This is a genomic window from Arhodomonas sp. KWT2 (assembly GCF_041949875.1).
Classification (GTDB): Bacteria; Pseudomonadota; Gammaproteobacteria; order Nitrococcales; family Nitrococcaceae; genus Arhodomonas; species Arhodomonas aquaeolei.
Genome location: NZ_JBHFPQ010000041.1, coordinates 113934 through 171604, shown reverse-complemented (window position 1 = coordinate 171604; position 57671 = coordinate 113934). Strand labels below are relative to the sequence as shown.

44 protein-coding genes and 1 tRNA gene (2 of these 45 cut by a window edge) are annotated in these 57671 nt (G+C 71.0%); 33 read left to right on the top strand and 12 right to left on the bottom strand.

Translation table 11 applies throughout. The features are described from left to right. Positions 1-164, bottom strand: partial view of a glutathione S-transferase gene (locus ACEZHJ_RS09235; protein ID WP_375036459.1) — the 5' end (the start) only. It extends 685 nt beyond the left edge of the window; the window shows 164 of its 849 coding nt (coding positions 1-164); it begins with the start codon at positions 162-164; the stop codon falls past the left edge of the window. Positions 165-390: 226 nt separating this feature from the next. Here ACEZHJ_RS09235 and ACEZHJ_RS09230 point away from each other — a divergent pair. After that, positions 391-466, top strand: a tRNA-Ile gene (locus tag ACEZHJ_RS09230). Positions 467-812: 346 nt separating this feature from the next. On the opposite strand, the gene ACEZHJ_RS09225 is transcribed toward ACEZHJ_RS09230, so the two are convergent. Beyond that, complete coding sequence (locus tag ACEZHJ_RS09225; protein ID WP_163139323.1) at positions 813-2003, bottom strand: ammonium transporter; 1191 nt, start codon at positions 2001-2003, stop codon at positions 813-815. Positions 2004-2275: 272 nt separating this feature from the next. Here ACEZHJ_RS09225 and ACEZHJ_RS09220 point away from each other — a divergent pair, with 272 nt between their 5' ends. After that, positions 2276-3499 carry an acetyl-CoA carboxylase biotin carboxylase subunit family protein gene (locus ACEZHJ_RS09220; RefSeq protein ID WP_018717565.1) on the top strand — a complete coding sequence of 408 codons (1224 nt, stop codon included), beginning with the start codon at positions 2276-2278 and terminating at the stop codon, positions 3497-3499. Positions 3500-3554: 55 nt separating this feature from the next. Continuing rightward, on the top strand, positions 3555-5588 hold the full coding sequence (locus tag ACEZHJ_RS09215) for a hypothetical protein (RefSeq protein WP_163139325.1): 2034 nt from the start codon (positions 3555-3557) through the stop codon (positions 5586-5588). Between the two features lie 126 nt (positions 5589-5714). On the opposite strand, the gene ACEZHJ_RS09210 is transcribed toward ACEZHJ_RS09215, so the two are convergent. Beyond that, positions 5715-9566 (bottom strand): AAA family ATPase, encoded by a 3852-nt coding sequence (locus ACEZHJ_RS09210; RefSeq protein WP_163139326.1) that lies wholly within the window; start codon positions 9564-9566, stop codon positions 5715-5717. 197 nt (positions 9567-9763) lie between these two features. Between ACEZHJ_RS09210 and ACEZHJ_RS09205 the strand changes: the two genes are divergently transcribed. The 8 genes from ACEZHJ_RS09205 to ACEZHJ_RS09170 all read left to right on the top strand — a co-directional run bounded on the left by ACEZHJ_RS09205 (position 9764) and on the right by ACEZHJ_RS09170 (position 17468). Then, positions 9764-10660 carry a LysR family transcriptional regulator gene (locus ACEZHJ_RS09205; protein WP_163139327.1) on the top strand — a complete coding sequence of 299 codons (897 nt, stop codon included), beginning with the start codon at positions 9764-9766 and terminating at the stop codon, positions 10658-10660. An 87-nt stretch (positions 10661-10747) separates the two neighbouring features. Next, positions 10748-11548, top strand: a complete 801-nt coding sequence (locus ACEZHJ_RS09200) for a putative hydro-lyase (protein ID WP_018717561.1) — start codon at positions 10748-10750, stop codon at positions 11546-11548. 35 nt (positions 11549-11583) lie between these two features. Continuing rightward, a complete protein-coding gene (locus tag ACEZHJ_RS09195) occupies positions 11584-12642 on the top strand; it encodes a TRAP transporter substrate-binding protein (RefSeq protein ID WP_018717560.1) in 1059 nt (352 codons plus the stop codon). A gap of 57 nt (positions 12643-12699) precedes the next feature. Continuing rightward, positions 12700-13287, top strand: coding sequence for a TRAP transporter small permease subunit (locus tag ACEZHJ_RS09190; RefSeq protein ID WP_018717559.1), 588 nt, complete (start codon positions 12700-12702; stop codon positions 13285-13287). Then, positions 13284-14567, top strand: a complete 1284-nt coding sequence (locus ACEZHJ_RS09185; protein ID WP_018717558.1) for a TRAP transporter large permease — start codon at positions 13284-13286, stop codon at positions 14565-14567. Before ACEZHJ_RS09190 ends, ACEZHJ_RS09185 begins: the two co-directional genes overlap by 4 nt. Positions 14568-14581: 14 nt before the next feature. Further along, complete coding sequence (locus ACEZHJ_RS09180; protein WP_018717557.1) at positions 14582-15256, top strand: DUF2848 domain-containing protein; 675 nt, start codon at positions 14582-14584, stop codon at positions 15254-15256. A gap of 12 nt (positions 15257-15268) precedes the next feature. Then, positions 15269-16612, top strand: coding sequence for an amidase (locus tag ACEZHJ_RS09175; RefSeq protein WP_163139328.1), 1344 nt, complete (start codon positions 15269-15271; stop codon positions 16610-16612). Between the two features lie 58 nt (positions 16613-16670). Next, positions 16671-17468 (top strand): hypothetical protein, encoded by a 798-nt coding sequence (locus tag ACEZHJ_RS09170; protein WP_018717555.1) that lies wholly within the window; start codon positions 16671-16673, stop codon positions 17466-17468. A gap of 1 nt (position 17469) precedes the next feature. On the opposite strand, the gene ACEZHJ_RS09165 is transcribed toward ACEZHJ_RS09170, so the two are convergent. Continuing rightward, entirely contained in the window at positions 17470-18507 is a 1038-nt protein-coding gene (locus ACEZHJ_RS09165; protein ID WP_163139329.1) for a GTP-binding protein, read from the bottom strand. Further along, positions 18504-19769 (bottom strand): zinc metallochaperone GTPase ZigA, encoded by a 1266-nt coding sequence (gene zigA, locus ACEZHJ_RS09160; protein ID WP_163139330.1) that lies wholly within the window; start codon positions 19767-19769, stop codon positions 18504-18506. The genes ACEZHJ_RS09165 and zigA overlap by 4 nt, the downstream gene beginning before the upstream one ends. A 175-nt stretch (positions 19770-19944) precedes the next feature. Between zigA and folE2 the strand changes: the two genes are divergently transcribed. Further along, positions 19945-20907: a GTP cyclohydrolase FolE2 gene (gene folE2 / locus ACEZHJ_RS09155; protein WP_163139331.1), complete on the top strand. Its 963-nt coding sequence runs from the start codon at positions 19945-19947 to the stop codon at positions 20905-20907. 40 nt (positions 20908-20947) lie between these two features. On the opposite strand, the gene ACEZHJ_RS09150 is transcribed toward folE2, so the two are convergent. From ACEZHJ_RS09150 to ACEZHJ_RS09130, 5 genes are all read right to left on the bottom strand, one after another. Then, positions 20948-21994 carry an SMP-30/gluconolactonase/LRE family protein gene (locus ACEZHJ_RS09150; protein ID WP_205599766.1) on the bottom strand — a complete coding sequence of 349 codons (1047 nt, stop codon included), beginning with the start codon at positions 21992-21994 and terminating at the stop codon, positions 20948-20950. A gap of 118 nt (positions 21995-22112) precedes the next feature. Next, positions 22113-23387, bottom strand: coding sequence for a hydroxymethylglutaryl-CoA reductase, degradative (locus tag ACEZHJ_RS09145; protein ID WP_018717550.1), 1275 nt, complete (start codon positions 23385-23387; stop codon positions 22113-22115). Positions 23388-23406: 19 nt separating this feature from the next. After that, on the bottom strand, positions 23407-24729 hold the full coding sequence (locus ACEZHJ_RS09140) for a TRAP transporter large permease subunit (protein WP_259201821.1): 1323 nt from the start codon (positions 24727-24729) through the stop codon (positions 23407-23409). After that, entirely contained in the window at positions 24726-25274 is a 549-nt protein-coding gene (locus tag ACEZHJ_RS09135; RefSeq protein WP_259201820.1) for a TRAP transporter small permease subunit, read from the bottom strand. Before ACEZHJ_RS09135 ends, ACEZHJ_RS09140 begins: the two co-directional genes overlap by 4 nt. A 70-nt stretch (positions 25275-25344) precedes the next feature. Beyond that, positions 25345-26400, bottom strand: coding sequence for a substrate-binding domain-containing protein (locus ACEZHJ_RS09130; protein ID WP_163143493.1), 1056 nt, complete (start codon positions 26398-26400; stop codon positions 25345-25347). Between the two features lie 246 nt (positions 26401-26646). Between ACEZHJ_RS09130 and ACEZHJ_RS09125 the strand changes: the two genes are divergently transcribed. Continuing rightward, positions 26647-28032 (top strand): PLP-dependent aminotransferase family protein, encoded by a 1386-nt coding sequence (locus ACEZHJ_RS09125; protein ID WP_018717546.1) that lies wholly within the window; start codon positions 26647-26649, stop codon positions 28030-28032. A gap of 51 nt (positions 28033-28083) precedes the next feature. On the opposite strand, the gene ACEZHJ_RS09120 is transcribed toward ACEZHJ_RS09125, so the two are convergent. Then, positions 28084-31902 (bottom strand): AAA family ATPase, encoded by a 3819-nt coding sequence (locus ACEZHJ_RS09120; protein ID WP_375036458.1) that lies wholly within the window; start codon positions 31900-31902, stop codon positions 28084-28086. 542 nt (positions 31903-32444) lie between these two features. Between ACEZHJ_RS09120 and ACEZHJ_RS09115 the strand changes: the two genes are divergently transcribed. From ACEZHJ_RS09115 to ACEZHJ_RS09040, 16 genes are read left to right on the top strand one after another with little or no spacing between them, the layout of a single operon-like run. After that, positions 32445-33218: a type II secretion system protein gene (locus ACEZHJ_RS09115; RefSeq protein ID WP_026320990.1), complete on the top strand. Its 774-nt coding sequence runs from the start codon at positions 32445-32447 to the stop codon at positions 33216-33218. Between the two features lie 14 nt (positions 33219-33232). Then, the gene (locus ACEZHJ_RS09110; RefSeq protein WP_375036457.1) at positions 33233-34144 is read left to right on the top strand and encodes a type II secretion system protein; all 912 of its coding nucleotides are present in this window, start codon (positions 33233-33235) and stop codon (positions 34142-34144) included. Positions 34145-34150: 6 nt separating this feature from the next. Then, positions 34151-34624: a hypothetical protein gene (locus tag ACEZHJ_RS09105; RefSeq protein ID WP_156831149.1), complete on the top strand. Its 474-nt coding sequence runs from the start codon at positions 34151-34153 to the stop codon at positions 34622-34624. Then, a complete protein-coding gene (locus tag ACEZHJ_RS09100) occupies positions 34621-35910 on the top strand; it encodes a hypothetical protein (protein ID WP_375036456.1) in 1290 nt (429 codons plus the stop codon). Before ACEZHJ_RS09105 ends, ACEZHJ_RS09100 begins: the two co-directional genes overlap by 4 nt. Next, positions 35907-36464 (top strand): hypothetical protein, encoded by a 558-nt coding sequence (locus tag ACEZHJ_RS09095; RefSeq protein WP_375036455.1) that lies wholly within the window; start codon positions 35907-35909, stop codon positions 36462-36464. Before ACEZHJ_RS09100 ends, ACEZHJ_RS09095 begins: the two co-directional genes overlap by 4 nt. 28 nt (positions 36465-36492) lie before the next feature. Then, entirely contained in the window at positions 36493-37125 is a 633-nt protein-coding gene (locus ACEZHJ_RS09090) for a hypothetical protein (RefSeq protein WP_163141450.1), read from the top strand. A 26-nt stretch (positions 37126-37151) separates the two neighbouring features. Beyond that, positions 37152-37835: a prepilin-type N-terminal cleavage/methylation domain-containing protein gene (locus tag ACEZHJ_RS09085; protein WP_371807622.1), complete on the top strand. Its 684-nt coding sequence runs from the start codon at positions 37152-37154 to the stop codon at positions 37833-37835. Between the two features lie 54 nt (positions 37836-37889). Further along, positions 37890-39578 (top strand): pilus (MSHA type) biogenesis protein MshL, encoded by a 1689-nt coding sequence (gene mshL, locus ACEZHJ_RS09080; RefSeq protein ID WP_375036454.1) that lies wholly within the window; start codon positions 37890-37892, stop codon positions 39576-39578. Continuing rightward, positions 39575-40687 carry a tetratricopeptide repeat protein gene (locus tag ACEZHJ_RS09075; RefSeq protein WP_375036453.1) on the top strand — a complete coding sequence of 371 codons (1113 nt, stop codon included), beginning with the start codon at positions 39575-39577 and terminating at the stop codon, positions 40685-40687. Before mshL ends, ACEZHJ_RS09075 begins: the two co-directional genes overlap by 4 nt. A gap of 4 nt (positions 40688-40691) precedes the next feature. Further along, positions 40692-42218 (top strand): ExeA family protein, encoded by a 1527-nt coding sequence (locus tag ACEZHJ_RS09070; protein ID WP_163141436.1) that lies wholly within the window; start codon positions 40692-40694, stop codon positions 42216-42218. A 13-nt stretch (positions 42219-42231) separates the two neighbouring features. Continuing rightward, a complete protein-coding gene (locus ACEZHJ_RS09065) occupies positions 42232-43947 on the top strand; it encodes a GspE/PulE family protein (protein WP_156831148.1) in 1716 nt (571 codons plus the stop codon). Continuing rightward, positions 43944-45215: a type II secretion system F family protein gene (locus ACEZHJ_RS09060; protein ID WP_163142439.1), complete on the top strand. Its 1272-nt coding sequence runs from the start codon at positions 43944-43946 to the stop codon at positions 45213-45215. The genes ACEZHJ_RS09065 and ACEZHJ_RS09060 overlap by 4 nt, the downstream gene beginning before the upstream one ends. Positions 45216-45217: 2 nt before the next feature. Continuing rightward, entirely contained in the window at positions 45218-47710 is a 2493-nt protein-coding gene (locus tag ACEZHJ_RS09055) for a hypothetical protein (protein WP_169509130.1), read from the top strand. Continuing rightward, entirely contained in the window at positions 47707-48948 is a 1242-nt protein-coding gene (locus ACEZHJ_RS09050) for a type II secretion system protein (protein ID WP_375036452.1), read from the top strand. Before ACEZHJ_RS09055 ends, ACEZHJ_RS09050 begins: the two co-directional genes overlap by 4 nt. Further along, complete coding sequence (locus ACEZHJ_RS09045) at positions 48945-50090, top strand: type II secretion system protein (RefSeq protein ID WP_375036451.1); 1146 nt, start codon at positions 48945-48947, stop codon at positions 50088-50090. The genes ACEZHJ_RS09050 and ACEZHJ_RS09045 overlap by 4 nt, the downstream gene beginning before the upstream one ends. Positions 50091-50138: 48 nt before the next feature. After that, positions 50139-50873: a type II secretion system protein gene (locus ACEZHJ_RS09040; protein WP_018717530.1), complete on the top strand. Its 735-nt coding sequence runs from the start codon at positions 50139-50141 to the stop codon at positions 50871-50873. Between the two features lie 30 nt (positions 50874-50903). Here the strand turns inward: ACEZHJ_RS09040 and ACEZHJ_RS09035 are convergent, their stop codons facing one another. Continuing rightward, positions 50904-52181: a D-amino acid dehydrogenase gene (locus ACEZHJ_RS09035; protein ID WP_018717529.1), complete on the bottom strand. Its 1278-nt coding sequence runs from the start codon at positions 52179-52181 to the stop codon at positions 50904-50906. Positions 52182-52429: 248 nt separating this feature from the next. Here ACEZHJ_RS09035 and ACEZHJ_RS09030 point away from each other — a divergent pair, with 248 nt between their 5' ends. The 4 genes in view from ACEZHJ_RS09030 to ACEZHJ_RS09015 are tightly spaced (at most 54 nt apart) and all read left to right on the top strand, a layout consistent with a single transcriptional unit that may run on beyond the window. After that, positions 52430-55315 (top strand): FAD-binding and (Fe-S)-binding domain-containing protein, encoded by a 2886-nt coding sequence (locus ACEZHJ_RS09030; RefSeq protein ID WP_375036450.1) that lies wholly within the window; start codon positions 52430-52432, stop codon positions 55313-55315. Positions 55316-55352: 37 nt separating this feature from the next. Continuing rightward, on the top strand, positions 55353-56357 hold the full coding sequence (locus ACEZHJ_RS09025) for a TRAP transporter substrate-binding protein (RefSeq protein ID WP_259201808.1): 1005 nt from the start codon (positions 55353-55355) through the stop codon (positions 56355-56357). Between the two features lie 54 nt (positions 56358-56411). Next, positions 56412-56912, top strand: a complete 501-nt coding sequence (locus tag ACEZHJ_RS09020) for a TRAP transporter small permease (protein WP_375036449.1) — start codon at positions 56412-56414, stop codon at positions 56910-56912. Beyond that, a protein-coding gene (locus ACEZHJ_RS09015; protein WP_018717525.1) for a TRAP transporter large permease crosses the window boundary here: on the top strand, positions 56905-57671 show its 5' portion. Its footprint extends 514 nt past the window's final position; only the first 767 of its 1281 coding nucleotides appear in the window; its start codon is at positions 56905-56907; the stop codon falls past the right edge of the window. Before ACEZHJ_RS09020 ends, ACEZHJ_RS09015 begins: the two co-directional genes overlap by 8 nt.

Genomic DNA, 57671 nt, shown 5'->3' with positions numbered 1-57671 from the left:
TCCGCCACCCCCGCACGCTCCAGCACCTCGGCGACGGCACCGAAATCCGCCCCGTCACCACGCCGGCCCACGTCCTCGTAGGCCGCCCCGGCCTCCTCCAGCGCCAGGCGCACGAACTCCCCGCGCCCCTGGATCGTCGGCCAGTAATAGAGCTGATAGGTCATGGCAACGCCTCCGCGACAACGCCCGGCACAGACCGGACGGGAATGGTGGATACCCCCGATCTGACGCCGCCACCACCCGGGTTCAACCCACACCGGCAGGCGCCGGTCGCCGGCCCCCACCCGGAATCAGACCAGACAGGCGCTTCCCACCACATTCCAGTGACACATAGTGTGCGGTTCGCCCCTGTCCCCCGACACACCCGAACGGCTATAATCCCGCGCCGAAGGGCCTGTAGCTCAGTGGTTAGAGCAGGGGACTCATAATCCCTTGGTCGCAGGTTCGAGTCCTGCCGGGCCCACCAGATTATTCAGATACTTTGATCATGCCCGCGACCTTCACGGCGGGCGTTTCCCCTTTCAGGTATCGACCAGCTGTCAGCGCCACTGACAGCACCCGACCGTGAGAATCCCGGGCCCGTGACCACCCATCCCAACCGAGCTGACGCCCCCCGACAATCGGGAACCACCTACATGAGGACGGCCCTTAACGGACCGCGTGCACAGGCTGACCTGCCCACGCGCACCTACCGGCGGGACTCGGCGAGCGCGTAGCGCCAAAGCAACCGCGCACGGACGTGCGGTACCGCAGGCCGGTGCGGTTCCGGCTTAGAGGGCGACAGCTGCAGCAAACCTCTTCCGAGCCAACGATTACTCCGACTCCGGCTCCGCCGAGATCCGGTGGATGGCGAGGTCGGCGCCCTCGAACTCGGCCTCGGGATCGAGGCGGATGCCGACGGTGGCCTTGAGAGTGCCGTAGACGATGAAGCCGCCGGCGGCGGCGATGGCCACGCCGAGGACGGTGCCGATGATCTGGGAGACGAGGCTCACGCCGCCCAGCCCACCGAGGAGCTGCTGGCCGAAGATGCCGGCGGCGATGCCGCCCCAGGCGCCGCACAGGCCGTGCAGGGGCCAGACGCCGAGGACGTCGTCGATGCGCCAGCGGTTCTGCGCCTGGGTGAAGGTCCAGATGAACAGGCCGCCGGCGATGATGCCGGTGACCAGCGCGCCCAGCGGGTGCATGAGGTCGGAGCCGGCGCACACGGCCACGAGCCCGGCGAGGGGGCCGTTGTGGATGAAGCCCGGGTCGTAGCGGCCGAAGACGAGCGCGGCGAGCACGCCGCCGACCATGGCCATGAGCGAGTTCACCGCCACCAGTCCGCTGACGGCGTCCAGGGTCTGCGCGGACATGACGTTGAAGCCGAACCAGCCCACGGTCAGCACCCACGCGCCGAGGGCGAGGAAGGGGATGCTGGAGGGCGGATGGGCGTATATCGCGCCGTTCCTGCCGTAGCGCCCACGCCGGTGGCCGAGCAGCAGCACCGCGCCCAGGGCGATCCAGCCGCCGACGGCGTGCACCACCACGGAGCCGGCGAAGTCGTGGAAGGCGAAACCGAAGCCGGAGGCGAGCGCGTCCTGGATGCCGAAGCGCCCGTTCCAGACGATGCCCTCGAAGAACGGATAGACCAGGGCCACGAGCACGAAGGTCGCGGCGAGCTGCGGGTTGAACTTCGCGCGCTCGGCGATGCCGCCGGAGACGATCGCCGGGATGGCCGCGGCGAAGGTGAGCAGGAAGAAGAACTTCACCAGCGCGTAGCCGTCCATCGCGGTCAGCGCCTCGGCCCCCTGGAAGAAGCCGACGCCGTAGGCCACGCTGTAGCCGATGAAAAAGTAGGCCACGGTGGAGACGGCGAAGTCGGCGATGATCTTCACCAGGGCGTTGACCTGGTTCTTGCGGCGCACCGTGCCCACCTCCAGAAAGGCAAAGCCAGCGTGCATGGCAAGCACCATCACGGCGCCGATCAGGACAAAGAACACGTCGTTGGCGGCGGATTGTTCCACGGGGTTTCCTCTCTGAACCAATTTGGCGCCCTAGGGATGCAAGGGTCGCACCAATTGTGTGCGCATTGTTAATCAGAGACTTATAGACGGTCGCACCGAAAATGCCGCGCACACCGCACCACGACAGTGCCGACGTCGCGTTAATGCCCCAAACCGGGGCACGGACTGCGGGCAATCGAGGCCGGACACGGTGGACCGGCCCACCGATGCCCCCTGCTATACTGCCGGAAAAGTCCTCACACCCTTCCCGCCGAAACCTACGGTAGTTACTTATGGAAAAGAATCCGGACAAGGGCTATGTCGCGCTCCTCGGCTGGAGCCTCAACGCCATCGAGGCTGCGGAGGATTTCGACCGCCGTTACGTCGTGGTCGCCCCCGACTGGGCCACGGACTACTGCGAGGAACACGGCATCCCCTACGTGCCGTGGAACTTCGAGCGCCTCAACGACCGCTCCATGGAGATCGCCCAGACGCTCCAGGAGATGGGCGTGGACGTGGCGATCCCGCTGTTCGAGGAGACGGTGGAGTGGGCCGGCGCGATCAATGCCGTGCTCATGGACAGCCCCCGGCTGCACGGCCAGGCCGTGCTCATGCGCGACAAGGCGCTGATGAAGCGCCGCGCGCAGCTCGGCGGCATTCGCGTGGGCATCTTCGAGGAGGCCCACGACAAGGAGGACGTCATCCGCTTCCTGCGCCGGGTCAACCAGACCCTGCTCAAGCTGGACGGCGACCCCAACGACCCGATCCACCTCAAGGCCTTCGACAAGGCGGGCTGCCTCGGCCACCGCGTGATCCGCACGCCGGACGAGGTCGACACCATCCCGGAAGAGGAATTCCCGGTGCTGATGGAGTCCCACCTGGACGGCTGGGAGTTCGCCGTCGAGGCGTGGATCCACAACGGCAAGATCGCCTTCCTCAACATCTCCGAGTACGTGACCCTGGGTTACTCGGTGTTCGTGCCCGCCACCCCGGAGCTGGAGAGCTGGCGGGCGCTGATCACCAAGGAGATCGAGAAGCTGATCAAGACCTTCGACATCGAGTTCGGTCAGATCCACCCGGAGTACTTCGTCACCTCCGACGGCACCATGTACTTCGGCGAGGTGGCCTACCGGCCGCCGGGCTTCAAGGTCTTCGAGCTGCTGGAGCGGGCCTACGGCTTCAACGCCTACCAGGCCTCGATCCTGGTGTTCGACCCCAAGACCACCGACGAGGAGGTCAAGGCGTTCTTCCCGAAGGAGGTGGTGGACGCCAAGTGCTACGCCGGCTGCTTCGGCGTGTACCCGCGCCGGCGCGTGGTCTCGCGCCTGGAGATCCCCGAGGAGACGGAGAACCATCCGTACTTCGAGTCCCACGAGCTCACGCCGCCGCTCGAGGAGACGGTGACCAAGCGCACCGCGTTCGGCACGCACTGGGGGCTCGTGTACTTCAAGGGCGACGACCCCTACGTCATGCGCGACCTGCTCAAGCACCAGGAAGAGCTGGACTTCTACGTCTGACAACGCGTGCGCATCACTACAGGACGACCATGCACGCGCATGGCAAGGAGGACGAGTGACGAACGGCTCCGGTGACACGCCGGCCGACGACGACCGGCTCGCCGCGCTGCTCGCGGACCTCGACGAGGCCATAGAGCGCCTCGCCGGGGCCCGCTCGTTCGCCCGGCCCGGGAAGCTCCCGCGGGTGTTCGATACCGCCCGGCGCGTGATGCTCCAGCCCGGCGGCTGCGCCGCCATCCAGGCACGGGCGCAGGCGCTGGAGGAGGCCGGCGTGTTCGCCGGCTCCGACTGGGCGGACCCGCAGATCCTCGTGCCGTCACTCGCCGCGCACTCGCTCAAGAGCGCGGACGCCAATGCGGTGGTGGTCGAATCACTGAGCGAGCTGCGCCTGCTCGCCGTCGCCCGCGGCGAATACCTCCATCCGCTGGTCTCCGCGGAGCAGGCGCATCACTACCTCACGCAGGTGCTCGCGCTCAACCTGGAGATGCTGTTCACCCCGCCGAGCGAGGCCGAGCGCACCACCCAGGGGCGGCTCGCACAGCTGCCGCGCAACCTGCTCCAGCACCTCGCCGCCGGCATCGGCTACGAGCACATCGTCGACCGGCTCATCGAGGAGATCTGGCGCATCCTCCAGCAGCGGCCCATCCAGGTGGACGCCGCCAAGCAGATGATCACCCAGATCGCCATCTGCCAGGTCGACCCCAACATCGAGCTCGGCGCCAGCGGTCAGGGCGCGGACCGGCTGGTGAGCAGCCTCTTCGGGCCGACCCAGGCCTGCCGCGAGGACCCGGGCGTCGAGGTCTACCGCGAGCGCCTCGCGGCCATGGACCCGAAGTCCCTGCAGGTCGAGGCCACGGCCTGCGCCCGGGCCATGCACGACACCGGGCTGGTCTCGCCGTATCACGCGGTGCTGCTGCGCCAGATCGTCGGCGAGGGCGACTACATCATCGCCGAGGCCCTGGGGCTGTCCGCCACCGGACGGGACTGCCTGCTGTGCTACCGCGAGCTGGTCCACGAACTGATCGACGCGGCGGTGCACCCGGCCACGCCCCAGGCGGTCTACGGCCTGGCCCTGGCACTGGAGCGCGGCATCTTCTACCAGCCGCCGGTGGCCCCGGCGCTGTGGCGCCAGCTCGCGCTGCCGCTGTCGCCGTGGTCCCGCGAGCGGCTGAACCTGTCGTTCGGCGAGGCCGTGACACCCGAGGCGCGGCTGCTGGAGGGCGTGCTGTGCGTGCTGGGGCTGCCGCTGGGTGTGGGCCAGGGCAACAACCCCACCTGCCAGTCGGCGCGGGCGCTGTCCATGTGGGCCTACAATGACCCGGACTACCTCCTGCAGATGGTGGCCTGGGCGGCACGGGACGACGAGATCGTCATGCACTTCGAGGGCCAGCCGATCTCCTCGCGGGAAAGCGCCTCCGGCGTCGCCACCGCCCTGCCCATGGACCTGGATCCGGTCTCGCTGCTGGTGGTGCCGCACCTCGACCACATCTACGCCGAGATGGGCCGGCGCTGCGCCGGACGCGAGGGGGATCCGCACCGCTGGGTGAACCCGGAGTTCCACGGCTGGTGGGCCGGGCGCGGCTTCCGTATCAACGTGGACGTCGCCACCGGCGGTCTGGTGGGGCTGGAGGAGTTCCTGCGCTACTTCTACGCCTGCTACCACCCCTACTACAACGGCAACCAGCCGATCATCCACCCGCAGCCCGCGGGCATCGCCGTGACCGACAGCGCGGCGCGCTTCATCGGCTGGCACGCCATCTCGCTGCTGCGCGCCGCCCTCGACCCGGGCGGGGTCATGCGCATGTACTTCTTCAACCCCAACAACGACAGCGGCCAGGACTGGGGCGACGGCGTGCGGGTCAGCACCTCGGGCAACGGCGAGTTCTTCGGCGAGGCGTCCCTGCCCTTCGACCAATTCGCCTCCCGGGTCTACATCTTCCATTACGACCCGCTGGAGGGCGGCGCCCCCGCGGACGTCCCGCCCTCGGAGCTGGACGCGGTGATCGGCTACATCCAGCGGAGCTGGGGCGCCGGGCGCATCAGCGACACCGGGTTGCAGGCGGACGCCGGCGTCGGCCCCTGGGCCTGAGCGCCCTCACCCGCTACTGCATGCCGGCGGGGCCTGACCGGCCCCGCCGGCAAAGGCCCGGACACGCCCCACCGCGGCCGGCGTGAGCGGACCCACGTCCACGGGCCGCACCGGACGGTACGACGCTCAGCGCCCGGCCCCGTAACCGCGGGCGGGCTCCACACCCTGCGCCAGCGCCTCGGCGCGGTGCAGCAGGCCGTAGTCGCCGCGGCCGGGGACGCGCTCCAGCACCGCGGCAAGGCCGGCGCGCGGGTCCGTGCCCGGCACCACCGGCAGGTCGAGCTCCACCCGCCGCACGTGCACGGCGAGCACCGCCATGATCGCGCCCTGGGTCTCCGCGGTGGCCTCGCTCAGGGCGAGGTCCTCCGCCAGGGCGTGGCGGTCGCCGTCACGGCGGTAGGCGATCTCGGCACGCTGGGCATAGAGCTCGGGCAGGAAACGCACGTTGCCCAGATACTCGACATCCGCCAGCGCCTGCTCCAGTACCTCGCCCGCCCGCTCCAGGCGGTCACAGCGCAGCAGGGCGTCGAGCAGCAGCCGGTAGACAGTGGTGCTCACCGAGTAGGCCACCTGGCGGATCTCCCCGGCGGTGCGCTCGATCAGGTCGATGCCCGCGGCATCGCCGGTGCGCGCCTGCACCCAGCCCGAGAGCGCCCAGCCCGCCCGCTGCCACAGCGCGTACTCCTGGGCGTTCGCGATGGCGAGGATACGCTCGGCATCCGCCTGTACTGCCTCCGGGTCGTCGCGGCACTGCGCCAGCAGGGCGCGGGCCGTCAGCGCGTAGGCCTGCCCGGGCAGGTGGTCCGCCCGCTCGGCGAGGCCGACCATCTCGTCGGCCAGTGCCAGGCCCCGATCGGGCTCACCCAGATGCCAGAGGATCACCGGCCCGAAGGACAGCCCGGAGAAGGCCGGATTATCGCCCAGCATCTCCATCAGCCGGGGATGGTCCTCGTCGCGGTAGAGGGCGCGGATATGCTCGATGCACTCCAGCGCCGTCTCCAGCTCGCCCAGGGAAAAGTGACCGCTGATTAGTGCGTTATAGCCTGCGATGCGCATGCAGCGATCGTCGCAGGCGTCGGCGAGGCGCAGCATCTCGCCGGCGAGGTACTGGGCCTCGCTGAAACCACTCTGGGAGCCGCTGGTCTGCCACTCGGCCCAGAGGACGAGGAAATGCCGCCGCGGATCGCTGCCGGAGCCGTGCAGCCCGCGGGCGCGCTGGAGGATCGCGTGGACGTCCCGGGAGCCGTTGCCCTCCCGTGCCAGCCGCGCCAGTCCCAGGCCGAGGAGGATGTTGACCAGACGGTCGCGCCGCTCCTCGCCCTCCGGCAGCGCCTCGGCCACGGCGAGGGCGTCGTTGAAGTGGTCCTCCGCCTCGCGATGGGCCGCGCGGGCGAGCATGCGGTAGCCCGCGTCGATGCGCCAGGGCAGCGATGCCCCGGCCTGCCCGGACTCCGCGAGGTGGTGCGCCATGACGCCCGGGTCGGTCTCGCCGACCCCGGGGAAGCGCTCCGCCAGAACCTCGGCGATGGCGGCGTGCGCGGCGCGGCGCTCGCCGTCCGGCTGGCTGGCGTACACCGCCTCGCGGATCAGCGGATGGCGGAAGCGGTGGCGCCCCGCCACCTCGTCCACATCCGGCTCGATCAGGCCGCACTCGCTGAGATGAAGCAGTCCGTCGTCGAGCTCGTCGCCGTCCAGGGTAGACACGGCGGCCAGCACCTCGCGCTCGAACACCCGGCCGAGGGTGGCCGCCAGCCGGGCGAGGCCGCGGGCCGGGCCCAGCGCCTCCAGGCGGGCGGCGAGCAGGTCCTGTAGCGTGGCGGGCACGGCGCCGTCCTCACCGGTCGCCACGTAGTGGCGTACGAGCTCCTCGATGAACAGCGGCACCCCGTTGCCGAGCTGGCGGATGCGCCGGCGCACGCCGCCGGGCATCTGCGGCGGTGCCAGGCTCTCGATCAGTCGCTCCCCCGCCGCCGGCGACAGGTGCCCGAGCTCCACGCGCGCCACCGGGTCCTCCTGCCGCCACGGATAGACCGTGCCCGGCCGCGCGGTGATCAGCAGCATCACCCGGCCCTGCGCGAACTCCCGGCGCAGGCGCCGGATCAGGATCACGGTGGTCGCGTCGCTCCAGTGGAGGTCCTCCAGCACGACCAGCACCGGGGTGCGGGCGGCGATGCCGCGGATCACCGCCATGAACCGCCCGATCAGCCGGTCGCGGCGGCGGGTCGCGCTGGCCACGCCGGCCGCGCCCGCGGGGGCGGCCTCGCTGTCGGCATACAGTCCGGGGCTCTCGGCGAGGAACGCGCGCATCTCCTCGCGCCAGTCCGGCTCGGGCTCGCCCTCGGCGTGTGCCGCGAGCTGGCCGCGCAGGGCCGCCGTCACCGGCGCCAGCGGCTGGCGCCGGGTCTCGGGATGGCTGCGGAGCCACAGCACGACACCGCCGCCGGCGTGGACCTCACCCGCCAGCGCCCCGGCCAGGCGGGTCTTGCCAAGTCCGGGCTCCGCCTCGACGGCAACGCTGCCGCCCCCGCCCTCGCACGCGCTGCTCCAGGCCCCGCGCAGGGCCTCCAGCTCCTCCTCGCGGCCGACCAGGGGCGAGAGACGGCCGAACCAGCGGTCCACCGAGACCCGGTCCATGAGCTGGCGGTCGCGGACCAGCCGGTGCAGGCCGGAGGCATCCGGCGCCGACTCCACGACGCTGAGGTCGAAGTACGGCTCGATGCGGGTGCGCACGTCGTCGGTGACCAGGCATCCCCCCTCCGGGGCGCGGCTGGCGAGGTCGAGCACGGCGTCGGAGAGCTCGCCGCAGGGGTCGGGCAGCTCCGGGCTGGCGTCCGTGATCAGCTGCCGGGCATCGACGGCGACGCGGACGCCGCCGCCCTCGAATGACTCGCCGGCGACGCGCCAGGCAGCGCGTACGGCCTGCAGGGTGGTGGCGTCCTTCGCTGCGGGAACGCCGAAGTAGATCATCATCCGCCCGCCGTGGGTATGCACCGCCAGGCCACCGTAGTGGCCGGCGATGGCCTTGACCGCACGGCTCGCCGCGGCGACATGAGCCGCCCGGGCCTCCGGGTCACCGTCCCCGCCGGGGCGGAAATGCACGCCCACTGCGGTCACCGGGCGGCGCTCCAGCGTGTTCTCGGGGGCGTCCTCGGCGGCGAGACGGTGCTGCTCGCGCCGGGCCCGGGCGCGCTCGCACAGCGCCACGGTCTCCGCGGCCGGGTCCACGTCCAGCTCCCGGCGCAGCAGCCCGGCGAGGTGATCGTACTGCGCGATCGCCTCATCGAAACGCTCGGCGCGCAGGAGTATGCCCATGAGCAGGCGGTGGGCCCGCTCGTCGAGGGGCTCGGCGGCCAGGTAGGCGCGCACCGGCTCGGCGGCCCGCTCCGGCGCGCCGGCGCCGGTAAGGCAGGCCACCAGCCGGTCGAGGGTGGCCGCGGCGGTCTCCCTCGCCGCCTCCCGCCAGCCGACCAGCCAGTCGAGCACCGGCGCGGGCAGCGCCTCCGCGGAGAATCCGGCCAGGAACGGACCGCGATAGCCCGTCACCGCCGCCTGCATGGCACCCAGCGCGGCACGGCAGGCGTGACTGCGGGGCGTTACCCCGCAACATGACGGCGGCGGATGCAGCGCCAGGGCGTCCACCTGCAACGCCGTATCGGAGTCGATCCGCACCGCGTCACGGCCGAGGTGCAGCACGTGGGCGTCGCCGAGCGCCGGAACGGCGAGGCGGCGGCGCAGCTGATAGAGTGTCTGGCGCAGGTTGTTGCGAGCGGCGGTATCGCCCAAATCCGGCCAGAACAGGGCGGCCAGCCGGCCACGCGGCACCGCCTCGTCACCCGCCATCGCCAGATAGGCGAGCAGCGCGCCGGCCTTGGTGCCCTCGAGCCCGGTCACGACGGTGTCGGCGACGCGCACCTCCATCGGCCCGAGCAGCCGCAGCGACAGCCCGGTCATGGCATTGTTCTTACGTTCTTCTGGCATGTCAGTGCCCATTGCGTACCGGCCATGGGCCGGTGCCCGCCTCGCCCCCTGTCACTGCCGCATCTACCCCCTTTGCCGCACGCTGCCCGTTCCGGGCCCCGTGACGGATCAACCGTTTATCCTAGCAGAGGCAACGCCGCGCGCACGCCCGCCGCGGTGCGCTATTCTGGGCGCCCGCGACCTGCGACGGGGATGGCATGGACTTCCGCACGCTCGAGACCTTCGTTTGGATCGCCCGGCTGGGCAGCTTCCGGGCCGCGGCCCAGCGACTCTACGCCTCCCAGCCCTCGGTCTCCTCGCGGATCGCCAACCTGGAGCGCACCCTCGGCGTGAGCCTGTTCGACCGTGCCGGCCGCCGGGTCACGCTGACCGCCCGCGGGCGGGACATGCTCGCCTATGCCGAGCAGCTGCTCGCGCTGCGCAGCGAGATGCTCAACGCCGTCGCCGACCCCAGCGCGATCCAGGGCAGCATCCGCCTCGGGGTGGTGGAGACCATCGTCTACACCTGGCTGCCGCGGCTCATCGAGCGCGTCAACGAGGCCTATCCCGCCCTCAGCCTGGAGCTGGACGTGGACACCTCGGTGAACCTGGCCGAGAAGCTCACCGCCCACGACCTGGACATCGCCTTCCTCATGGGCCCGGTGAACCAGCCGGATATCACCAGCCGCACGCTCTCGCGCTACCCCCTGGAGTGGGTCGCGAGCCCGGCGCTGGCGCTGCCCGGCGAGCCGGTCTCGCTGGAGGAGCTGGCCCGCTGGCCGATCATCACCTACCCCCGTCTGAGCCAGCCCCACCTGGCGCTGCAGCGTCTCCTCGGCCAGGCCGGCGCACGCATGCGCATCCACGCGAGCTCGTCGCTGGCGACGATCATCCGCATGACCGTGGACGGTATCGGAGTGAGCGCCCTGCCCCCGGAGATCATCGCCGCGGAGATCGAGCGCGGTGCCCTGCGCCGCTTCCGGGCCGAGGTCCAACCCCCGCCGCTGCTCTTCCACGTCTGCCATGCCAACACGCCGGAGTTCACCGTGGCCCGTGCGGTGGCCGATCTGGCGGTGCGGATCGCCGCGGATCCCGCCCCTGATCGAGAATCCTGATCAATCTTGATCCGAAATATCGATTGGACCTGATAGCCGATGTCACCTAACTGTATTGGGTAACACCCGCGACACATCGGCGACGACATGAACGAACACGGCACCCCCGCCGGCGGGAGCGCCCTTGCGGTGCGCCAGGCGGCACGGGCAGGCACCCTGGCCGGGCAGACCGCCGGCCTCGCCCCGGGCTTCGTGCAGGTGAACCTGGTGATCCTCCCGGAGGCGGATGCGGCGGCGTTCCTGCGCTTCTGCACCGCTAACCCGCGCCCGTGTCCGCTGCTCGCCGTCTCCGAGCCCGGCGAGCGCGGCTGTGCCCGCCTCGGTGCGGACCTGGACATCGCCCGGGACGTCCCGCGCTACCGGGTCTTCCGCGACGGCGCACTGAGCGACGAGCCCACCGACGTGGCCGGGCTCTGGCGCGACGACCTGGTCACCTTCGCCCTGGGCTGCTCGTTCACCTTCGAGCACGCCCTGCTCGCTGACGGCATCCCGCTGCGCCACGTGGCCGAGGGCCGTAACGTGGCCATGTACCGCAGCAGCATCGAGCTCGCCCCGGCCGGCCCGTTCGGCGGCGCCATGGTGGTGTCCATGCGGCCGCTCGCCCCGGCGCACGCGATCCGTGCGGTACAGATCTGCACCCGCTACCCCCAGGTCCACGGCGCGCCGCTGCACCTCGGCGACCCGGCGGCCATCGGCATCGACGACCTGGCCCGCCCCGACTACGGCGAGGCGGTCACCGTCGCCGACGGCGAGCTGCCGGTGTTCTGGGCCTGCGGCGTCACCCCGCAACGCGCCCTCGAGCGCGCCGGACTGCCCTTCGCGATCACCCACAGCCCCGGCCACATGCTGGTCACCGACATCCGGGATCACGAACTGGCCCTCATGTAGGCCGGGAATAACGAGCCATGACGAGGAGCAACGACATGAAGAAACGACTCATCGGCACGGCCGCGGCCGCCGCGCTGCTCGCCGGCGCTGCCCAGGCCCAGGACCTGCCCGCCACCGAGTTCGCCTACGTCGGCAGCTGGTCGAGCCTGTCGCTGTACCAGAACTTCGAGAAGCCGTTCTGGGGCGAACACCTCTCCGAGGCCTCCGACGGCCAGGTGACCGCCGAGGTCACGACCTTCGACCAGATGGGGCTCAAGGGCGGCGAGGTCTTCAAGCTGCTCTCCCAGGGCGTGTTCGACGTGGGCTCGACGGTGGGCGATTACACCGTCTCCAATGCCCCGGAGCTCGCCGGCATGGACATCCCCATGATGGCCCCGGACGTGGCTACCGCGAAGAAGATCGTCGACGCCTACAAGCCGGTGCTCGACGACATCCTCTCGGACAGCTTCGGCGGCGCCAAGCTCATCGCGGCGGTGCCCTATCCCTCCCAGGTCGTGTTCTGTAATGCCGACATCAGCGGCCTCGCGGACCTCAAGGGCAAGAAGATCCGGGCCAGCGGCCGGACCACCGCGCAGTTCCTCGACGCCATCGGCGCCGAGGGCGTGACCCTGGCCTTCAGCGAGGTGCCCGGGGCGCTGGAGCGCGGCGTGATCGACTGCGCCGTCACCGGCTCGCTGTCCGGCTACAGCGCCGGCTGGTACGAGGTCGCCACCCACCTCTATCCCCTGCCCGTGGGCGGCTGGGACTACGTGATCACCGCCATGAACGGCGACAAGTGGGACAGCCTCTCCCCCGAGGTGCAGGACTGGCTGATGGACGAGGTGCACCGGAACTACGAGCAGCCGGTGTGGGACTCCGCCGTGGACGAGACCAAGGAGGGCGTCGCCTGCCTGACCGGACACGGCGAGTGCAGCCGCGGCGAGCCCGGGGACATGGTGCTAGTCGAGGCCACCCAGGAGGACTTCGACTTCGCCCGCCGCAAGCTCGAGGAGGATGTCCTCCCCGCGTGGGCCGGCAGCGTGGACGCCGAGGCAGTGAAGCGCTGGAACGAGACCATCGGCAAGGTCACCGGGCTGACCGCCAAGGCCGAGTAACCCACCCCCGCAGGCCGGGCCGCCGACGCGCGGCCCGGCCGGACAGAGGCCGCCCCGATGGAGCGCATTGCCCGAACCCTGGACTGCCTGATCACCGGCATGGACGTCGTGTCGCTGTGGCTGGCGCGGCTCGGCGGGTTGCTGATCCTCGCCACGGTGGCGATGGTGACCCTCGAGATCCTCTCACGCGGGCTGCTCGGCGAGTCGCTCGGCGCCTCCACCGAGCTGTCCGGCTACGTGCTCGCCATCTCGGCGAGCTGGTCGTTCGCGCACTCGCTGCTGCGCAAGGCGCACATCCGCATCGACGTGCTCTACGTGCTCATGCCGCGCCCGGTGCGCGCCGTGCTCGACCTGCTGGCGCTGGCGATGCTGGCGCTGTTCTGCGTGTTCGTCGTCGGGGCGGTCACCGGCGTCGCCGGCAATTCCTTCGCGGACAACGCGCTGGCCAACACCCCGCTGCAGACCCCGCTGTGGGTCCCCCAGGGCCTGTGGGCCGGCGGACTTATCTGGTTCAGCCTGGTGGTGGCAGTGCTGCTGCTGCGCGTGCTCGTCGCCCTGATCGCCCGCGACCCGGCCGGCGCCCAGCGCGTGGCCGGCAGCGCGACTCTGGACGAGCAGATCGAGGCCGAGGGAGGTGAGGCATGATCGGTATCGCCCTGCTCGTGCTGCTCACGCTGCTGGTGCTCAGCATCCCGGTCGCGGCGACGCTGATCGCGCTGGCGCTGTTCCTGGACGAATTCTTCTCGGCCTTCCCGCTGCACCGCGCCATGGGCGAGGTGCTGTGGTCGGCGTCGGACAGCTTCCTGCTCATCGCCATCCCGCTGTTCATCCTCCTCGGCGAGGTGCTGGTGCGCACCGGCGTGGCACGCAAGACCTACGAGGCGCTGGAGGCGTGGCTGTCGTGGCTGCCCGGCGGGCTGCTGCACGCCAATATCGGCACCGCCACGCTGTTCTCGGCGACCTCCGGCTCCAGCGTCGCCACCGCCGCGACCATCGGCACCGTGGCCATGCCCCAGGCCCCGCGGCTCGGCTACGACGAGCGGCTGTTCGCCGGCTCCATCGCCGCCGGCGGGACCCTCGGGATCATGATCCCGCCGTCGATCAACCTCATCGTCTACGGCTTCCTCACCGAGACCTCCATTCCGCGGCTGTTCGCCGCGGGCCTGCTGCCCGGTCTCGCGCTGGCGACCCTGTTCATCGCTGGCACCGCGATCCTGTGCACGCTGCGCCCGGGCCTCGGCGGGCCGAGGCGCCATCACAGCTGGCGCCAGCGCTTCACCGGCCTGCGCCACCTGGTGCCGGTGCTCACGCTGTTCGCGCTGGTGGTGGGCTCGATCTACGCCGGCTGGGCGACGCCCACCGAGGCGGCCGCGCTGGGTGTGGTCGGCGCGCTGGTCATCGCCGCACTGATGCGGCGGCTGAGCGTGGGCGTGATCGTCGAGGCCATCGACGGGACCATGCGGACGACCGGCATGATCATGCTGATCATCATCTCGTCGTACTTCCTCAACTTCGTGCTCGCCTCTGCGGGCGTCACCGACGATATCAAGTCACTGATCGCCACCGCCGGCCTGGGCCCCTACGGCACGCTGCTGCTGGTGATCGGGCTGTACCTGGTGCTCGGCTTCTTCGTCGAGACGCTGTCGCTGATGGTGATCACCATCCCCATCGTCGCGCCGATCATCGTCGCCCAGGGCTTCGACCCGGTGTGGTTCGGCGTGCTGCTGATCCTGCTCATCGAGATGGCGCTGATCACGCCGCCGGTGGGCCTGAACCTCTACGTCGTGCAGGGCGTGCGCGGGCGCGGCTCGCTCAACGAGGTCATGCTCGGGGCCATCCCCTACGTGGCGTTCATGCTGATCATGGCCGCGGTGCTCATCCTCGTGCCGCAGCTCGCCCTCTTCCTCCCCGCTGTGCTCAACTGACAACGGAGACCACCATGCTGAGCTTCACCCTCGACGACGGCAGCGCCGTCGACGTCGGGATCAACCAGTTCGTCATCGCCGGCTGGGCCGGCCGCGACGCCGACGCCATCCAGGAGCACATCGAAGAGCTCCGCGCCATCGGCGTCACGCCGCCGTCGAGCACGCCGCTGTTCTACCGGGTCGGGGCCAACCTCGCCACCACCGACACCGAGGTGCAGATGCTCGGCGAGCACACCAGCGGCGAGATCGAGGTGCTGCTCATCGGCACCCCCGAGGGCACCTGCGTGGGTGTCGGCTCGGACCACACTGACCGCGAGGCCGAGACCTGGTCGGTGGCCCATTCCAAGCAGGTCTGCCCCAAGCCGGTGGCCCCGCGGCTGTGGCGCCTGAGCGACGTCCTGCCCCACTGGGACCAGCTGCGGCTGGCCTCCCACGCGGTGATGGACGGCGACCGCGTGAGTTACCAGGAGGGCCCGGTGGCCGGGCTGCTCACGCCCTCGGCGCTGCTGGAGCGCTTCGGCCGGCCGGAGGCCAGCCTGCCGGTGGGCACGGCCATGCTCTGCGGTACCCTGCCGGTGGCGGGCGGCCCGCGGCCGGCCGCACGCTTCGAGATGGCGCTGATCGACCCGGTGCTCGGCCGGCGCATCGAGCACGCCTACAGCATCCACACCCTGCCGGTTATGGCCTGAGGAGATGACGCCGTGAGCGACCAGACCCGCCCCGTGGAAGAGACCCTCGCCGCGCTGCGGCGCCGCGAGACCCGCGCCGGAACCCTCCTGGAGGGCTGCCTGGAGCGCGTCGGCGACGACGCACGCGCCTACACCACGGTGTTCACCGAGACCGCGCGCGCCCAGGCCGCCGCCTGCGACTGCCTGCTCGACGCCGGCCTGCCCGCCGGCACCCTGGCCGGTCTGCCGGTGTCGGTGAAGGCGCTGTTCGACGTCGCCGGCGCCGTCACCCATGCCGGCTCGCGGGTGCTCGCCGACGCCGTCCCGGCCACCGCGGACGCCACCGCCGTGGCCCGGCTGCGGGCCGCGGGCGCGGTGCTCACCGGCCACACCAACATGACCGAGTTCGCCTATTCCGGGCTCGGCCTCAACCCGCACTACGAGACCCCGGCCAACCCGGCGGACCCGGCGCGTATCCCCGGCGGCTCCAGCTCCGGCGGCGCGGTCTCCGTCGCCCGCGGCATGGCCGCCGCGGCGCTGGGCTCGGACACCGGCGGCTCGGTGCGCATCCCCGCGGCGTTCTGCGGGCTCACGGGGTTCAAGCCCTCTCAGCACCGCGTGCCCCTGACCGGGGCGCTGCCGCTGTCCCACAGCCTCGACTCGGTCGGCCCGATCGCGCCCCGGGTCGCGGACTGCGCGCTCCTGGACGCGGTGCTCGCCGGAGAGACGGAGACGGCCTTCACCCCGGAGGCGGTCGCGGGCCTGCGCCTGGCGGTGCCGGACCGCTACCTCACCGCAGACATGGACGCCACCGTGACCGCGGCGTTCGAGCGCGCCGTGGCGGCGCTGGAAGGGGCCGGCGCCCGGGTGACCACCGTCGCCATGCCGGAGCTCGACGAGCTCGGCGAGCTCCTCGCCGGCGGCGGCTTCACCGCGGCGGAGAGTTACTGGTTCCACCGCGACCTGCTCGCGGAGGCCGGCGACGCCTACGACCCCCGCGTGAGCAGCCGCATCCAGCGGGGTGCCGACATCTCCGCGGCGGACTACCTCGACCTCCTCACCGCCCGCCGGCGCCAGGTCGCGCGCATGGACGCCCGCATCGCCGCCTTCGACGCGGTGCTCGCGCCCACGGTGCCGGTGGTGCCGCCACGCTTCGACGCGCTGGAGGACGACGACGCCTACGCCCGCACCAACCTGCTCGTGCTGCGCAACCCCACGGTGGGCAACCTGCTGGACCTCTGCGGGATCAGCCTGCCGTGCCACGCGGCCGGCGAGCTGCCGGTGGGGCTGATGCTGCTCGGGCGCAACGGCGACGACCGCCGCCTGCTCGCCCGGGCCGCCGGCGTGGAGGCGGTGCTGGACGACGTCCGCCGATGAGCACCGGGGTACCGGGAGTGGCGCCGGGTGGACGCGACACCGCCGGCGAGGCACCGCAATGCTGCTGACCGGACTGGTGAAGATGATCACCACCGCGGTGGTGATCATCGCCGTGACGCTGTCCGTCGCCCGGCTGGGGCCGCGCCTCGGCGGGGTGATCGCCGGCACCCCCATCGTGCTCGGCCCGGCGTTCTTCTTCCTCGGCCTGGAACGGCCGCCGTCCTTCCTCGCCGACGCCGCCGTCGCGACCCTGCACGCGCTCACCGCCACGCTGGTGTTCCTGGTCGCCTACGTCCTCGCCGCCGCCCGGCTCGGCCCGGTGGCCAGCCTGGCGACGGCGGTGGCGGCCTGGGTGGCCGCCGCGGCGGCGTTCGCGACGATCCCCGGGGGCTGGGTCGTGGGGCTGGCGGCGTACGCCGCGCTGTTCGCCCTCGCCGCGGCCATCCGCCGGCGCCTGGATCTGCCGCGCCCCCGGGTCCGCGCACCCACGCGACGGCTCGACCTCCTGGTACGCGGGCTCGCCGGCGGCGTTCTGGTGGGCGTGGTCACGACGGTGGCGGCGGAGGCCGGGCCGCGGGTGGCCGGCACGCTCACCGGCTTCCCGGTGGGGTTCACGATGATCTCGCTGACCCTGCACCAGCGTTTCGGCCCGGCGGTCGCGCGCGCGACCCTCGCCACCGCCCAGGGCGGGATGCTCAGCCTGGTCGCCTTCGCCTCGGTGGAGGCCGCAACGGCGCCAGTGGCCGGCGGCATGGGCGCCTTCGCGCTGGCATTCGCCGCGTCGGTGACCGTGAGCATGGCGCTCCTCGCCGCCGGCCACCGCGCCGAACGGCGCCGATCCGGCACGTCCGGATAGCCTACGGCATGCTCGCGATAAACGTATCGAGGCTGTCGCGCAGCATGCCTTCGTCCATGTGGCGTGCGATCACGACGAACCGGCTGCGCCGGTCATCATCCGGCCAGGCCGGGAGCGATACGACCGGGTGAAAGGTGTGCTGGACCGTGTGCACCACCAGCGGTCCATCCTCGCCGGTGACGTTGACGACACCCTTGAGGCGCAGCAGATCCGTTCCCCGGAAGGAGACCAGCGCCCCGAGCCAGGAGAACAGCACCTCCCGCCGTACCGGCTCGTCCAGGGTCAGGCAGGCGGCCCTGATGGCGTGGTCATGGCGGTTGACGTCGTGGTGATGATTCTCGTGTCCGAGTCCGTCGTCACAGGCGTTCCCCAGCCACGCCCGGATATCGGCGCCGTCACGACCCGGGGCGCCGGGTGCGTTCGGAAGCAGCCTTTCCGCGGCCACCTCGCCGTGTTCCACCGGTAACAGCCGCGCGGTCGGGTTCAGCCGGCGCACACGTGCCTCCAGGCGCCCCACGACGCCCCCATCGGCGATGTCCCGCTTGGTGAGGAGAACACGATCGGCGACCGCGACCTGGTTCAGCGCCTCATCCTGTCGGTCCAACGTGGCATCGCCGTTGACGGCGTCCACCGCGGTAACGACCCCGGCGGGATAGAACAGCCGTGCCAGGCCGCCGTCGTTGAGCAGTGTATGGATGATGGGGGCGGGGTCGGCGAGGCCGGTGGTCTCGAGCACGACACGATCGAACCAGGTCCGCCCGGCCCGGGCGTAACGCCAAACCGCCTCACGCAGTGTCCTGACGAGATCGCCCCGTATGGTGCAGCACAGGCAGCCACTCGACATCTCCACGGTCACGCCCGTGTCGCTGTACGCCACCAGCTGGTGGTCGATACCGATCTCCCCGAACTCGTTGATGAGGACGAGTGCGCGCTGCATCGCCGCCTGGCGGACGAGGTGGTTCAACACCGTCGTCTTGCCGCTGCCGAGGAACCCGCTCAGTATCGTCACGGGGATTCGGGTATCGCCCGGTCCGCTCATAGCGCGGAGTCCGCCGTTTCGCCGTCCTCCCCATCCGCCGGGGAAAGGCCGGCGAACCACTCCGGAAAAGGGTCGTACAGGTCCGGGGCCCGCCGGTCGAGGTCACCGATCTCACGGTCGCTCATAAGCGCCTCGTCGAGGCGGGACTCGATCGCCGCGGGGTCGAGGTTCTGGCCGATGAACACCAGCTCCTGACGGCGGTCGCCATAGTCCCCGGCGAAGCCCTCGTGGATCGCGAGCCGGGACTCCGGGTCCCGGGGCCAGTACGCCTGCGGCGTCGCGGACCACCAGTACCCGGCAGGACCGTGGCGCATGATGCCGCCGGCCTGGGACCACAGGCCGGCCATGTCCCAACGCGAGCCGAGCCAGAAGAACCCTTTCACCCGCAATACGTCACCCGGCCAGCCGTCGCTCAGTACCTGCGCCAGGCGGTGTGGATGGAAGGGCCGGCGGCGGCGGTAGGTGAAGCTGGCGATGCCGTATTCCTCCGTCTCCGGAACGTGCTCGCCGCGCATCTCCGCAAGCCAGCCTGGGGCCGTGGCCGCACGCTCGAAATCGAAACGCCCGGTTCCCAGGACCCGGTCGACGGGGACACGGCCATGGACGGCGTGGACGATCTCGGCGTGGCGGTTGAGCTGTCCCAGTACGTGCTCCAGCCGGCGCCTCTCCTCCGTGGCTATCAGGTCGACCTTGTTGATCACCAGCACATCGGCGAACTCGACCTGGTCGATGAGCAGGTCGGAGACCGTGCGATCGTCCCCTTCGCCCATCGACTCGCCGCGCTCCTCCAGGCCCTGGGCCCGTTCCAGGTCCACGGGGAAGGCCGCCGCATCCACCACCGTCACCATGGTGTCGAGACGGGCGACGTCCGAGAGGCTCGCGCCGTGCTCATCCGCGAAGGTGAAGGTCTCGGCCACCGGCATCGGCTCGGAGATGCCGGTCGACTCGATGACGAGATAGTCGAAATGCCCGGCCCGGGCAAGCCGGCCGACCTCGACGAGCAGATCCTCGCGCAACGTGCAGCAGATGCACCCGTTCGTCATCTCGACCATGCGCGCATCCGTGCGGTTGAGCTGGACCTCCCGGCTGGTGAGCGCGGCGTCGATGTTGATCTCGGACATGTCGTTGACGATCACGGCCACACGCCGGCCGTCGCGGTTGTGCAGGAGGTGGCTGAGCAGTGTGGTCTTGCCCGCTCCCAGGAACCCCGAGAGCACGGTAACCGGCAGGCGGCCGTCAGCGGGGGGATCGATGGCTGTCATGATGTTCTTCCGTTCCCGGCCCGCGGTGGCCGGCCCCGGCACGGCGGGTGCGGGGCTGCCGCCGCAGGAGAGTGAATGACACAATTGTTATGTTATATAATAACTAAAATTCCGCAAGCATGTCCGCCCCGGAACCGGGTGTGGGCAGTAACCTGACGAGGGACGAGAGCAACCAATGACGGGCAACCTTCCGGACGTCGCCACACAAGCCGCCGACGAGCACGCCCAGCCCCTGGACTGGGTCGGCATGGAGAATATCGCCCTACCGATCACCCTGCAGGAGCCCGACGGCCTCGCCACCAGCCCCTGCCGTGTCGATATCGGCGTGGACCTCCCGGGCGGCAAGGGCGCGGTCAAGGGCATCCACATGTCGCGTCTCTACCGGATGCTCGAGCGGTTCAGCGCCTCGCCGCTGACCCCGGACTCGCTGACCGCCGTGCTGACGGAGGCCGTGGCGAGTCACCGGGACTGCGAGACCCGTTCGGCGGAATGTACGCTCCGGTTTCCGTTCATGCTGCGACGCCCGGCCCTGGTCAGCGAAGGCCCGGGGGGCTGGCACAGCTACCCGGTCCGGATCCGGGCCCGGCGGGCCGCCGGGGCCGGCCACACCGAGCTGACACTGGCCGTGGAGCTGACCTACTCGTCGACATGCCCCTGCTCGGCCGCGCTGTCACGCCGCGCCCTGGCCGAGGCATTCGCCGACCGATTCCGCGGTACGGATGCGGTATCGGTCGACACGGTAACGAAATGGCTGGAGAAGCACGGTACCCTGGCGGTCCCCCACAGCCAGCGCAGCCTCGCGTGTGTCACCGTGCACCCCGACCCGGCGGCACACGCCCTGGGCCTCGTGACACTGATCGACGCCGTGGAACGGACACTTCACACCCCTGTGCAGACCATGGTGAAACGCCGGGACGAACAGGCGTTCGCCCGTCGCAATGGCGATCAGCCGATGTACGTGGAGGACGCCGGCCGCCTTCTCGCCCGGACACTCTCGCCCCGGTATCCCGGAGTGGCGATCAAGGTGCGCCACCTGGAGAGCCTGCATGCCCACGATGCGGTCGCGACGGTGGACCCGGACGCGGCTGCCGCCGCTGGGTGGTCCCGCGGAGGGACAGGGGAGATATCGCGCGGGTAACAGTGCCGGCCCGGGGGCCGGCACCGGGGGGCGTCGCCGCTCAGCCGCCGCCGGGCTGGCGGGTGCCACTGGCGAATCCGCGGGCCTTGAAGATCCAGGCACCGCCCTCGCCGCCGCGGTCGTTGGAGACGATGTAGACGTCCCTGCCGTCCGGGCTGATCGCGAGGCTGGTGGAGTGCAGGAACCGGCCCTCGTCGTGCCCCGGGAGCAGGATCTGGCCGATCGGGATACCGACGTCGTTGAACACCAGCACCCGCGCCTGTCCGTACATGGAGACGTAGACGTTGCCGTCCGTGTCGGTGCGCATGGAATCCGGACAGCAGCCGGTGAAATGGTAGGGCACGGCGGTGCCGAACGGCGCCACGGTGGTCGGCCCCTTCATCTCCAGGCGGTGCAGCCGGCCGGCGCTGAACTCGGTGGCCCACAGCTTCTCGCCGTCCGGCCCGAGGGCGACACCGTTGGCGATGGCCATGTTCGGCAGCACCGGGGTGATATCGCCGCCGTCCGGGGAGACGTAGTAGACGCCGCCCACGGGCTCGGTCGAAGTGCCCTGGAAGTCGGTGAAGTAGAAGCCCCCATCGTCGTCGAAGACCAGGTCGTCCGGCAGGTAGCCGGCGGAGGCGGGCACCACGGTCTGCATGTCGCTGCCGTCCGGGGCGACGGAGACGATACGCCCGGTGTCCCTGAAGTTGCCCAGGCCCGCGATGTAGATACGCCCGTCATCGCCCACGGCGAGTCCGGCGGAGCCGAGGTCGTTCTTCCCGACCAGCGTCTCCAGCTCGCGCTCGGGGCTCAGGCGGAAGACGCGACCGCCGAAGACCTCCACGAACAGGAGGTTGCCGTCGGCGTCGAAGACCGGCCCCTCCAGCTGCAGCGGCTCGTCGGAGACCTTGAACCAGCGCTTGGCGACGATGGTCTGCAGGTCCTGCTCCGCCGGCGGTATCGGGATCGGGGAACGGATATCCGCGGTATAGGCGAGGGCCTGCACGCCGTCGTCCGCGGCGGACGATACCGCCGGTGTCGCCGTGAGCGCGGCGGCAAGGGCCACCGCAGCGGCGGCTGCCGCTCTCGGGAACGTGCCGATCATTGCTCTTTCCTCCTCGTTGGTGCCGGCCGGGATGGCCGGCGATGCCCTGCCGGCCCCGGGGCGGATCCGCCCCGGGTCACCGGCGGTGCATTTCTTGTCTATCGCGGCACGGGGCGGGCTAGCCCTGGCCGCGCAGCCGGGCGAGGACCGCCTCGGCGATGTCCACCCGCACGGTGCCGCCGGCAACCAGCTCCTGGGCCACGGCGTCGACCTCGTCACCGGTGGCCCCGGCCATCACCGCGATGTTCTTGGCGTGCAGGGCCATGTGCCCCTTCTGGATGCCGGTGGTCGCCAGCGCCTTGAGCGCGGCGAAGTTCTGGGCGAGACCCACGGCGGCGATGTTCCGGGCGAGACGCTCCGCGGTGGTCACCCCCATGATGTCCAGGCAGACGCGCGCGGTGGGGTGCGAGCGGGTCGCGCCACCGATAAGGCCAACCGCCAGCGGCATCTCCAGGGTACCGGTGAGGTTGCCCTCGGCGTCCACCTCCCAGCGGGTGAGCGAGCGGTAGCTGCCGGTCTGCGCCGCGTAGGCATGGGCACCCGCCTCCACCGCGCGGGTGTCGTTGCCGGTGGCGAGCACCACGGCGCTGACGCCGTTCATGATGCCCTTGTTGTGGGTGGCGGCGCGGTAGGGATCCACCTCGGCGAAGTCATAGGCGGCGATCATGCCGTCGCGCACCGACGCGCCGCCGATGGCCTCCGGCGTCCACGTCGCGCGGGCCCGGGCGAGGCGGCGGTCCGCCAGGTTGGAGAGGATGCGCAGGTAGGTGCGCCCGCCGGTCCACTGCGCGATCGCCGGGGCGACGGCCTCGGCCATGGAGTTCACGGCGTTCGCACCCATCGCGTCGCGGGTGTCGACGATCAGGTGGGTGACCACCATCGCCCCGCTGCGACCCTCCAGCACGCGCACCTCCACGTCGCGGAAGCCGCCGCCGTGCTGGCTCAGCACCGGGTCGGTCTCGTCGCAGATCGCGCGGATGTCATCGCGGTGCTCGAGGATCTGCAGCCGCGCGAACTCCGGGTTGGGCACGTCGACGAGCTGCACCTGGGCGATCATCAGCGCACCGGACATGGCGGTGTGGAAGCCGCCGCTGTCGCGGCACTGGCGGGCCGCGTTGCTCACCGCCGCGACCACGGAGGACTCCTCGGTGGCCATGGGCACCAGGGTCTCCTCGCCGTCGACGATCAGGTTGGTGGCCACACCCACCGGCACGTTCATGGTGCCGATGACGTTCTCTATCATCGCGTCCGCCGACTCGGCGGAGAGATTGCCGGTGTTGGACATGTGGCTGACCGCGGCCTCGTCGAGGCCGGCGATCTCAGCCACGCGCTTGAGCCGCTCCTGCGGCGGAAGCTTGAAGAAACCGGGGATGCGGGAAGTCTTCTCGGCCATTGCCGTCTCTCCTCGTGGTTCAGGAGCGCATGGACTGCGCGAGATGGTCGGGCAGCCACGTCACGATGTCGGGGAAGATCATGAACAGGACCAGCGCGGCCGCCTGCAGGAGCAGGAACGGGATGATCGCGCGGTAGACCGTCTCCATGCCGATGCCCGGCGGCAGCACGCCCTTGAGGTAGAACAGCGTGTAGCCGAACGGCGGCGTGATGTAGGCCATCTGCGCGGTGATCAGGAACAGCACGCCGAACCACAGCGCATCGAAGTCCATGGCGTTGATCACCGGCAGGAACACCGGCACGCACAGCAGGATGATGCCGATCTCGTCGAGAAACAGTCCCAGGAAGACCAGCACGCCAATCATCGCCAGCAGCACCAGCCAGCGATTGACCTCGAGATCCTGGATGAAGGTCAGCAGGAAGTCGGCACCGCCGGTGCCGGTGAAGATGGACACGAACGCCTTCGCGCCGATGGTGATCCACATGATCATCGCGGTGACGCGCAGGGTGTCCCAGGCCGCGCCGCGCAGGTTGGCGAGGTTGAGCTCGCGCTGCAGCGCCGCCGATATCAGGGCACCGACCACGCCCACCGCCGCCGCCTCCGTGGGCGTGGCGATGCCGCCGTAGATGCTGCCCAGCACGCCGATCACGATCACCGTCGGCAGTACCAGCGAGCGCAGCGACATCACCCGCTCGCGCATGCTCGGCGGCGCCTCGTCGGGCCTCGGGGCCATGTCCGGGCGCAGGGTCGCACGCAGCACCGCGTAGCCCATGTACAGCGCGGCCAGGATCAGTCCCGGGACGATGCCGGCGGCGAACATCTTGCCCACCGACACCTGGGCGGTGGCGGCGTAGACGATGGTAATCACCGACGGCGGGATCAGGATGCCCAGGGTGCCGCCGGCACAGATGGTGCCGAGCGCCAGGCGCTCGTCGTAGCCGCGCCGGAGCATGGACGGCAGCGCGAGGATGCCCATCGCCGCGACCGCGGCGCCGACGATGCCGGTCATCGCCGCCATCAGCGTGCAGATCGCCACCGTGCCCACGGCGAGGCCGCCGGGCAGGCGCCGGAACCACAGCTCCATGGCGCGGTAGAGGTCGTCGATCAGCCCTGATCGCTGGAGCACACTCGCCATGAGCACGTACAGCGGGATCGCGAGCAGTATCTCCGAGGTCATCACGTCCACGGTCTGGAGCACCGTGATGACCAGCGCCTGGGTGCCCCACAGCGACAGGGTGAAGAACACCGCCAGCGAGGCGAGCACGAAGGCCAGTGGCATGCCGGAGAGCAGCAGCACCAGCAGCCCGAGGAACATCATGCCGAGCACGAGGCTGGAGCTCATGGGCCCACCTCCCCGCCGCGTCCGGCATCCGTCTCGTCCCCGACCTCACGACCCATGGCGCGCCGGGCCGCGCGTACCGTCTCGGCGAGCGCCTGCGCGAGCAGCAGCGAGAACGACACCGGCACCAGCAGCTTGACCGGCCACACCGGCGGATTCCACGCCGAGAAGGAGGTCTCGCCATTGGCGTAGGCGTCCATCGCCACCGGCCAGCTCTCGTGGACCACGATCACGCACAGCGCGATGATCACCGGGAACGTCAGGCAGTCGAACCCCGCCGCCACCCGGCGCGGCAGCCGTGCGTAAAGCACGTCCACGTTGACGTGCCCGCCCACGTGGAGCAGATACGGTCCGGCGAGCATGAAGTAGGGGCCGAGCAGCAGGGTCGAGAGCTCCAGCGCCCACACCGTGGGGCTGTTGAAGAAGTAGCGCATGACCACCTCGTAGGAGATCACCGCCACCATCACGAACACGAGCACGGAGACGAGGCCGGCCAGCCAGCGGTTGACCGTCGTCACCAGCGTGCAGAAACCGTCGAGAACAGGCATACCCGAGCGTTCCGGTTGCACCTAGGGACTGGACGCCCCGGGCGGCTGCCCGGGGCGGACGGGGCGTTGCTCAGCCGATGAGGCCGAGCTGCTTCATGAACTCGACCTGGCTGTCGAGAATGCGCGTGGCGAGCTTGTTATCGCCGGCGGTCTCGCGCCAGACCTCCATCGCCGTGGGCCGGCCCTGCTTGACGACCTCCGGGCCGAGATGGATGACCTCACAGCCCCGCTCCTGGAACTTGCGCAGGGCGATCACGTCCTGGGCCAGGATGTGCTGGCGCAGCGCCGCCGAGGTCTCCCGGGCGGCCACCGCGAGCGCGGCCTGGTAGCTCTTCGGGAGCTTGTCGTGGGCGGACTTGTTAGCGACGTAGCTGGTCGCGGTGGTCGGCTGATGGAAGCCGGGCACGATCACGTACTTCGCCACCTCGTCGAGGCCCGCCTCCAGGTTCGCCGTGAGGTCACCGCGGTCGGCGAAATCGATGACGCCCTTCTCAAGGGCCTGGTACACCTCGGCGGTGGGCATGGGGGTGACGGACACATCGAACGCCCCCATCACCGCACTGGCGAGACCGACGAAACGGCCCTTCTTGCCCTTCATGTCGTCGAGCTGGTGCAGCGGGAACTTCGAGTGGATCGGCTCCTGGCCGTAGACGGTGGGCGCGATGTAGTGCAGCCCCGCCTGCGCGTAAGCCTCGCGGGCCATGTCCAGGCCGCCGCGCTCGTAGAACCAGGCCTCGTACTGGTCCGGCTGCTCGAAGCCGAACGGGATGGTGCTGGTGAACGCGAACGCCGGGATGGAGCCGGCCTCGTAGCCGTCGAAGGTCTTCATCATCTCGAAGGCGCCGCCGCGCACGGCCTCGAAGGCTTCGGCGGAGGGCACGAGCTGGCCGCCGGAGTACAGCTTGATGGAGAACTGCCCGCCGGTGAGCTCGGAGACGCGCTCGACGAAGCGCTTCTCGAACTCGTACGGGGTGGTGCCGGCATCCCACAGCGCCTGCATGCGCCACGACACCTTCGGCTGGTCCTGGGCCACGCTGATCGCGGGCAGGCCGAGGGTGGACGCAGCGGCGCCGGTGGCGACGCCCGCCTTCAGGAAGGAACGGCGATTGAACTTGCGATCGGTCATCTTCTCTCTCCTCCGGTTCGCGCGGGGACTGCGCGGATTGGGTGTTCACGTTTTTGCGCTAGACTCGGACACTGACATGGATTGAACAAGGTACAGTTCCCGCCTTTGTACCCTGTACTGTACCCACGAAAACAGAGGTACAATTCGCACGGCAGGGCCGGCGACGGCCTATCCGGCGGGCACCGTACCGGGATTCCGGGGACGCGGCGGCAGCGGATCCCCGGAACACCTTGCAGGGGAGACACCATGACCGAGGCGGACTCCCGGGCGGGGCGGATCGCGGACCGCATCGCCCGCAGCATCGACGAGGGCCAGCTCAACACCGGTGCGCGGCTGCCCTCCATCCGGGCGGCGGCACGGGAATACGGCGTATCCAAGAACACGGTGGTGGAGGCCTACGACCGCCTCGTCGCCACCGGCTATCTCTCGCCGCGGCGCGGCTCCGGCTTCTACGTCGCCTACCGCCGGCGCAGCGAGCCGAGCGCACCGCCGGAACACTTCACCGAGGCCATCGACCTGGTCTCGCTGCTGCGCGAGCAGCTCAACCGCCACTATACCGTGCGCGCCGGCGACGGCCGCCCGCCCACGAGCTGGATGGAGACCTCGGAGCTCGGCCGCTACCTCAAACGCACCGGCCGCCAGGGCGAGGCGGAGGACGACTTCGAGTACGGTCATCCCCAGGGCTTCCCGCCCCTGCGCGAGACCGTCGCGCGCACCCTGGGCGAGCGCGGGATCTCCGCCGGCCCGGAGCAGGTGCTGCTCACCTTCGGCGCGAACCACGCCCTGGACCTGCTGGTCCGCCACTTCGTCGAGCCCGGCGACACCGTACTGGTGGAGACGCCGGGCTATTATCCGCTGTTCGGCAAACTCCGGCTGAACAAGGCCCGTATCGCCGGTGTGCGCCGCGGCCCGGACGGGCCCGACCTCGCCGAGCTGGAGCAGCGTATCCGCGAGTACCGCCCACGGCTGATGTTCGTCCAGCCCATGGCCCACAACCCCACCGGCACGGACATGTCGCTGGCGGCCATGCACCGGCTGCTGCAGATCGCCGAACGCCACGACCTGATCCTCATCGAGGACGACGCCTTCGCCGACATCCTGCCCCGCAGCACCCCGCGGCTGGCGGCACTGGATGCGCTGCAACGGGTGATCTACCTGGGCACCTTCTCCAAGACCCTGTCGGCGGCGCTGCGCAGCGGCTTCATCGCCGCGGACCCGCGGCTGATCGCCTCGCTCACCGACATCAAGATGCTCACCGTGGTGACCAGCTCGGGGGCCATCGAGCGGCTCATCCACGACATGATCGTGCGTGGGCGCTACCGCCGCCATCTCACCCGGCTGCGCGACCGCGTCGCCCGCGCCAGCGCCGCCGGGGTCACGGCGCTGGAGTCCATCGGCATCACCGGGATCGAGCCGCCCACCGGCGGCTATTACCTCTGGTGCCCGCTGCCGGAGGGGCTGGACGATGTCGCGGTCGCCCGACGGGCCTCGGCGGAGGGGATCTTCCTGGCACCGTCGTCGATCTTCCACCAGTCGGAGGAGCACCGGCCGCCGGCACTGCGCATCAACGTCGCCCACGCCGCGGACGAGCGGCTGCTCGATTTCCTCCGGCGCGAGACGGCCGGGCGCTGAGCACGCACACCGGCTGACGCCGGATGGCGCTCACGGACAACGGGCCGGAGACTAGGCGCCGGCGCGCCCGAGCATCTCGCGGGCACGGCGGACATCCGCGAGATCCTGTCCGTCCTCGAAGCGGGCGAGCACCGCCTCCAGGGCATGATCCCGGTCCGCCGTGCGGTGCGGAACCACGCCCAGGTCGCGTTGCGCGATGTGAACACGCAGCTGCTCGAGCGCGGCGCCCTGACGTTCGGCAACTGCCTCGGCGTCTTCGAGGTCGCGCGCCGCCGCACCGCGGTCGCCGGAGAGATGCATCGCGAGCTCGGCGCGCCAGCGATAGAGCTCCGGGAGAAAGCAGCGGTTCCCGATACGGGCGACATCGCTCAGGGCCCCGCCGAGCACCTCGCGGGCCCGGCGGTAACGCGACAGCTGCATCAGCCCGGCGATGTGCAGCCGCAGCAGGCTGGTGCTCGCCCCGTACATCACGTGTCGCACATCGGCCGCCGCCCGCTCGCAGAGCTCCACGCCCTCGTGGTCGCCGTCCCGCGCCATGGCCCAGCCGAGCAGCCCCTGCCCGGCCCGCTGCCACAGGGCATAGTCACGGGCCTGGGCGATGGCCAGCACGTGCTCCGCGTCCTGGCGGACCATGGCCGGATCGTCGCGACACTGCGCCAGCAGCGCCCGGAAGGTATAGCAGAACGCCCGGCTCGGCGGATGCCCGGTGATGTCGACCAGGGCGACGGTCTCGTCGATCAGGCACCGGGCACGCCCCGGCGCCCCCACGTTCCACAGGGTCATGGCACCGAGTGAACGCGCGGTAAACGCCGGGTTGTCCCCGAAGCGGCTGACGAGCTCGAGGTGGTCCGTGTTGTCGTAGGCCGCCAGCACGCTCTCCAGGTACGCCCGCGACGCCGGCAGATCGCCACGGTAGAACCGCGTGTTCACCTGCGCGTAGTCCGAGGCGATGCGCATGTGCCGACCCCCGGAGGCGGTTGCGATACGCTCCATCTCGTCGGCGAGACGCTGGGACTCGGCGAAACCGTCGTGGGAGCTGGACGATTCCCACTGCGCCCAGAGAATCAGGAAATGGCGCTGCGGGTCCGATGCCCCGTCGTGGAGCTCGGCGGCGCGCCGGAACGTGGCGTAGACCTCGGCGGCCCCGTAGCCGGAACAGGCCATGCGCGAGAGGCCGAGCCCCAGGAGCACGTCGACCATCCACTCCCGGCGCGTCCCGTTCTCGGGCAGGCCGTCCACGATGTCATGCGCCTCGCTGAACTGGCTCAACGCCTCCATGTGCGCCGCGCGGGCGAGCATCCGGTAGCCGGCACGCACGAAATACGGCAACGCCTCCTCCGCGTTCCCCGCCGCCGCGAGGTGCCGTGCCAGCACCTCCGGGGACTCCCGCCCGCTGTCCGGGTACCGCTCCCGCAGCACCTCGGCAATCCGGGCATGCGCCCTGCGCCGCTCGCTGTCGACCTGGCTCTCGTACACCGCCTCGCGGATGAGCGAGTGACGGAAACGGTACCGGCCGGGGGTCCGGGCCGTGGCGTTGAGCCGCTCCAGGAAACCGATTCCGATCAGGTGAGCGATGCCCCGCTCGAGGTCGTCACCGTCGAGGGTCGAGATGGCGGCGAGGCGCTCGCCGTCGAACTCGCGGCCGAGGGTCGCCGCGAGCTGGGCGAGCCCCCGGGCCTCGGCCAGGGCCTCCATCCGCCCGGCGAGCAGGTCCTGGAGCGTGGCGGGCACGTTCTCCGACGGCGCCCTGAGCCGGTAGTGACGGACCAGCTCCTCGATGAACAGCGGTATGCCGTCACCGTGATAGAGGATACGCTCGCGTACCGCCGCGGACAGGCGGTCGCTGCCCTCCAGCACCGCGAACAGTTCCGCGCTCTCGCGGGCATCGAGGCGCCGGAGCAGGAGCCGCTCCACCGGGTCGTCGACGCGCCAGGGATAGGTGGTACCGGACCGCGCGGTGACCAGCACCATCACCGGGCAGTCCGCGAGCTCCTGGACGAAACGGCGCAGGAGCATCGCCGTGGTCGAGTCGCTCCAGTGCAGGTCCTCCACGACCAGCAGCAACGGCATCCGGGCGGCCATGGCTGCAGCCACCCCGACCAGCAGCCCGAGCACGCTGTCACGACCCTGGGCGGGATCGGCGTACTCGCTGATCAGTGCGTTCGGCCACGCCCCATCGGCCTCGATAAGCCGCCCCAGCACCCCGGCACTGCCCGGCGGCATGCCCGGAAACGCCTCGACGAAGGCATTCACCCGGGCGACCCACTGGTCATCGCTCCCGTCGGCGTCCGTGCCGGGCAGGTGCTCCCGGAGCGCGCGGATCACCGGCAGGAGCGGCTGTCGCAGCGTTTCCGCGTTGCAGCGCATCACCACGGCCAGGCCCTCCTCGCGGGCACGAACCTCCGAGACCAGCCTCTGCACCAGGCGCGACTTGCCGATGCCGGGCTCGCCCTCCATCGCCACCAGGGCGAACCGTCCCCCGCGCACGCCCTCCCAGGCTTGCCGCAGACGCCGGAGCTCGTCTTCACGGCCGATCAGCGGTGACATGCCGCCCTCGCGGCCCGAGAGCGCGACACGGTCCTCGATCCCCCGGTCGCCGGTGACCCGGTGGAGCCCGATGGTCTGCTCGCCGTTGCCCACACGCACCGTATCGAAGTACACACGTACCCGCTCGTGCACGGTATCGGTGACCACGCACTCACCCGCGGGTGCCGCCTCGGCGAGACGGAGCGCGGCATCCGATAGCTCGCCGCTGGGGTCCGGCAGCGCCGTGCTGCCGGCGGTGAGCATCCGCCCGGAGTGCACGGCAACGCGGGCGCTGCCCGGCGATCCCGACAGGGCCTCCCGGGTGATCCGCAGGCCGGCACGCACCGCCTGGATCGTGGCCGAACCGCTCGCCACCGGATAACCGAAGTACAGGACCAGGCGGCCGCCGTGAGAGCGGCCGGCGAGACCGCCGTGCTCGTCGGCGATGACCCCGGCCTGCCGGGTCATCTCCGCGATCCCGCGCACGCGCTCCTCGCTGTCCCAGTCCGCGGGCAGCTGCAGGCACACGGCCACCACCGTGACCAGACGCCGCTGGAGCTCCGGCTCCCCGGCCGCCTGCATCGACTGCCGGATCTCCCGGCGCCGGGCGATCGCCCGATCCCGGAGGGCGGCGGTCGCCGCATCCGGCGCCACGTCGAGCTCGCTGGCGAGGGTTTGCGCCAGGCGTTCGTAATGCTCGACGGCCTCGTCACACCGGTCGGCGTTATACAGCGTCCACAGCAGCAGCCGGTGTACCGTCTCGTCGAGGGGCTCGACCTGCAGAAACCGGCGCAGGGGGTCGAGGGCCCGCTCCGGGGCCTCGGCGCGGGCGAGGCAGTGCGCGACCTGCTCGAGGATGCTCCGGGCCCGGTCCCGGAGCGTCGTGCGCCGCTGGAGCAGCCACTCCATCACCGGCTGCGGCAGCTCGCTCGCGGTGAACCCCTGCAGGAAAGGACCGCGGTACACCGACACCGACTGCTGCATGAGGTCCAGGGCAGCGCGGCATCCGGCGGTCCTCACGTGTCCGCCGCAGCATTCCGGGCCGGCGCCGATAACGCCCGTGTCCAGCCAGCACGGCAGGCGGCTGTCCAACCCGACCGCTTCACGGCTGACCAGCAACGGCCCCTCGCCACCGGGGTCCGCGGGCAGACGCTGGCGCAGGTGGTGGAGCGTCTGCCGGAGATTGTTACGCGCGGTCCTCTCGCCCACCTCCGGCCAGAACAGGCCCGCCAGGCGGATTCGGGACAACGGCTCCCGCGCCTCCTGCACCAGATAGGCGAGCAGCGCGCCGGTCTTGGTGTCGTCGAGCCCATCGACCGGCACACCACGGATCGATACTTCCATGGGGCCGAGGCAACGGACCACCACCCCGTCGGACACGGTTTCCGACGGCGGCGCTGCATGAACGCTGCCGGCCTGACTTGCCCCATTCGCGCGCATCCGCGCCACCCCCTTTCCGGCCTGATCCCTGCGCCCGTGGCCACGGGCCGGTACGCCGGCGCGCGCCCCGTTATGCCGGCGTTATCGGTTCGATCATTGGTTTTGTCCGTAAACAAACTAACGCACGGATCACGGCCTGGCCAGAAACCCGGCGACGCCGTCACCGCGGCAACCGGAACCGCGGGCGGCGCATGAAAACGGGGGATTGCGCCGCGACGCCCCCTCGTCAGGGCCCCTGAGCGATCCGTCTCACGGCCATGGCGGGCCGGTATAACGCGGCCCTAACGCGGCGGGCGTTATAAACCGCAACCCAGATTGCATGAACCGTCGCCGGGCACCCCGTCAGTGACGCGTGGCACACCGGGATGCCGGCGGACAACGTCATTCCCCAATCGCTCGTGGCCGCCGAGGCCACGCCGCACAACGTGGTGACGGAGACCGAACGGATGAAGGCGAACACAGCTGTCGGGTCGCGTCGTAACGGCGGTTTCACGCTGGTCGAGATGGCCATCGTGCTCGCGGTAATCGGCTTGATCCTGGGCGCGGTGATGATCGGCCAGGACGTACAGCGCAATGCCGAGTACACCAAGATCAAGCGGACGTTCATCGACCAGTGGGCCGTTGCCTATAACGCGTACTACCAGCGCATGGGCGTGCCCGTGGGGGACAGCCAGACCGAGCCGCAGCTGATGGTCAACGGCCAGGTCTTCGTGGACGACGACAACCGCTCGGGCGCCGACGGCGACATGTCCGACGAGACCGGCCCCGGGGCGCTGTGCGTCGGCAACGGCGACACCGCGGGCCTCCGCGACCTGATGCTGCAGGCCGGCGTGGAGCTGCCCCCGGGACGCGGCGAGGGCTTCGAGGATCGTTACGTCTATCTCGACAGCAACGGCAATCCCCAGGAAATCCAGGTCTGCTTCCAGTGGAACCCGCCGGGCACGGATTCCGGCTCGGGCAACGTCATGACCATCTCCGGGCTGACCCCCGACCTCGCGCGCTACCTCGATCAGGCCACCGACGGCCAGGCCGACGCCAGGGAGGGCGTGTTCCGCCAGGAGGGCATCGGCGACGGCACCGACAACGAGCCCGGCGCGCAGTGGACGGCCAATAACACCTTCCGGACGGGCGCCGACGACGTTACCGCCGATGGCGAGGGGCGCAGCCGGGACGAGGACCAGGTCGTTACCGTCACCGCCCACTACAAGATGAACCAGTGATTCGGAGAGCCGTCATGCAGAACCTCAAGCAGCGCCCGTCCCGGGCGGCCGGCTTCACCCTCGTGGAGATGGCGATCGTGCTCGCGGTCATCGGCCTGATCCTGGGTGCGATCGCCATCGCCGAGGACGTGCAGCGCAACGCCGAGTACACCAAGATCGCGAACAAGTTCCTCTATCAGTGGAAGGAGGCCTACGACCAGTACTACCAGCGCACCGGCGTGGTCCTCGGGGACTGCCAGCAGGCGCCCACGTACATGGTCAACGGCGCCGAGACCACGTTCACCGGCAGCGACGGCGACGTCTGCGAGCGCCAGAGCGCCTGGGCCGGCGGCAGCGGTGCCGCGGGCATCCCGGCCAACTTCGACAATACCGGGCTGCGCGTGTGCAACGGCGCCGGCTACGGCAGCGGCGCGGGCAGCGACAACACCGGCGGCGCCGGTCTCGCCGAGCAGAATCTGCGTGATCTGATGCTGCGCGCCGGTATCGGGATGCCCCCCGGCCGGGGCGAGGGCTTCGAGGACCGTTACCTCTACGAGGACACCAACGGCAACTCCGCGGAGGTCCAGATCTGCTTCCAGTGGAACCCGGAAGGCACCCCCTCGGGGGCGGGCAACGTCATGGTCGTGCGCGGGCTCACCCCCGACCTGGCGCGCTTCATCGACCAGCTGATCGACGGCAGCGCCGACGCCCGCGAGGGGCGGTTCCGCATCCAGGCCGCCGACCAGGCGGACGACGCCGGCGGCGCGAACGCCCCGGGCTACGAGTGGGAGGCCAACAATACCTACTCCCAGGCGAACAACCCCACGGTCGGCGGCGGCGGTCCCGACTCGCAGAGCTTCACCGGCGAGACCGCCGACGAGACCGACGATGCCCTCGACGAGGACCGCGTCGCGCTGCTGACCGCCCACTGGACGATGGGGCAGTAGGCCATGGTGCGCGGTCTTCGAGTGGTGCTGTTCGTCGTGCTGCTGACGGCGCTCGCCGCCGCTGCCTATCACGCCCGTTCGGGGGTGAAGGCGCTCGCCGATGCCCGCCAGTCCACGGCGACCGCCCAGCGCCGTCTCCAGGTGCTGGACCAGCGGCTCGCCGCGCTCGAGGACCGGCGCGCCTACGCAAAGCGCGTGGACGCGCTCCTCGCCCGTGCGGACCGGCTCGAGCTGGACGGCGGGCGCTGGAGCGAGCGCCGGATACGCTTCACCCGTGACCAGGTTCCCCGTGACCGGGCCCTGGACCTCCTCGGGACCACGGTCAGCGGCAGTCGCTCGATCTTCATCCCCGATGCCTTCGAGTTCAGCGTCCTCGAGGCCGGGCAGGGCCTGTTCCGGCGCCCGGCGTGGGACGACCGGGAGGTGAACCTGGCGCTCTCGGGCACGCTGCATCTGCTGCTGGAGGAATCGCCCCGATGAAGACCGACGTGATCCTGGTCGACGGCGAGCGGTGGCGGTGGTTCGGCCACCGCGGCGAGACCGCGGTGGTGGATCCCTACCCCCGCCTGCACCGCCCCGCGAGGGTGCTGGTCAACTTCTCCGGCGCGTTCACGGGCGTGCTCCGGTTCGAGGGCAAGACGCAGTTCGCCCGCGCCCTGATCGACCGGGAGGTCCGGCGGGAGGGCTGGGTCGACGGCCCGAACCACATCGTCATACATCACCTTTCCAGGGCACGCGACGGCGGCCAGGCGTTCTACACCGCCGTCCCCCTCGAGGCATGGCAACGCCTGCTCCAGTGGATCCGCGGCGAGAACGACCACTGCCTCGTCTACCCGGCGGGCGCCCTGCTCGCCGACGTCCGCGAGGGCGAGGGCCGGATCCTGCACCTGGACCGGTGTCTGCTGGTGTTCGCGCGGGGACGGGATGACCTGTCGTTCGAGGACGTCTACAGCGCCACCGGCGAGGCCGAGGACCAGCAGCTCGCGGCACGGACCCTCGGGGCCAACATCGCCGCGTTCGCCGCTCAGTCCGGCCACGCCGGGCCGCTGCGCCCGGAGTGGCTCACCGCCCTGGCGGCCCCGGACGACGAGCTGGAGACCTCGTTGATCGAGCGCGTCCAGGATGCCGCGGGCGTACCGGTCCGCCGCACACGCTCGCAGCGCTTCCGCGACGGGGACGGAGAGGTCCTCAGCGCCCTGCCCCGGGCCGTCAACCGCCTCGGTGCCGCTGCCAGCAGCAACCCCGTCCGCGAAAAGACGGCGTGGTGGTCCGAGTCAATGGCCCCGGCGGTGCTCACCGCGGTCGGCGCGCTCGCCGTCGGTCTCGGCGCCGCCGGGCAGTACACCCACGGTCTCGCGGCACAGGAACGCGAAAGCGCGCGGACGCTGAAGGCAGCGGTGCAGGACAGAAGCGCGAGGATCCGGGAGGCAGACTTCCCCGACCGCTCCGGCACCGTCGCGGAACTCTCGGCCTTCGTCGGCCGCCTCGACCGGGGCGCCCCCTATACCCCGGTCCAGGTGCTCGCCAGCATCCGCGAGGCCGCGGGGCCGGGACTGACCGTCTACCGCGTCCGGCTGGAGTCCAGCCCGCGCGACGGCTACCGGCTGCGTGTGGACGGCACCGCCGGCAACGAGGACGGCGGCGCCATACGGCGATTCCTGGCAACGCTACGCCGGGACGGCTGGCACCCCGTCCCCCTGAAGCCCGCATCGGATGCCCCCGGCAGCTTCTCCTACCGGTTGGCCCCCGGGAGCCAGGACACATGAAATACCTGTTCGTCGTGTTCAACGCCGCCGCCGTGATCATCGTCGGGTGGGTCGTCGCCGACCTGCCACAGGTGCGCGACGGCGGGGACCGCGGTCTTGCGCGCCCGGAGGCCGGCCTTCCGCAGATCTCCCGGGTCGACGAAACCCGTCGCGAGCGCCTTACCGCCGCCGAGCGCTCGCTGGACTCGCTGGCACGCCTCATGGCCCAGCGCCGCCGCGTGGAAACGGACACGCTGCTCGCCACCGCGCGCCGCCCCGAGCCCGAACCGGAGCCGGCACCGCCGGAGGACGGCACCGAGCGTGTCGCCCGGGCACCGCTGCCCGAGCGCAACCTGACACTGCTGCTCGACGGCCAGCGGCGGATGGCCATGGTGGACGGCAGGCTCGTCCAGACCGGCGATGCGCTCCCCGGGGGCGGCACGGTGACCCGGATCGGGACACGCAGCGTCGTGGTACGGGAACGTCGCGGGCGGCGGCAGAAGCTCACGCTGCCCCCGGAGCAGCTGCAGCTGGGGACGCTCCGCCCCGGCGCCGGCGACGGCAACGTGAACTGACCGCAGACTGACGGAATTGGGTGTCCAGGTGAATCGCCAAGCGCTCTACGGTTTCCTCATCGGCATCGCCACCCTCGCGGCGGTGGTGATCTGGTTCTACGCCTTCGTAATGCCGGGTGGCGTACCCGAGCCGCCCGCCGCGAACCTGCCGAGCACGCAGGACACAACGGAGCGCGCCGCGGCGCCGGAGCCCCGGGACCGCGAGCCGGCGGAGACGGCCGAACCCCGGCCCGAAGTGGCTACCGACGAGGCGCCTCCCCTGTTCCAGCAGGAGCGCAAGCCGGCCCCATCCGGGCAGGACGGCAACCAACACACCGACGGGTCGGCCCTCGGAGAGGGAGGCAGGGTCCGCCGCATTCAGCGGGAGCTCGCCAGCATCGCCCAGTCCCCGGGACAGGGATCGCCCCAGCGGGTCGGGGAGCTGCTGGGCCAGCTCCGCAGCACGCTGGGCACCAGCGAGGTGGCCGGCGTCGACCTGAGGCGGCTGGAGGAGACGGTAAAGAACGCGGGGCGAATCCAGTCGCTCGCCAACGAAATGAAGTCCATTGCCGACGACCCCGGCAAGCAGGACCGGCAACGCATCCGGGGAATCCTCGCCGAAATGCGCCGGCTCCAGGGACAGCTTCCCGAGGAAGCCCGGGAGCTGAAGGGTGGGGAATAGCCATGGGGAAGCGGCCCTTGGCAACGGTGGCGGGCTTCACGCTCATCGAGCTGGCCGTGGTGCTGGCGGTGGTGGGCCTGCTGGTGTGGACCGTGAGCAGCGGCTACCTGAATCTCGGCAGCGTCCGCGACCGCCAGGCGGCGGTGCGCCACGGGGCCGAGGTTCGCGACGCGATACGGGCCTTCGCGCTGGCGAACGCCCGTCTGCCATGCCCGGACACCTCCGGCGACGGCCGGGCGGGAGACTGCTCCGGCAACCGGACGCAGACCGGTCGCGTCCCCTACGAGACGCTGCACATGGGGGTACCCGAAGACGCCCGCCGCGCGTTCTACGGGGTCTACCGCAACGGCGATGCGGATGCCGATCTGGCAGTTGCCGGGGACCGCAGCGGGAACGGGCGCCTCGACACGACGGACCTGATCATCGGCCTGGGCAACGCGGCCGACACGCCGGTGAGCACCGACGAGATCTTTCTGACGGGCGACGACGGCACCCAGGGGACGATCGACTGCGCCGGCAACGCCGTGCGCAACGTGGCGTTCTTCCTGGTCGTGCCGCTGACGGACCGCGACGGTGACGGCGGGCGCTTCGACTCCGTCCATACCGGGCCGTGCGCCTATGCACCGGGCACCGGCGCCACCCGTAACCGGGACGACGTCGTCACCGCGGAGGGGTTCGCGTCGCTCGCCGGCTGGTTGAACGCACGGTAACGGCCCCGGCACGGGCCCGAAAATTCCTTTCCCCGAAAAGTGAGAGTCAATGGGATGAGCATCGCCGGCAAAAGCGCAACGAGGAGTGTCCTGCTAGCGGCCGCGGCCGCCGTGTTGCTGGCCGGGTGTGCCCAGCAGCCCACACGCAGCCTGCAGAACATGGACAAGGTGGATACCAAGACCACCAGGAAGGTCGCCTCGCGCACCGCCAAGCAGTCCCGCAAGCTCCAGGAAGCGATGGACCGGCTGCGGGAGAAGGTCGAAAAACGCTCCGAAGAGCCGGCGATCGAGCCGGTGAAGCCCAAGTTCGACCCGCTGGAGGCGGAGACCGTCTCCCTGAGCCTGTCGGGCGCCCGCATCGGCGAGGCACTGCGGGCACTGAGCGCGAACTCGTCGCTGAACCTGATCATCGACCCCCGGGTCGTCGAGCTCGACCAGCGCGCCACGCTCTCCCTGCGCGAGGTCAGCGTCCGCGAGGCCATCGAGAACATCCTCGATATCTACAACGTGCACGGCGAGGTCCAGGGCAAGACCCTGCGCGTATCGCTGATGCAGGAGAAGCTCTACTCGCTCGACTTCCTCGACACCGCGAGCAGCCTGCAGATGAGCGACGGCGGTAATGTCTTCGGCGCCGGGGCCAGTGCCACCGGCGACGGCGGAGGCGGCTCCGGGGCGCTACAGGGGCACCTCACGCTGAAGGCAAGCGGCGGCGTGACGGAGAGCCCCTACCAGGTGGTCGAGGGCAGCGTGCGCAACATCCTCGGCAACGAACAGGGCAGCGGCGGCGACGACGAGGAGCAGCGTCAGCGTACCGGTAGCCAGCGCTCGACAGTCTCGGTGGACGAGGTCTCCGGGTCCCTCTACGTCAAGGGACGCCCGGAGAAGATCCACGCCGTCGACCGCTACATCACACAGCTCAAGGACACGGTAGGGCGGCAGGTCTTCATCGAGGCCCAGCTCATCGACGTGCGCCTCAGCGACGGCTTCAAGTTCGGCATCGACTGGACCGTGCTGCGGGACAACTTCGGGGGCGTGATCACCGGCGCCGCGACTCAGCTCGGCGGCACCACGGCCAACCTCCCCAACGCCGGCGGGGCCCTGCCGGGGACCTCGCTGACCATCCCGCAGCGGAACGTGACCGACGGTAACGGCAAGTCCCTGGGCGTCGCCTACCGGGACGGCAATTTCGGCGCGATCCTCCAGGCGCTCGACTCCTTCGGCAGCGTCTCCGTGCTCTCGAACCCGAATATCCTCGCCCGCAACGGCACGCCGGCGATGCTGAGCGTGGGCACCACCTCGCGTTTCGTCTCCAGCAGCTCGGTGACCGAGACCGCACCGGGCGGCGGCGCCACCACCACCACCTCGGACGTTGAGACCGATTCGGTGTTCTCCGGCGTCATGGTGGGCGTGGTCCCCTACGTCCGGGATAACGGCTCCGTCGAGCTGCTGGTCCGCCCGATGCAGACGGAGGTGGACGAGCAGAGCCTGCAGCTGGTCGACGTCGGCGGCGAGACCCGGGTCTCCCTGCCGGAGGTCAACCTCAAGGGCCTGACCACCACGCTGCGGCTGAACGACGGCGACGTCGCCCTGATCGGCGGACTCATCGACCAGACCAGCAGCAAGAGCGACGAGGGCGTGCCCGGCGTGTCGTCAGTGCCCCTCGTGGGCCGGCTCTTCGGCACCCGCGAGCGCCTGACGGAGACCCGCGAGCTGGTGGTCGCCCTCCGCGTGCACGTGCTATGAGCCTGATCCACCGCGCGCTCAAGGAGGTCGAGGGGGAGACGGCCCGCGGCCCCCTGCCCCCGGCGGGTTCGACGGCCGGGCCGCGGCGCTGGCCGCGCCGGCTCGCGGGGCTGGCGACCGTCGCCGTTCTCGGTGCAGTGAGCCCGCTGCTGGCGATGCGGCTGCTGGCCCCGGCGCCTGAACCCCCGCGGCCGGCCGCCGCCGAGGCGGTCGTCATACCGTCCCCCCCGGAGACGGGCGTGAACGAGAGGGCCACGGGAGCGGCGTCATCGGCGGCGGACGTCCGGGATCCAGCCCCGTCCCCCGTAACGGCGGCACCGGAGCGGCCGGGGGACGCCCCGGAGGCCATCACGGTGGCGGACACGCGCGAGCCGGCGGAACACGGGCGCACCGATCCGGACGCGGATCGCGGAGAGGTGCAGGAGACGGACCGGCACGGGGCGCCGGCAGACACGGCGGGCACCGCGGCCAACGCCGACAGTGGCCCGCCGCCGGCGGACAACGGCGCCCGGGACGAGGGTACGGACAGGGCATCGAATGACGGCGACGACACACCGTCCGGCGTCGCCGCGGCAGCGAATGACACGCCGGCGACGGGCGGGCAAAAACACGGCACGGAGCCGGTTTCCCCTGACACCGGCGACACCGGCCGGACCGCCTCACCGCCCTCCCCGGCAGCCGGGGCCCGGGAGACGCGTACACCGGACGGCACCACCGCGAACCGGGCGAGCAGCACGCTCACGGGCGGGGCGCTCGAGCACGCCCGTGAACTGTATGCCCGGATGATGCGCCAGATCGCCGCGGGTGACTGGACGGCCGCCGGGGACACCCTCGACGAGGTGGCCACGCTGCTGCCGGCCGGACACGTGCTGCGCCTGCGCATGGAGGGCTGGTTCGCGTTCAGGCACGAGGACTACGACCGGGCCCGGGACCGGTACCGGCAGATCCTCGAGCGCTTCCCCGGGGACGAGGAGGCGGGCATCAACCTCGCCTACATCCACCTGCGCGAGGGCGACAGGGAGCGCGCCCGCGAGGTACTGAAATCGGCGCGCCGGCACTCACCCGACTCGGACGCCCTGGAGCGGGCCGTACGCCGGCTTGGGATGTGACGCGATGGCACAGGCGTTCACCGCACACGCATATCTGGGACTCAGCCGGCATCCGTTTCCACCGACACCGGATCCGGCAGCGTACTACTACACGCACGGCATGGAGCAGGAGCTCGCCGAACTGGCGCACTGTATCGACACCCGCAAGGGCATCATGCTGGTCACCGGCGAGGTGGGCCTGGGCAAGAGCACGCTCCTGCGGCGGCTCCTCGACGCGCACTCCGGCGGCGACATGGCCTTCGCACTGGTGTTCAACACCTTCCTGCAGGGGCCGGAACTGCTGGCGGCGATCTGTGCGGATTTCGGCCTGGAGCCCGCCGACAGCGTCTCCGTGAACCTGCAGCGGCTCAACGACTTCCTCATCGCCGAACGGCGGGCGGGACGCAACTGTGTACTGCTCGTCGACGACGCCCAGAACCTGAGCATCACCAGCCTCGAGCTGGTGCGCCTGCTGAGCAATCTCGAGACCGGGCAGGACAAGCTCCTGCAGATCATCCTGTGCGGCCAGCCGGAGCTTGAGCAGACCCTGGAGGCGGACTCGCTGCGCCAGCTCCGCAGCCGCATCGTCAAGCGCCTGCGGCTGGCCCCGCTCACCGCCGCGGAGATCCCCCGGTACGTGGAATTCCGCGTCAATGCCGCCGGTGACGGCGGCCGCCTGGGTCTCGGACCCGGCGCCGCCCGCGCCCTGTTCCAGGCCACCGGGGGGAATCTCCGCAGCCTGCACCTGATCCTCGACCGTTGCCTGTACGGCCTCGTCGGCCGGCAGGGCACCGCCATCGACGCCGGCCTCGTGCGCGAGGCGGCCCGCGAGCTGGGTTACCGCCCCGCTCGCCGCAGACCCCTGCGGTTCGCGGCCGCGGCGGCAGCCACGTTCGCCGTCGCCGCGGCCCTCACCTCGCTTGGCGTACACCAGTCCATCGACGAACCGGGGGCGGCGGGCGACTGGATATCCCCGGTCCTCGCGGCGGTGCACACCCCCTTCGATGACAGCGGACCACCACCGGGCGGCCCCGGGGACGGAAAGATCCGGCTCCTCCCCGTTCCCTCACCGCAGCCGGCGCACGCGGCCGGCGGCGGTATCGACGACCTGGCCACCGCTGTGCGTGAGCGGCGCCCGGCCACCCGCAGTACCGCCGGGGCGACGTGCATGGACACGCTGCGCGCCCGCCACGGCCCGGACGGCGTAAGCCTGCGGCCGCTGCCGCGCCGGCTGGGTCGGGCCATCGCGGGCGACGCCTCGCGCCAGCTGTGCACGCTGAGCGTGCACGACCGGCGCTGGATCGCGATGCCCGTGATGCCGCCGTTGCGTGAGGGCGCACTGGTCCGCCACGTGCAGAAGCGGCTCGTCGACCGGGGCCTGCTCGAGCCGGACGGGGTGGATGGCCTCATGGGCCCGGTCACCCAGGACGCGCTGCAGCGGTTTCAGCGCACCACCGGCATCCCCGGCACCGGGGAGATCGACTCGTTGACCATTCTTGCGCTGCGGGTGCTCGGCGGTGACCGCCGCCAGCGACTCACCCGGAGCGATTGAGGACCGCTTCATCATGCTCGACCACGATCCGCAGGAGAGTCAGCAGCCCGACACCGACGGGCCCCCGGAGGGCACCGCCCCGGTCCGGCTCGGCGAGCTGGTGGTCCGCAAGGGCCTGATCACCGAAGCCGAACTCGAATTCGTGCTGCAGAAGCAGGGCGTCGAGAACGGGCGCCTCGGCAACCTCCTGGTCGCCCACGGGCTCGCGACCCAGAAGGACATCGCGCGCGTGCTCGCCGAACAGCAGAGCCATCCGGCGGAGTTCGCCGACATGGACACGCTGCCGGAGCCCCACCCGGAGGCAACCCAGCCCTTCAACCAGGCGCTGTGCCTCTCCCGGGGGTTCCTGCCGCTGGCCCTGGAGGGCGAGACGCTGACGGTGGTGCTCGGCGACGGCAGCCCCGAAGAGATCGCCGATCTCGTACGCCGGCGTACCGGCTGGCGGGTACGCTTCCTCCAGGGGGAGTTCGCCCGGGTGGCCCGCGCGGTGCGGCAGCACTTCTACTTTGCCGACAATCCGCCCGAGCACGTGATCCAGCGCGAGATCCGGATGCTCGAGCGCGATGTGGACCGCGTCTACAGCCCGGAGCGCCTGCTCGAATACATCCTCACCCTGGCGGTGCGGGAGCGTGCCACCGACGTGCACATCACCCCCGCGGAGAACAGCCGCCACGTCCTTTTTCGCGTGGACGGCGTCCTGCGGCCCATGTTCGGCCTGTCGGTGGTGCTCGACCGGCTGAACAGCTACATCAAGCTGTGCGCGGAGATGGACGTCGCCGAACAGCGCCTGCCGCAGGACGGCAGCTTCAACCGCGTGGTGCTGGACCAGCCCTTCACCCTGCGCGTGTCCACGCTCATCACCGAACACGGCGAGCGCATGGTGCTGCGCCTGCTCCCGGAGCGCAGCGACCTCGACAAGCTCCAGGACCTGGGCTTCATCGGCGAGGACGTGGACGAGCTCTCCGAGCTGTTCTCCCGGCCCCACGGCCTGGTGCTGCTCACCGGGCCCACGGGCTCGGGCAAGAGCACCACGCTGCACGCGGCCCTGCGCATGCAGCCACTGATCGAGCGCAACGTCCTCACCGTGGAGGACCCGGTGGAATACCGCGTCCCCGCCGTGTGCCAGACGGAGGTCAACCAGCGCTCCGGCTACGGCTTCTCCAACGCACTGCGCTACTTCCTCCGTCACGACCCCGACGTGATCCTGGTGGGCGAGATCCGCGACGACGAGACCGCGCGCGCCGCCATCGACGCCTCCTCCACCGGACACCTGGTGCTCTCCACGCTGCACGTCGGCAGCATCTTCGGCGTCGTCCCGCGCCTGAAGCTCCTCGGGGTCGACGTGGAGACCATCGCCGAGAACCTGGTCGGCGTGATCAACCAGCGCCTCGTGCGCCGGATCTGCCCCATGTGCCGGGTCGCGATCGGACCCACGACGGCCCAGCGCGAGTGGCTCGGGCTGGAGACGGACCAGCCCGTGTACGAGGGCGCCGGCTGCCGTCACTGCCGCGGGACCGGCTACCTCGGGCGGGTGCCGGTCTACGAGATGCTGCTCCCGGACCGGGACGTCGCCGACGCCATCGCCGTGGACAGCTCCCGCGGCGAGCTCCGGCACATCTCCCAGGCCAGCGGCATGCGGCCCATCGGCGTGCTCGCGCGCCAGCGGGTCACCGACGGCGAGACCACCGTCGACGAGATCAACCGCGCCATCGGGAGGAACCTGTCTTGACGGCGCTCAGGACCTATTACTATCGCGTGCTCATGCCCCACGGGGCGCTCCGGACGGGCTTCTACCGGATCGCGGTGGAGCAGGACTTCTCCGCACGGTTGCGCCTCGAGCAGGAGTTCGACGGCACGGTGGTCAGCCTGTGGCCGCTGCCCCGCCCCGTCACCGCCGCCTGTGACGGTCTCCGGCGCATGATCCACCGCGGGATCCGCGCCGAGGACCTCGCCGGCTTCCTCCGCGACATGGGCATCATGCTCCGCGCCGGCGTGCCGGCGCTGGACGCCCTGCGCACCATCATCGGCGAGGGCGAGACCACCGGCACCAGGGGGATCACCCGCATCGCGCGGCAGATGCACGACGACCTGGACGCGGGCGTGTCGGTCAGCGAGGCGTTCGCCCGGCGCCCGGACGTCTTCCCGGAGACCGTCCGGAACCTCGTCGCCATCGGCGACCAGTCGGGCAACCTCGACCGCATGCTCATCGAGGGCGCGGAACACACCGAGCGGATGGTGAACATCCGGCGCGACATCCGCACCGCGCTCATCTACCCGATCTTCGTATTCGCCTCAATCATCGCCGTCGCGGCGTTCTGGATCACCTACGTCGTCCCCACCATGGGCGACCTCTTCGAGCAGCTGAACGCCGAGATGCCGGCGATCACCAGAAACCTCATCGCCTTCTCGGACCTGGTCGCCGGTAACGCCCTCGCGGTGATCCTGGTACTGGCGGCGCTGATAGCGGGCATCACCTGGGCGGTGCGCAACCACGAGCCCACACGCCATGCGATGCACACCCTCGCGCACCGGCTGCCGGTGACCCGCGTGCTGGCGACCTCCTCCGGGATGGCGGCGATCAGCGAGCACCTGGCGATCCTGGTGCGCTCGGGGCTGGACATCGTCACCAGCCTGGACGTGCTCACCCGCGCGACCGGCGACCTCTACTACCGCCGGCGACTCGCCCGGGTGCGCGAGGCGGTCACCCGCGGCGAGGGCGTGGCGTCCTCCATGCGCGCGGTGGGCGGCTTCCCCGCGATGGCGGTCCGCATGATCGCCGTCGGCGAGGACAGCGGCTCGATCGACGAGCAGCTCGACCACCTCTCGGCGGAGTACCGCAAGCGCCTGGACGTGGTCATCGCCTCGCTCTCCGAGATCATCAAACCCGCGATCATCCTGGTCGCCGGCGCGCTGTTCTTCGTACTGGTGCTGGCGCTGCTCATCCCGATCTACGACCTCATCCGCCAGGCCATGCAGATCTCCGCGGGAGGCGTGTGACCGTGTTCCCCCGTGCGCTCCCCGACATGAAACGCCAGCACGGGCTCGGGCTCGTCGAGACCCTGCTCATCACCCTGCTGGTGGGCGGCGCCCTCGTGGCCGGCACGCTGTGGCTGCAGATCCACACCGCGAGCGGGCAGGCCCGGGAGCAGGCCGATATCCTCCGGCAGGCCGACCGGGCGCTGCTCGGCTTCGCCACGGCCCACTACCGCCTGCCCTGTCCCGACACCGACGGCGACGGCCTCGAGGACTGCAGCGGCGGCGCCATCAAGGGTGCGCTGCCCTGGCGCGACCTCGGGGTCGAGGATCCGGCCCTGCGCGCGCGCATCCGCCAGCTGGCGTACATGGTCGACCGCACCGGCGCGGACCTGGCCAGCGCCGCGAACCGTTTCGATCCCGGCTCCGTCGGGACCGCGGAGTTCCGGACCGTGGACGACGACGGCCTCGTCGGCCACGACGGCGGCGACAACGAGTTCCGCGTGTTCGACAACGTCGGCACCCCGGACCTCTGCCTGGGGATCAGCCGGGCCGCCAACGCGTCCGCACCGACGGTCGGCGGCGCCGGCGGCTCGCCCGTGGCCTATGCCATCGCCCACCCTGGCAGCCGGGACATGGACGGCAGCGGCGGGCTGTTCGACGGGGAGAACGCCGCCGCCGGCCCGGTCATGGCCGACCCCGGGCGCGCCGCCGGCAGCGGCTACGACGACCGGGTCGTGCAGCGCAGCCACGGCCGCCTCTCGGAGGCGCTGAACTGCAGCAGCCTGATCCTCTCCCTAGAGGGGCTGTCGCTGGGCGTCTCCGCCGTGGACGAGGTCCATTCCCAACAGGAATGGCTCATCGGGAGCTCCAGCGTCGCCGCCGCAGTGAACGCGGTGAAGATGGCCATCGCCGGGACCAAGGCGGTGATCGCCGGCGGCACCCTCGGCACATCCATCACCGAGCTGTCCGCGGCATCGGCCGCGCTGAGCGCCGCCATCAGCACCTGCGTGGTCATCGTCGGCTGCGCCGAGATACCGCACGCGGCGGCGTGGACCGCTGCGGCCGGGGTGGCGGTGGGCGCGAGCTCGGCGGCGATCATCGCCAACGTCGCCGCCTACGGCCTCAACCTCGGGGCTCTGATCACGAACCTGACCGTCGCCGTGCAGATGGGCGTGGAACTCGACGAAGTGGACACCGGTCTCGGCAACGGTGGCGGCATCGACATTGACAGCCTGGTCGGCCTGGACGAGGTGAACGACCAGCTGATCGAGGCCCGTGACCAGGCCCAGGACGAGCTCGACGAACGCGAGGAGGAGCTCGACGAGGCCTTCGACGAGCGCCAGGACGCCTGCCGCTGCGGCGACGCCGGGCAGTGCCGCAATTACTACGACAACTGGGGCTGGGGCCTGGACGCGTTCCTCGACGACGAGATGCGCTCGATCATGAACGAGGTCAGCAACAAGGCCGACGACACCGATGCGGACGTCGACCTGGTCGACGAGCTGCGCGGCGATGCCGCGGACAACCTCGAGGCGCAGCAGGCACTCGAGCAGGCGATCGACGACCGCGACCGTGCCGAACGCGACGAGGACTTCGGCGACGACGCCGGCGGGGCCGACGACGCCCTCGGCTCGGCGCGCGACGAGGTCGAAGCCGAGCTGGAGAGCCGCATCGACGAGGTCAACGAGCGGATCGACGGGCTCCCCGGGGACCCGGCGGACACCGAGGAGGGCCAGCGCCTGCTCGAGGAGCGGCAGACGCTGCAGGAGACCCTCGACGACCTCGGCAGCACCACCTCCGGGCAGTCCAGCGACGAGCAGCTGGAGAGCATAGAGAGCTCCATCGACGACATCGACGCCGAGATCGCGAATGTCGAGTGCCTGCTCGGCGAGCGCGACGACGCAAGCTGCACGAACGGGGAAACGGTCGACGACCCGGACCGGCGCCAGCAGCTCAACAACCGCCTCGACGAGCTCGAGGAGAGCCGGCGCTCGCTGTTCGAGCAGAAGATAAGGATCGACCCGGACATCGACGAGCTCGAGGCGCGCATCGACCAGGCGGAGTCCGAAACCGAGCGCACGAAGGAGGCGTTCGAGGACCAGCGCCAGGAGGTGATCGACGCGGCACAGGGCACCTACGAGGAAGAGGTCGAGGTCTGCGAGACCAACGCGGACGGCGAGCAGGAATGCCACACGGAGACGAAGACGCGCACCGTCGACAGGACTGACGAGATGGAGGACGCGATCGACGACTATTTCCAGGCCAAGGCCGAGCGACCCGGAGACCAGCCGGACGATGCCGACTCCGATTTCGAGGCGTGCTTCATCGCCGACCGCGAATGGCGCCTCGCCCGCGACGGCGTGGAGAACGCCCGCGAATCGCGGGACCAGGCCCAGCGCGCACTGGACGAGTTCAGCGACCCCTCGACCGAGGAGCCGTCCGGCGAGCCGCCGGTACTCTGGGACCGGACCGGGGAGATCCTCGAGCGCTCCGACGAGAAGGGGGGCAGCCTATGACACGCGTGACGCCGGCGCGCGGCTTCTCCCTGATCGAGCTCGCGGTCGTGCTGGTAGTGCTCGGCACGATCGCCGTCGCCGCCTGGCGGCTGGTGCCGCTGGCGCTCGAGGCCGGCACCGGCGGCGACCGCGCCGCCTCCCGGCTCGCGGGGCTGCAGAGCGCCGTGGAAGGGTTCGTCCTGCGCCGTCACCGCCTGCCGTGCCCGGACAGCGACGGCGACGGCGCCGAGGACTGCGGCGGGGACGCCATCGGCCGCGTCCCGTGGCAGAGCCTGGGCGTCGACCCACCGGACGCACCGGTGCGCTACGGCGCCGACACCGGGGGCAGCGACCTCACGGCGCTGCCCGCCGCCACCGCTTACACCCCGGAGCTGCCCCGCACCCACGATGACCCGGTCAACGGGCTCGACTTCTGCCGCAACCTGCTCGACCGGGCCCCGGACAGCGGCCTGACCATCGGCGCCCACGACACGGTCGCCGCCTATGCCCTCGCACACCCGGGGGACGACGGCCGGTACCAGGGACTCAACGCCGCCGCCGGCTTCGAGCTGCCCGGACAGCGCCGCGACGGCGACAACGACGACCGTGTGATCGCCGTGGGACCCGCGGAGCTGGCCGGAAAGCTCGGCTGCACGCGGCGGCTCGCGCGCTCGAACATCGCCGCCCGGGCGGCCTTTGCCGCCTACGATCTCGACCGGGTGGCGGGATACGAGGGACACAACAAGGCCGGCAGCGCGCCGGTACGCATCGACGCCGGCATGTACCTGCGTTTCCGCGACCTCGCCCTGCACGTACGCCGGGGCAACGAGATCATGGCCGGTGTGCGGGTCGCCATCGCCGGCGTCAGTCTCGCCAACGCCATCGGCACCTCCGCCAGCGCCATCGCCCTGGCCGCCACCAGCAAGGGCTCGCTGTCGGCACCCATCGCCGCCGCCGTGGTCGGCATCGGTGCGGCCGCCGCCCAGGTCGCGGCCGCCTCCGTCCAGGTGGGCCTAGCCGTGGACAAGGTGGCCACCGCGGAGGAGAACATCTGCAACGCCATCCGCTTCGCCGAGCAGGTCAAGTTCGAGGACGCCGCGGCCGACCCGGACGACCCGCGCCGGGGCCGGGAGCTGATCGCGCGGATCGGCCTCGGCGGCGTGGCCAGCTGCAACGGGATCGGCTTCGACGATGCCGGTGACGCCCGGCACCGCTTCGAATCCGCAGTGAACGAGGACAGCGGAGGTCTGCTGCCATGAGCGCACGACGCCGAATCGCCGGCTTCTCGCTGCTCGAGGTCAGCGTGGTCCTGGCCGTGCTCGGTCTTCTCGCGGTGGGCTTCACCGCATACTGGGCGTCAGCTGAGCGCGCCTCGGTGGCCCGGGCCCAGCAACAGCTCATGGTCCGCGCCGAGCGGGCCCTGGTGGGCTTCATCTACGAGACCGGGCGGCTGCCGTGCCCCGCCCCGGACCATGACGGCCGCGAGGCCTGTGGCGACCCGGCCCAGAAGGGCCTGCTGCCGTGGCGGACGCTGGGCCTGCCGACGCGCGCCGCCGGCGAGCTGCGCTACGGGGTCTACCGCAACCCCGACCAGGACCTGGATCTGGCGCGCGCCGCCGACCGGTTCAATCCGCTGCTCACGGACGCGGAAGGCACCCCCAGCGAGCCGCCCCTCGGCAACGCGAACATGCTCGATCTGTGCTTCGCCCTCGACCGCGCCGCCGCCGGCGACACGGACCCCGCGCTGCTGCACACCAGCACCGGGGGGACGGACACCAATGTCGCCTACGCCATCGCCGCTCCCGGGCTGTCCGACGACGACGGCGACGGCAGCCGCTTCGACGGCCGTCAGGCGAGCGGCGAGCCGGTCTTCGACGCGCCGAGTCGCGGCGCCTCGGCGGTCAACGACGACCGCGTGGCCACCGCGTCGTTCGACGGTCTCGCCGGTTACTTCGACTGCGTCGAGGCCCTCGCAGCCATCGGGCACACGCATTTCAACGCGGCCAACAGCGCCCGGATGATGGCAATCACCTCCGCCGAATACCTCGAGCTGCTGCGCCTGCAGCTGCGCCAGGCCGAGGCCTCCACGGTCTCCGCCTCCGCCGGGGTCGCGGCCGCGGCCGGGGGGCTCGCGAGCGGCACCGCGGACACCGCGCTGGCCATCGCCCAGACGATCGGGTCATACGGCACCCTGTCGCCGATCATCGCGGCGGGTGTGGCGTCGGTGGTCACCAACACGTCGGCGACCGTTACCGCCGCCGCCGGGCTCGGCGCGGCGATTGCCGGTGTCGTCGAGGCCGAGAGGCGGGTCGAGCGCGCGGAGAAGCTGGTCCCGGACGCCGTCGACCTGGCCGAGTCCATCCGCGACAACGCCCTTGACGCCGACGCGCGCGGCTTCTGAGCGATGGCCACCGTCATGCCCTCTTACCCAGGCACCGAGGCAAGCACCGTGAACACAGCCAACCACCGGACCCGGACGCCCGGCGCAGCCGCCCCTGGCGGTACCGCCGCCGGCTTCACGCTGCTCGAGCTCGCGATCGTGCTCGCGGTGATCGGGCTGATCATCAGCGCGGTGACCGTGGGTCGCGATCTGTATCGCAACGCGCAGTACCAGCGCATCTCCAGCACGTTCGTGCAGGGCTGGCAGATCGCCTACGACACCTACACGGCCAATACCGGCGTGGTCCCGGGCGACGCCCCCTCCGACCCCGGCGGCGAGATCAACGGCGACGGCTCGGCACTGTGCAACGGCACGGACGATGCCCTGCTCAACACCTTCCTCGCCGCCGGCGTGGAGCTGCCGGAAGGCCGTGCGGAGGGACAGAACGACCGCTACGTCTACCAGGACAGCAACGGCAATCCCCAGGAGGTGCAGGTCTGCTTCCGGACGGTGGAGTGGGCCGTGCCCGGCTCCTCCGTGGACAACTACGTGACCCGGGAGCGCAACGTGATGGTGATCCGCGACCTCACCCCCTCCCTCGCGCGGCATCTCGACGCCGGGATCGACGGCAAGGCGGATGCCCGCTTCGGCCGGTTTCGCGAGGACAGCGAGGCGGACTCGACGGGCACAACGGGCGTGGCGTGGAGCGTCGATGACCGCATGGCCTACGGCGACAGCACCGCGACTGCGGAGGACGAGGACCAGGTCACCGTCGTCACCGCCTATTACCGCATGAACCGCTGACGGCGACGCCGGCACCGCCCGCCGCGGACGTTAGCCCCTCGGCTGGCGTCGGTAACGCGCCAGGGTCAGCCCCTGCATGTCGATCTCCGGGTCCCGGCCGATGACGCAGTCCGCCACCACCCGGCCGGCGCCGGCGGCGAAGGTCCAGCCGAGATGCCCCGGGCCGACGTTGAGGAACAGGCCCGGCACGCCGCTGTCACCGAGGATCGGCGGGCCGTCCTTGGTCATCGGGCGCAGGCACGCCCACGGCTCGGCGGCGCTGCGCTCGACCCGCGAGGCGTAGGCGGGGAAGTTCGACAGCGCCTGGCGCACCACGATCTCCACCCGGCGCTCGCGCACCGAGCGGTCCATGCCCGCGAACTCCGCGGTGCCGGCCACGCGCAGGCGCTCGCCGAGGCGGGTGATCACCACCTTGTTGCCCTCGTCGATGATCGGTACCCGCGGCGCGCCGGCGTCGCCGTCCACCGGCAGGGTGGCGGAGTAGCCCTTGACCGGGCGGATGGGCAGGTTGACGCCCAGCGGCCGGACGTGTGCCGGCGCGTCCACGCCGGAGGCGAGGACGTAGGCATCCGCGGTAAGGGTGTCCCGGTCGGTAACCACCCCGGCGATACCGTCGGCACCGCCGTCGATGCGCTGCACCGATTCACCGAGGCGCAGCTCCGCGCCCTGCCCTCGCAGCCACTCGCCGAGGCCCTCGACGAAGCGCCGGGCGTCGCCGGACTCGTCGTCGGGATAGTGGATGCCGCCGACGATATCGCCGGCCACGTCGGCCAGCGTCGGCTCCACACCGATCACCTCGTCGGTGCCGAGACGCTCGAAGCGCACGCCCAGCGACTCGGTGAGCGCGGAACCGGCCAGGGCGTGCTCGTACTCGCGCCGGTCGCGGAAGATCTTGAGGATCCCGCGGTGGTCGGCGTCGTACTCCAGCCCCGTGGCCTCGCGGATGCCGGCCATGAGCCGCTGGCTGTAGACGGCGAGCCGCGTGTTCACCCGGGTGTTGCGCTCGTGGTGATGGGTACGGCTGTAGCGCAGGAAGCCGAGGCCCCAGCCGATGAGGTTGGGTATCTGGCCGGGGCGCAGCAGCAGCGGGGACTCCTCGCGGCCGATCCACTGCAGGAACTGGCGGATGGCCTCCGGGGTGTTCCAGGGCTCCGTGTGGCTGGCGTGGAGCATGCCGCCGTTGGAATGGCTGCCCTCGGCCGCCAGCTCGGGCTGGCGCTCCACCAGCGTCACCCGGTGCCCGGCCTCGACCAGGTAATACGCCGTGGACACCCCCATCAAACCGCCACCGATAACCAGTACGTGCACTGTGCTTCTCCTGCTCGCACGATATCGCCCGCCGGCGCGGCCGGCCCCGTTTCCCGCGTTTGGGCGGTCCACTCATCTTCTCAGAGGTGATGCCGTGCGTCAGCCGCTGCGTGCGGCGATGCGGAAGGGCGCGGGTGCACGGCGCACGCGATGGGCGGTAGCCTGATAACTTGTCAGACAACATCAATTTAAATAGGCTTTACGCCATCAATAATCTGACAACTATCTCCGTGGAGCGAGAGCGGGCCGTGATTCCCCCGACCCTCAAGGCATTTGCATCGGCGCTTACCGACGGCGGCTTCGAAGGGGATGTCAGCGACGACATCGCCGACCGGATCGCACTGTCGACGGACAACAGCGTCTACCAGGTGATGCCGTCGCTGGTGATCGCGCCACGTCACCGGGGCGACTGCGAACGCCTGATGGCGCTGGCCGCGGAGGAACGCTTCGCCACGGTGCGCTTCGCCCCCCGCGGCGGCGGCACGGGGACCAACGGCCAGTCCCTGAGCGACCAGGTGCTCGTGGACACCAGCCGGTACATGAACCGGATCCTGGAGATCGACCCGGAGGCCGGGCGCGTGCGCGTCGAGCCCGGCGTGGTCCTCGGCCAGCTCAACCGCGCCCTCGCGCCCTACGGGCTGTTCTTCCCCCCGCACACCTCGACCGCCAGCCGCGCCACGGTCGGCGGCATGGTCGGTACCGACGCCTGCGGCAAGGGCTCGCGGCGCTACGGCCGTACCGGGGACTACGTCCTCGGCGCCTCGCTGGCGCTGCCCGACGGCCGGCGCTACGAGTTCCAGCGCTACACCGCCGCCGAGGCCAGCGCTGCCGAGAACGCCGGCACCCGCGCGGCGAGCGCGCTGCGCGCCATCGTCTGCCCGCACCGCGAGGCGATCCGCGACCGGTTCCCGGCAATGAGCCGCTCGCTCACCGGCTACAACCTGCGCGACGCCTTCCCGGAGGACGGTACGGTGGACCCGGCCCGGCTGATCGCCGGCGCGGAGGGCACCCTCGGGCTGGTGACCGAGCTGAGCCTGCGGGTGATCCCCGCACCCCGGCACCAGGCGCTGGTGGTGGTGCGCTACCACGATTTCGACGACGCCCTCGCCGACGCCCACCGGCTGCTCGAGGCCGAGCCCTCGGCGGTGGAGACCCTGGACCAGCGCATCTTCGAGCTGGCCCGCGCGGACGGCGACTGGCCGGCGGTGCGGGAGGCGCTCGCCGGTGACCGCGCCGACGACGCGCCGCCGCTGGTGACCAATTTCATCGAGTTCCGCGACAGCGACCCGGCCGGGGTGGAGGCCGCGGTCGAGCGTCTGCGCACGGCGCTGCAACGGCGCGACGACCACGCGGGCTTCCACGTCACCGACGACGGCGGCCTGATCGCCCGGCTCTGGGGGGTCCGCGCCAAGGGCGTCGGGCTGCTCGGGCGCACGCCGGGCCGGCGCAAGCCGGTGCCCTTCGTCGAGGACACCGTGGTCCCGCCGGAGCACCTGGCGGACTACATCCGCGAGTTCCGCGCGTTGCTCGACCGTCACGGCGTGGACTACGGCATGTTCGGCCACGTCGACGTCGGCTGCCTGCACGTGCGCCCGGCGCTGGACATGACCGACCCGGAGGACGCGAAGCGCCTGCGCGCGATCAGCGACGAGGTCGTCGAGCTGGTGGGCCGCTACCACGGTCTGCTCTGGGGCGAGCACGGCAAGGGCGTGCGCGGCGAGTACACCCGCACCTTCTTCGGCGACGAGCTCTACGGCGTGCTCGCCGCCGTGAAGCGCTTCTTCGACCCGGACAACCGCATGAATCCAGGCAAGATCGTCGCCCCCGACGCGGCCCCGGAGGGCGTGTGGCGCATCGACGGCGTGCCCATGCGCGGCGAACACGAACGCAGCGTCCCGACCGCGGTCCGCGACGAGTGGACCAAGGCGTTCGAGTGCAACGGCAACGGCGTGTGCTTCGACTGGGACGTCGCCCAGGTCATCTGCCCCAGCTACAAGGCCACGCGCGAGCGCGTGCACTCGCCCAAGGGCCGGGCGACGCTGCTGCGGGAATGGCTGCGCCGCCGCGAGACCGGCGACGGCGGTACCGACGAGATCGCCGAGGCCACCTACGAGGCCATGAACGGGTGCCTCGGCTGCCGCGCCTGCGCCACCCAGTGCCCCATCCACGTGAACATCCCCGAGATGCGCTCACGCTTCCTGGAGGCGTATCACCGGGATCACCGCCGCCCGGCGCGGGATTACCTCCTCGGCGCCATGGAGCACCTGATGCCGTTGATGGCCGCCGTGCCGCGACTTACCAACGGCGTGCTCCACGGCGCCGCCGGCCGCGCCCTGGCCGGCCGCCTCGGCCTGCAGGCACTGCCCCGCCTGCCCGGGCGCCGGTCCCGGCCGCGGATCGAGGGCGTCCACTGGCCGCGGCGCCAGGGCGAGGCGCTGGCTGCGCTCGCCGCCGGCGGGCCCGCGGTGGCGCTGCTGGCGGACGCCTTCTCGCGCTACCTGGACCCCCGGGTGCTGGAAGCGGCGGTCCGGGTCATCGCGGCAAGCGGCCACCGCGTCGTCGTCCTGCCCTACGTGCCGTCGGGCAAGGCCCTGCACGTGCAGGGCTTCATGAAGCGCTTCCGGGACCGCGCCCGGCACAATCAGCAGCTCCTGGCCCGGGCGGCGGAGACCGGCGCGACCCTCGTCGGCATCGAGCCGAGCGTGGTCGTGGCGGTGAACGAGGACTACCCCGCCGGCGGCCCCCGCGTACACCAGCTCGCGGCCTGGCTCGCCGGGCACGCGCCGCCGGGCGGCGCCAGCAGCGAGCCAGGCTACCGCCTGGCCCTGCACTGCACCGAGCAGACCGCGGAGCCGGCGAGTGCGGGCCACTGGCGCCAGGCCTTCGAGGCCATGGGCATCGCGGTGGAACCGGTGGCCACCGGCTGCTGCGGCATGGCCGGGACCTACGGCCACCTCGCCGAGCACGCGGACACCAGCCGGTGGCTGTTCGAGGAAAGCTGGCGGCCCCAGGTGGCGGCGGACGACCCGCGGGCGCTGCTCGCCACGGGCTATTCCTGCCGCTGTCAGACGCAGCGGCTCGCCGGCACCCGCCCGCCCCATCCGGTGGAGATCATGGCGGCCCGGTTATCCTAGACCGGGCCGCGGTTAACCAGCGAAGAGGAGAGCCTCCATGACTACCCGATCCCAACGCACCCGCCGCCTGCTGAGCGGCCTCGTCGCCGCCGCCGTGATCGGCGTCTCCGGCATCGGTCACGCCGCTACCACCATCCGCCTGGGCTGGACCACCGCGGACAGTGAGGTCGACCCCTACGCCATCGCCGCCCACTACTTCGCCGAGGAGCTGGAGTCCGCGGCACCGGGCGAGTTCGACGTCAAGTTCTTCCCCAACCACCAGCTCGGCAACGACACCGAGATGCTCCAGGGCATGCAGCTCGGCACCCTGGACGCCGGCGTGATCACCGGCACCCAGGTGGGCACGCTGGAGCCGGCCTTCCAGCTCAACGACCTGCCCTTCCTCTACGCCAACGCCGGCCAGGCCCACAAGGTGCTCGACGGCGAGGTCGGCCAGGAGATGCTCTCGCGCCTCGAATCCCAGGGCATCGTCGGTCTGGGCTTCCCGGAGGCGGGCTTCCGTAACGCGATCAACAACGTGCGCCCGATCCGCAAGCCCTCGGACTTCAAGGGCGTGAAGCTGCGCGTGCAGCCCAGCGACCTGTTCATCGCGAGCTTCCGCGCGATCGGGGCCAACCCGGTGCCGATGGCCTGGAGCGACGTGTTCACCGCGGTGCAGCAGGGCACCGTCGACGGTCTCGAGATCCCGCTGGCGGTGATCTACGCCAACAAGTACCCGGAGGTCACCGAGTACCTGTCGCTGACCCGTCACACCTACAACGCCCTGGCGCTGCTGATGTCCAAGCAGACCTTCGACAGCCTCTCCGCGACGCAGCAGGAGACGGTGCGCAAGGCCGCCCGGCGCGCCATCGAGCGCCAGCGCGAGACCGTGGCCTCCAACAACGACGAGATCCTGGCCAAGATCCGCGAGGCGGGCATGAAGGTGAACGAGGTCGACGACGTCGCCGCCTTCCGCGAGAAGGTCACTGGCGTGTACGACGAGTACCGCGAGAAGATCGGCCCGGCGCTGCTCGACAAGGCGCTGGATCAGGTCTCGGAGTAGTCCACGACGGCCCCGGCCGCGCGCCGGGGCCGCCCTGTCCGGAAAGGCATCCCCATGTACCGTTATCTGGATGGCCTGGGCCGTTGGCTGGTCGCCGCATCCTCCGCACTGGGGGCGACGACGGCGCTGGTGATGATCGGCAGCCTCCTGCTCGGCGTCTTCTACCGCTACGTGCTCGGCGACTCGCTGGTCTGGAGCGGCGAGGTCGCGCTGCTGGCGTTCACCTGGACGGTGTTCCTGTTCGCAAGCGCACTGGTCCGCGACATGGCCCACGTGCGCGTGACCCTGCTGGTCGAGTCCCTGCCCGGGCCCGCCTCGGAGGTGCTGGAGCGGCTGATCGTGCTGCTCGTGCTCACCTTCGGGCTGATCATGCTCTGGACGGGATGGAACTTCGCGCTTTTCACCGCGAACCAGGTCTCGCCGGCCATGCGCTACCCGCTGTGGCTGCGCAACGCGGCGATGCCCGTCGGCGGGGCGCTGATCGCCTTCCACGCGGCGGTACTGCTGCTGCGCCCGACACCCATTCGCAGCATGGAGGGTAACGGCAATGGGTGAGATCGGTATGGTACTGATCGTCGGGCTGTTCGTACTGCTGCTGCTCGGCGTCCCCATCGCATTCACGCTCGGGCTGCTCACCGCGGTGGGCATCTGGATGGCGGACCTCAATCCGCTGATCCTCGCCCAGCGGCTCATCGCCGGGAGCACCGTCACCAGTCTCCTGGCCATTCCCGGATTCATCCTCGCCGGCGAGCTGATGAGCGCCGGCGGGCTCTCGCGGCGGCTCGTACGGGTCGCGGCGACGCTGTTCGGCCACCTCCCCGGCGGGCTGTCGATGTCCACGGTGGCGGCCGGCACCTTCTTCGGCGCGATCTCCGGCTCGGCGCCGGCGACCACCGCCGCGGTGGGCTCGATCATGGTCGACGAGCTGGAGGAGCGCGGCTACCAGCGCGGCTACGCCGCGGCGCTCGCCACCGCCGTGGGCCCCCTCGGGCAGATGATCCCGCCCTCCATCCCCATGGTGATCTGGGGCGTGCTCGCCGAGGAGTCCATCGCCAAGCTCTTCCTCGCAGGCGTCATCCCCGGGCTCCTCGCCGCCGGGGGCTTCTGCCTGGTGAGCGTGATCTACGCCCGCCGCCGCGGGATCACCCTGGAGCGGCGCGCCACCGGCCGGGAGATCCTCACCGCGCTGCGCGAGGGCTTCTGGGCACTGATGGCGCCGGTGGTCATCCTCGGCGGCATCTACGGCGGCGTGTTCACGCCCACCGAGGCCGCCATGGTGGGGGCGCTCTACAGCGCGGTGGTGGGCCTGTTCCT

Bases quoted from the DNA above. Each gene is read 5' to 3' on its own strand.
- ACEZHJ_RS09220 (WP_018717565.1), top strand. From the start codon at position 2,276: ATGGAAAAGAATCCGGACAAGGGCTATGTCGCGCTCCTCGGCTGGAGC.
- ACEZHJ_RS09210 (WP_163139326.1), bottom strand. From the start codon at position 9,566: ATGCCAGAAGAACGTAAGAACAATGCCATGACCGGGCTGTCGCTGCGG.
- ACEZHJ_RS09205 (WP_163139327.1), top strand. From the start codon at position 9,764: ATGGACTTCCGCACGCTCGAGACCTTCGTTTGGATCGCCCGGCTGGGC.
- ACEZHJ_RS09200 (WP_018717561.1), top strand. From the start codon at position 10,748: ATGAACGAACACGGCACCCCCGCCGGCGGGAGCGCCCTTGCGGTGCGC.
- ACEZHJ_RS09195 (WP_018717560.1), top strand. From the start codon at position 11,584: ATGAAGAAACGACTCATCGGCACGGCCGCGGCCGCCGCGCTGCTCGCC.
- ACEZHJ_RS09190 (WP_018717559.1), top strand. From the start codon at position 12,700: ATGGAGCGCATTGCCCGAACCCTGGACTGCCTGATCACCGGCATGGAC.
- ACEZHJ_RS09185 (WP_018717558.1), top strand. From the start codon at position 13,284: ATGATCGGTATCGCCCTGCTCGTGCTGCTCACGCTGCTGGTGCTCAGC.
- ACEZHJ_RS09180 (WP_018717557.1), top strand. From the start codon at position 14,582: ATGCTGAGCTTCACCCTCGACGACGGCAGCGCCGTCGACGTCGGGATC.
- ACEZHJ_RS09170 (WP_018717555.1), top strand. From the start codon at position 16,671: ATGCTGCTGACCGGACTGGTGAAGATGATCACCACCGCGGTGGTGATC.
- ACEZHJ_RS09165 (WP_163139329.1), bottom strand. From the start codon at position 18,507: ATGAGCGGACCGGGCGATACCCGAATCCCCGTGACGATACTGAGCGGG.
- zigA (WP_163139330.1), bottom strand. From the start codon at position 19,769: ATGACAGCCATCGATCCCCCCGCTGACGGCCGCCTGCCGGTTACCGTG.
- folE2 (WP_163139331.1), top strand. From the start codon at position 19,945: ATGACGGGCAACCTTCCGGACGTCGCCACACAAGCCGCCGACGAGCAC.
- ACEZHJ_RS09150 (WP_205599766.1), bottom strand. From the start codon at position 21,994: ATGATCGGCACGTTCCCGAGAGCGGCAGCCGCCGCTGCGGTGGCCCTT.
- ACEZHJ_RS09145 (WP_018717550.1), bottom strand. From the start codon at position 23,387: ATGGCCGAGAAGACTTCCCGCATCCCCGGTTTCTTCAAGCTTCCGCCG.
- ACEZHJ_RS09140 (WP_259201821.1), bottom strand. From the start codon at position 24,729: ATGAGCTCCAGCCTCGTGCTCGGCATGATGTTCCTCGGGCTGCTGGTG.
- ACEZHJ_RS09135 (WP_259201820.1), bottom strand. From the start codon at position 25,274: ATGCCTGTTCTCGACGGTTTCTGCACGCTGGTGACGACGGTCAACCGC.
- ACEZHJ_RS09130 (WP_163143493.1), bottom strand. From the start codon at position 26,400: ATGACCGATCGCAAGTTCAATCGCCGTTCCTTCCTGAAGGCGGGCGTC.
- ACEZHJ_RS09125 (WP_018717546.1), top strand. From the start codon at position 26,647: ATGACCGAGGCGGACTCCCGGGCGGGGCGGATCGCGGACCGCATCGCC.
- ACEZHJ_RS09120 (WP_375036458.1), bottom strand. From the start codon at position 31,902: ATGGAAGTATCGATCCGTGGTGTGCCGGTCGATGGGCTCGACGACACC.
- ACEZHJ_RS09115 (WP_026320990.1), top strand. From the start codon at position 32,445: ATGAAGGCGAACACAGCTGTCGGGTCGCGTCGTAACGGCGGTTTCACG.
- ACEZHJ_RS09110 (WP_375036457.1), top strand. From the start codon at position 33,233: ATGCAGAACCTCAAGCAGCGCCCGTCCCGGGCGGCCGGCTTCACCCTC.
- ACEZHJ_RS09100 (WP_375036456.1), top strand. From the start codon at position 34,621: ATGAAGACCGACGTGATCCTGGTCGACGGCGAGCGGTGGCGGTGGTTC.
- ACEZHJ_RS09095 (WP_375036455.1), top strand. From the start codon at position 35,907: ATGAAATACCTGTTCGTCGTGTTCAACGCCGCCGCCGTGATCATCGTC.
- mshL (WP_375036454.1), top strand. From the start codon at position 37,890: ATGAGCATCGCCGGCAAAAGCGCAACGAGGAGTGTCCTGCTAGCGGCC.
- ACEZHJ_RS09075 (WP_375036453.1), top strand. From the start codon at position 39,575: ATGAGCCTGATCCACCGCGCGCTCAAGGAGGTCGAGGGGGAGACGGCC.
- ACEZHJ_RS09070 (WP_163141436.1), top strand. From the start codon at position 40,692: ATGGCACAGGCGTTCACCGCACACGCATATCTGGGACTCAGCCGGCAT.
- ACEZHJ_RS09065 (WP_156831148.1), top strand. From the start codon at position 42,232: ATGCTCGACCACGATCCGCAGGAGAGTCAGCAGCCCGACACCGACGGG.
- ACEZHJ_RS09050 (WP_375036452.1), top strand. From the start codon at position 47,707: ATGACACGCGTGACGCCGGCGCGCGGCTTCTCCCTGATCGAGCTCGCG.
- ACEZHJ_RS09045 (WP_375036451.1), top strand. From the start codon at position 48,945: ATGAGCGCACGACGCCGAATCGCCGGCTTCTCGCTGCTCGAGGTCAGC.
- ACEZHJ_RS09025 (WP_259201808.1), top strand. From the start codon at position 55,353: ATGACTACCCGATCCCAACGCACCCGCCGCCTGCTGAGCGGCCTCGTC.
- ACEZHJ_RS09020 (WP_375036449.1), top strand. From the start codon at position 56,412: ATGTACCGTTATCTGGATGGCCTGGGCCGTTGGCTGGTCGCCGCATCC.